The 50,532-nt window shown below is 66.8% G+C and carries 40 protein-coding genes and 1 pseudogene; 35 read left to right on the top strand and 6 right to left on the bottom strand.

Annotated features, from left to right (window positions below):
• Positions 1 to 494: 494 nt before the first annotated feature.
• The 7 genes from AC0I8G_RS22900 to AC0I8G_RS22870 all read left to right on the top strand — a co-directional run bounded on the left by AC0I8G_RS22900 (position 495) and on the right by AC0I8G_RS22870 (position 7,782).
• The gene (locus tag AC0I8G_RS22900) at positions 495 to 737 is read left to right on the top strand and encodes a hypothetical protein (RefSeq protein ID WP_471732005.1); all 243 of its coding nucleotides are present in this window, start codon (positions 495 to 497) and stop codon (positions 735 to 737) included.
• 500 nt (positions 738 to 1,237) lie between these two features.
• Positions 1,238 to 1,909, top strand: a complete 672-nt coding sequence (locus AC0I8G_RS22895) for a type IV toxin-antitoxin system AbiEi family antitoxin domain-containing protein (protein ID WP_471732004.1) — start codon at positions 1,238 to 1,240, stop codon at positions 1,907 to 1,909.
• Entirely contained in the window at positions 1,906 to 2,751 is an 846-nt protein-coding gene (locus tag AC0I8G_RS22890) for a nucleotidyl transferase AbiEii/AbiGii toxin family protein (protein ID WP_471732003.1), read from the top strand. The genes AC0I8G_RS22895 and AC0I8G_RS22890 overlap by 4 nt, the downstream gene beginning before the upstream one ends.
• 136 nt (positions 2,752 to 2,887) lie before the next feature.
• Positions 2,888 to 4,675 (top strand): KAP family P-loop NTPase fold protein, encoded by a 1,788-nt coding sequence (locus tag AC0I8G_RS22885; protein WP_471732002.1) that lies wholly within the window; start codon positions 2,888 to 2,890, stop codon positions 4,673 to 4,675.
• A gap of 149 nt (positions 4,676 to 4,824) precedes the next feature.
• Entirely contained in the window at positions 4,825 to 5,544 is a 720-nt protein-coding gene (locus AC0I8G_RS22880) for a hypothetical protein (protein ID WP_471732001.1), read from the top strand.
• Entirely contained in the window at positions 5,541 to 6,887 is a 1,347-nt protein-coding gene (locus tag AC0I8G_RS22875) for a queuosine biosynthesis protein queC (protein WP_471732000.1), read from the top strand. The genes AC0I8G_RS22880 and AC0I8G_RS22875 overlap by 4 nt, the downstream gene beginning before the upstream one ends.
• Complete coding sequence (locus AC0I8G_RS22870; protein WP_471731999.1) at positions 6,874 to 7,782, top strand: TatD family hydrolase; 909 nt, start codon at positions 6,874 to 6,876, stop codon at positions 7,780 to 7,782. The genes AC0I8G_RS22875 and AC0I8G_RS22870 overlap by 14 nt, the downstream gene beginning before the upstream one ends.
• A gap of 159 nt (positions 7,783 to 7,941) precedes the next feature.
• Here the strand turns inward: AC0I8G_RS22870 and AC0I8G_RS22865 are convergent, their stop codons facing one another.
• Together AC0I8G_RS22865 and AC0I8G_RS22860 are read right to left on the bottom strand one after the other, a co-directional pair.
• Positions 7,942 to 8,220: a hypothetical protein gene (locus tag AC0I8G_RS22865; RefSeq protein WP_471731998.1), complete on the bottom strand. Its 279-nt coding sequence runs from the start codon at positions 8,218 to 8,220 to the stop codon at positions 7,942 to 7,944.
• A 674-nt stretch (positions 8,221 to 8,894) separates the two neighbouring features.
• Entirely contained in the window at positions 8,895 to 15,164 is a 6,270-nt protein-coding gene (locus AC0I8G_RS22860) for an RHS repeat-associated core domain-containing protein (protein ID WP_471731997.1), read from the bottom strand.
• 451 nt (positions 15,165 to 15,615) lie between these two features.
• Between AC0I8G_RS22860 and AC0I8G_RS22855 the strand changes: the two genes are divergently transcribed.
• The 7 genes from AC0I8G_RS22855 (at position 15,616) to AC0I8G_RS22825 (ending at position 29,711) form a co-directional block, all read left to right on the top strand.
• Positions 15,616 to 15,768, top strand: coding sequence for a hypothetical protein (locus AC0I8G_RS22855; RefSeq protein ID WP_471731996.1), 153 nt, complete (start codon positions 15,616 to 15,618; stop codon positions 15,766 to 15,768).
• Positions 15,769 to 16,371: 603 nt separating this feature from the next.
• The gene (locus tag AC0I8G_RS22850; RefSeq protein ID WP_471731995.1) at positions 16,372 to 16,827 is read left to right on the top strand and encodes a DUF6308 family protein; all 456 of its coding nucleotides are present in this window, start codon (positions 16,372 to 16,374) and stop codon (positions 16,825 to 16,827) included.
• Positions 16,821 to 17,171 carry a DUF6308 family protein gene (locus tag AC0I8G_RS22845; RefSeq protein WP_471731994.1) on the top strand — a complete coding sequence of 117 codons (351 nt, stop codon included), beginning with the start codon at positions 16,821 to 16,823 and terminating at the stop codon, positions 17,169 to 17,171. Before AC0I8G_RS22850 ends, AC0I8G_RS22845 begins: the two co-directional genes overlap by 7 nt.
• A gap of 835 nt (positions 17,172 to 18,006) precedes the next feature.
• Complete coding sequence (locus tag AC0I8G_RS22840; RefSeq protein WP_471731993.1) at positions 18,007 to 26,172, top strand: DNRLRE domain-containing protein; 8,166 nt, start codon at positions 18,007 to 18,009, stop codon at positions 26,170 to 26,172.
• Between the two features lie 65 nt (positions 26,173 to 26,237).
• A complete protein-coding gene (locus tag AC0I8G_RS22835) occupies positions 26,238 to 26,768 on the top strand; it encodes a hypothetical protein (RefSeq protein ID WP_471731992.1) in 531 nt (176 codons plus the stop codon).
• Between the two features lie 1,360 nt (positions 26,769 to 28,128).
• Positions 28,129 to 29,082, top strand: coding sequence for a hypothetical protein (locus tag AC0I8G_RS22830; protein WP_471731991.1), 954 nt, complete (start codon positions 28,129 to 28,131; stop codon positions 29,080 to 29,082).
• An 8-nt stretch (positions 29,083 to 29,090) separates the two neighbouring features.
• Positions 29,091 to 29,711 (top strand): hypothetical protein, encoded by a 621-nt coding sequence (locus AC0I8G_RS22825; protein WP_471731990.1) that lies wholly within the window; start codon positions 29,091 to 29,093, stop codon positions 29,709 to 29,711.
• 554 nt (positions 29,712 to 30,265) lie between these two features.
• Here AC0I8G_RS22825 and AC0I8G_RS22820 read toward each other — a convergent pair.
• On the bottom strand, positions 30,266 to 31,096 hold the full coding sequence (locus tag AC0I8G_RS22820; RefSeq protein WP_471731989.1) for a bis-aminopropyl spermidine synthase family protein: 831 nt from the start codon (positions 31,094 to 31,096) through the stop codon (positions 30,266 to 30,268).
• Between the two features lie 623 nt (positions 31,097 to 31,719).
• Here AC0I8G_RS22820 and AC0I8G_RS22815 point away from each other — a divergent pair.
• Both AC0I8G_RS22815 and AC0I8G_RS22810 read left to right on the top strand, forming a co-directional pair.
• The gene (locus AC0I8G_RS22815) at positions 31,720 to 32,421 is read left to right on the top strand and encodes a matrixin family metalloprotease (RefSeq protein ID WP_471731988.1); all 702 of its coding nucleotides are present in this window, start codon (positions 31,720 to 31,722) and stop codon (positions 32,419 to 32,421) included.
• A gap of 233 nt (positions 32,422 to 32,654) precedes the next feature.
• A complete protein-coding gene (locus AC0I8G_RS22810) occupies positions 32,655 to 33,644 on the top strand; it encodes a site-specific integrase (RefSeq protein WP_471731987.1) in 990 nt (329 codons plus the stop codon).
• A gap of 37 nt (positions 33,645 to 33,681) precedes the next feature.
• On the opposite strand, the gene AC0I8G_RS22805 is transcribed toward AC0I8G_RS22810, so the two are convergent.
• Entirely contained in the window at positions 33,682 to 34,032 is a 351-nt protein-coding gene (locus tag AC0I8G_RS22805) for a histone-like nucleoid-structuring protein Lsr2 (protein ID WP_471732006.1), read from the bottom strand.
• A gap of 1,113 nt (positions 34,033 to 35,145) precedes the next feature.
• Between AC0I8G_RS22805 and AC0I8G_RS22800 the strand changes: the two genes are divergently transcribed.
• From AC0I8G_RS22800 to AC0I8G_RS22760, 9 genes and pseudogenes are all read left to right on the top strand, one after another.
• Positions 35,146 to 36,177: a S8 family serine peptidase gene (locus tag AC0I8G_RS22800; protein ID WP_471731986.1), complete on the top strand. Its 1,032-nt coding sequence runs from the start codon at positions 35,146 to 35,148 to the stop codon at positions 36,175 to 36,177.
• A 154-nt stretch (positions 36,178 to 36,331) separates the two neighbouring features.
• A complete protein-coding gene (locus tag AC0I8G_RS22795) occupies positions 36,332 to 37,114 on the top strand; it encodes an SAR2788 family putative toxin (protein ID WP_471731985.1) in 783 nt (260 codons plus the stop codon).
• Positions 37,114 to 37,581: a hypothetical protein gene (locus AC0I8G_RS22790; protein ID WP_471731984.1), complete on the top strand. Its 468-nt coding sequence runs from the start codon at positions 37,114 to 37,116 to the stop codon at positions 37,579 to 37,581. The genes AC0I8G_RS22795 and AC0I8G_RS22790 overlap by 1 nt, the downstream gene beginning before the upstream one ends.
• Positions 37,582 to 37,784: 203 nt before the next feature.
• Positions 37,785 to 38,070: pseudogene (locus AC0I8G_RS22785) on the top strand (transposase); the annotation flags it as partial.
• 445 nt (positions 38,071 to 38,515) lie between these two features.
• Entirely contained in the window at positions 38,516 to 39,256 is a 741-nt protein-coding gene (locus AC0I8G_RS22780) for a hypothetical protein (protein ID WP_471731983.1), read from the top strand.
• A gap of 262 nt (positions 39,257 to 39,518) precedes the next feature.
• Complete coding sequence (locus AC0I8G_RS22775; protein WP_471731982.1) at positions 39,519 to 39,824, top strand: hypothetical protein; 306 nt, start codon at positions 39,519 to 39,521, stop codon at positions 39,822 to 39,824.
• A gap of 120 nt (positions 39,825 to 39,944) precedes the next feature.
• Complete coding sequence (locus AC0I8G_RS22770; protein WP_471731981.1) at positions 39,945 to 40,598, top strand: hypothetical protein; 654 nt, start codon at positions 39,945 to 39,947, stop codon at positions 40,596 to 40,598.
• Between the two features lie 425 nt (positions 40,599 to 41,023).
• Positions 41,024 to 41,236: a hypothetical protein gene (locus AC0I8G_RS22765; protein WP_471731980.1), complete on the top strand. Its 213-nt coding sequence runs from the start codon at positions 41,024 to 41,026 to the stop codon at positions 41,234 to 41,236.
• Positions 41,237 to 41,435: 199 nt separating this feature from the next.
• Complete coding sequence (locus AC0I8G_RS22760) at positions 41,436 to 41,690, top strand: hypothetical protein (RefSeq protein WP_471731979.1); 255 nt, start codon at positions 41,436 to 41,438, stop codon at positions 41,688 to 41,690.
• A gap of 288 nt (positions 41,691 to 41,978) precedes the next feature.
• Here the strand turns inward: AC0I8G_RS22760 and AC0I8G_RS22755 are convergent, their stop codons facing one another.
• Complete coding sequence (locus AC0I8G_RS22755) at positions 41,979 to 42,371, bottom strand: hypothetical protein (RefSeq protein ID WP_471731978.1); 393 nt, start codon at positions 42,369 to 42,371, stop codon at positions 41,979 to 41,981.
• Positions 42,372 to 42,608: 237 nt separating this feature from the next.
• Here AC0I8G_RS22755 and AC0I8G_RS22750 point away from each other — a divergent pair, with 237 nt between their 5' ends.
• From AC0I8G_RS22750 to AC0I8G_RS22705, 10 genes are all read left to right on the top strand, one after another.
• Complete coding sequence (locus AC0I8G_RS22750; RefSeq protein ID WP_471731977.1) at positions 42,609 to 43,058, top strand: hypothetical protein; 450 nt, start codon at positions 42,609 to 42,611, stop codon at positions 43,056 to 43,058.
• 159 nt (positions 43,059 to 43,217) lie between these two features.
• Positions 43,218 to 43,499, top strand: coding sequence for a cold-shock protein (locus AC0I8G_RS22745; RefSeq protein ID WP_471731976.1), 282 nt, complete (start codon positions 43,218 to 43,220; stop codon positions 43,497 to 43,499).
• A gap of 82 nt (positions 43,500 to 43,581) precedes the next feature.
• A complete protein-coding gene (locus AC0I8G_RS22740; RefSeq protein WP_471731975.1) occupies positions 43,582 to 43,920 on the top strand; it encodes a hypothetical protein in 339 nt (112 codons plus the stop codon).
• A 207-nt stretch (positions 43,921 to 44,127) separates the two neighbouring features.
• On the top strand, positions 44,128 to 44,574 hold the full coding sequence (locus AC0I8G_RS22735; RefSeq protein WP_471731974.1) for a SigE family RNA polymerase sigma factor: 447 nt from the start codon (positions 44,128 to 44,130) through the stop codon (positions 44,572 to 44,574).
• 131 nt (positions 44,575 to 44,705) lie between these two features.
• Entirely contained in the window at positions 44,706 to 45,539 is an 834-nt protein-coding gene (locus AC0I8G_RS22730) for a hypothetical protein (RefSeq protein ID WP_471731973.1), read from the top strand.
• Between the two features lie 147 nt (positions 45,540 to 45,686).
• Complete coding sequence (locus AC0I8G_RS22725) at positions 45,687 to 46,799, top strand: hypothetical protein (protein WP_471731972.1); 1,113 nt, start codon at positions 45,687 to 45,689, stop codon at positions 46,797 to 46,799.
• Positions 46,800 to 47,934: 1,135 nt separating this feature from the next.
• Positions 47,935 to 48,297, top strand: coding sequence for a hypothetical protein (locus AC0I8G_RS22720; RefSeq protein WP_471731971.1), 363 nt, complete (start codon positions 47,935 to 47,937; stop codon positions 48,295 to 48,297).
• Positions 48,298 to 48,401: 104 nt separating this feature from the next.
• Positions 48,402 to 48,812, top strand: coding sequence for a hypothetical protein (locus AC0I8G_RS22715; protein ID WP_471731970.1), 411 nt, complete (start codon positions 48,402 to 48,404; stop codon positions 48,810 to 48,812).
• 220 nt (positions 48,813 to 49,032) lie between these two features.
• The gene (locus AC0I8G_RS22710; RefSeq protein WP_471731969.1) at positions 49,033 to 49,251 is read left to right on the top strand and encodes a hypothetical protein; all 219 of its coding nucleotides are present in this window, start codon (positions 49,033 to 49,035) and stop codon (positions 49,249 to 49,251) included.
• 281 nt (positions 49,252 to 49,532) lie between these two features.
• The gene (locus tag AC0I8G_RS22705) at positions 49,533 to 50,003 is read left to right on the top strand and encodes a hypothetical protein (RefSeq protein WP_471731968.1); all 471 of its coding nucleotides are present in this window, start codon (positions 49,533 to 49,535) and stop codon (positions 50,001 to 50,003) included.
• A 339-nt stretch (positions 50,004 to 50,342) separates the two neighbouring features.
• Here the strand turns inward: AC0I8G_RS22705 and AC0I8G_RS22700 are convergent, their stop codons facing one another.
• On the bottom strand, positions 50,343 to 50,441 hold the full coding sequence (locus AC0I8G_RS22700; protein WP_471731967.1) for an LPXTG cell wall anchor domain-containing protein: 99 nt from the start codon (positions 50,439 to 50,441) through the stop codon (positions 50,343 to 50,345).
• Positions 50,442 to 50,532: the final 91 nt, after the last annotated feature.

Below are 50,532 nucleotides of genomic sequence, written 5' to 3'. Positions count from 1 at the left end.
GGGCCCGCGCTGGCGCGCCGCCTCGTGCCCTCGCGCTGGCGCGCGAGCTGTGCACCGTGTGGCCGCTGGCGCGGCCTGGAGTTCCAAAGTAGTTGCGGTACAACGTGTCTCGCCCCGCTGGCGCGGTGCGAAACCCGTCGGGTTTCGTAGTTTCTAGTTTTTGTAGGCAACTATCGTCGGGCTGCGCCCTCTCCCCCGGCGACCCCTGAGGTCGGGCCTGGCGGCCCGAGAGTGCTCGTGCCTCAAACCAGCCCAGAAGACAGGGGCCCGGCGTGCGCGCTGACCTCCCGTGAGCACCGCGGTCGCCGCGCGGTGACCTCCTCCGTACCCACTCCCTGCACCGCCGAGCTGGGTCGAGTGCCGTGCGCGAAGTACCCATCCACCCTCCCCGGTGACCTCACGGCGCCGGAAGTCGTTTCCGAACGCCGCGGGGTCGACGCACCACCCGACCGCACCACCCGCGCACCGCCCGAACCGGAAGCGAGACCCAAACCATGACCACCACACACCTGCTGACCGCCGCCGCCGTGACCCTCCTCCTCATGGCGGGCGGCGTCATCACCGCCGCCTACCTGCTCCGCGACCCCACCCCCGCCAACACCCCGCCGCCGGGCCTGCCGCTGCTGCTGGCGCTCCTGCGCGTCGTGGTCGTCCTCGCGGCGCCCGTCGTGGCCGCCGCACTGTTCCTGCTCGTCCTGGACGTCCTGACGGCGACGTCACCCCCACCGGCGCCGTAAGCGCCCTGGACGACCTCGTGCGGGCCGTGGGTGACCTCCTGCGGACCCCTGTCGAGCACACCGGCCCGACCCCGGGCCCGTGACCACCACCGCGCGAGAAGAGCACTCAGACGCGCGTCCCACGGCCCCGGGCGGCACGTCGCCGCCGGTGGGGTTGACACCCGTGAACAGGGGTTGGCTCACCCCCCCTCCACCGCCTGCTCCTCGACGCCGTCTGCACCTCGCTGGTAGGCCTGGACCTCCTGCCACGGAGTCGTGCGCGGACCGAACATGCCGACCCTCGCGGACGACCGTCACCGTCTTCACGTTCGCCCGCACCACCGGGGTACCAGACGTCCCGCACCCGATCCCCGGCCGCGCTGCCGCGGCGTAGCGGTCGGACGCGACCTGCTCGTGGCCCGCTGGGCGAGCCAGCTAGATCGACAACTAAAACGTACCGGTAGTGGTACGGTTGAGCCACTTGAGTTGCAGGTCAAAGTCATGGGTGGAGGTGCGACGACTTGAGCTACCGGGAGACCCTGCGCTGGCGCGCCTTCGACACCCACGGCGTCATCACCATCCCCGACGCCGAGCGCCTCGGCGTCCCCGCCGTGGAACTGCGCAAGCTCGCCCACCGCGGAGCCCTCGAGCGCCTCGGCTACGGCGTCTACCGCATGAGCGAAGTCCCCCCCACCCCCCTGAGCGAATACGCCGAAGCCGTCGCGCTGGCCGGCCCGCACGCCGCCATCGCCGACGACTCCGTCCTCGCCCTGCACGACCTGGCCCTGGTCAACCCCCGCCACATCAGCGTCGCCACCCCCGACCGGATCCGCGCAACCCTTCCCCCCACCGTGCGCGTCATCCGCCGCCACCTGCCCCCCGGTGACGTCACCGACGTCGACGGCGTCCCCACGATGGCCATCCCCGCCGCGATCCGCGCCTGCCGCGACCACGTCATGACCGAGCGCCTGCTCCAGGCCGTTCACGACGCCCGCGAGCGCCGCCTCATCGACGAGGCGACCGCCCAGCGACTACTCGTCGAGCTGAGCCGTGGAGTGAGCGCAGACTTCAGCGTCGAAGTGGACCCGCCGACACCCCACCCTGCTCGCCCGAGCACCAGTACCCGTCCCAGCAGATCCACCCGTTCCCGTCTGCGTTCCACCACCCGCACCAGCACCAAGGTTTCCACATGAGCATTCCTCGTCAGCCTCCCGCCGACCCCGGCAGCCTCTCCGTCCTCCAGCGACGCATCACCACCGCCGCACGCACGCGCGGCCAAACCACCAGCCGGCTGCAGGTCACCATCGCCCAGCTCGTCGTCGCTCAACTCCTGCCCGGTGGGGCCATCAAGGGTGGCGCAGGGCTGAAGCTGCGCCTGGGTGATGTTTTCACCCGCGACAGCCGCGACCTGGACACCGCAGTGCGTGAAGACATTGACGCCTTCGTCGCCGACCTCGCCACCGCCCTGGACAGCGGCTGGGGACATTTCACCGGCCAAGTCAATGCCGGAGTGCCGCCCACCCCCGCGGGTGTCCCCGCTGGCTACGTCATGCGCCCCTTCACCATCAAGCTGCGCTACCACGGCAAAGCGTTCCTCAGCCTTCCCCTGGAGATCGGCTACGACGAACTCAACGCCCTTGGCGGCCCTCTGGAGCACCACCTCGCTGAGGATGTCGTCACCCTCTTCGCCGAGCTGGGTCTGCCCACCCCGCAGCCGGTGCGACTCCTGCCCGCTCCGTTGCAGATCGCGCAGAAGATCCACGCCTGCACCGCACCCGGCAGTGAACGCGCCCACGACCTCGTCGACCTGCAACTCCTCGCCCCTGACACCGACGACATCGACGTCGCCGAAGCCACCCGACGGTTGTTCGCCTTCCGCCGCGCCCACTCCTTCCCCGCTACCGTCACCCCCGGACCCGGCTGGAAAACCCGTTACGCCGAGGCCGCCACCGGCCTCGACGTCCACCCCACCCTCGATGACGCCGTCAACTGGGCCAACAGCTACCTACAGCGGTTGGCCACCCACATGACCTGAATGGCCTGCGGAGGTGCTGGTGCGCCCGGTGATGCTCACCCGGTGCTCACGCACCTGATGACCACGAACACAACGACCAACGTCTTGCTCGTGCCCGCCCTGCGCGGGTGTTCCATCTACGTGGAAGGTTGCCGCCATGGTCGACGACGCCGTGCTCGCCCCGCTGTTCGACGACAACCCCGCAGTGCAGGACCTGCTCGGGTTCGCCGGCGTAGCCCACGCGGTCGCTCGCGCCCTTCGCTCCGGCGGGCTCGATCCGATTACCGTGGGCATCCAAGGCGCCTGGGGCGGCGGCAAGTCCACCGTCCTCAACCTCGTAGCCGAACAGTTGCAAGACGCCCCCGAGATCCTCGTGGTTCGCGTCGACCCCTGGGAGTTCGACGACAGCCAGGACGTGCGCGGCACGCTGATCGCGCTCGTTCTCAACGCACTGCAAGCCGAGCTGCGCGATCGGTTGGGCAGCGACGATCCCACCCGGTGGCACATCGTCAAGGCCAAACTGAACGACCTGCGCAAGCGCATCGCCTGGGGCCGGGTCGCCACGGTCCTGGTGACCAGCGCCGCCACAATGACACCGGACATCGCCGGCCTCGTCGACGCGTTGACGCCGGCCGATCCCGATGACGAGGACACTGCTGCACGTCAACCGCAGACCATGGCCGGCTTCCGCGAGGACCTGGCGCAACTGCTGACGACGGAAGGCCTGGGACTGAGCAAGGTCGTCGTCCTGGTCGACGACCTTGATCGGTGCCTGCCAGCGGCAGCTGTCGCCACTCTGGAGGCAATCAAACTTTTCCTGTCGGTGCCAAAGATGGCCTTCGTCATCGCGGCGGATGAGGAACTGGTGCGTGCCAGCGTGGACAAACACCTGGGCGGGTTGAAGAACGGCCAGTTCGCGGCGATGTACACCGAGAAGATTGTCCAGCTGCCGATCTCGCTGCCGGTGCTGACCTTGGAGGACACCGAGGCGTACATCGCATTGCTCTTGGCCGGCCGCAGCGCCCAGATGACCGGTGAGCAACACGCAGCCATGGTGCAGCGCGCCCGCGAGCGCCGTCAGGAGGGCAGTGCTCCCTACGTTGTGGTTGGTGATGGCGGTGGGATTGAACTTGACGCTGAGGCGATGAACATGGCGGCGAGCATCTCCACCGGGTTGTCCGCAGACGCCTGGCGTACCCCGCGAGCCGTCAAGCGGTTCCTGAACAATCTCTCCGTTCGTCAGCACATCGCCCAGATCGCTGGCGTCGGCCTACCACTGGGGATGCTGACACGGATGTACGTGCTGGAGCTGCGCCATCCTCAGGAGTTCAAGGTGCTGATCGAGTTGCCCGCCGGGCAGCGGGCCGACCTTCTCCAACGCTGGGAGGACTGGGCCACGGCTAGCGACGCAGACACGGACGCCACGTCGAGTGCGAAGCCGGATGAGGTTGGTGAGCTCACCCGGGCGTGGGCGGCGACGAAGCCATCTCTAGCCGGGAGAGGCGGCGAGATTGACCGATACCTCAGCTTTGCGGCAAGTTTGCGTTCCGATGTGCGCTTTGGCGGTGCGCTCGACGCCGGCCAGCGCGCCCTGCTGGAGCAATTGCTGGAGGAGTCAGAGACCGTACGCGCCGAGGCGGTGCAGCTCGTGATCGCCGAGCAGCTGGAGACGCAGCAGCTCTTGATCACTGCGCTGGCTCAGCACCTTTCCCGCGCCGAGGATCCCGAAGCAGCCCTGGATGCTCTGCAGCAGATAGCCACCGCCAACCCCTCGCTCGAGGCTGGCATCGCCGCCGCCGTGCGCACGCCAGCGGTGCTGGTGCGGCTGCAGGCGCACCACGTTCCGCTCATCGTCGACCTCCCGGACGTCCGGGACGCGATCACGCGTACCCCTGGGGTGGACGAGGAAGCTGCTCGCGCAGCCCGCGAGCATCAGCCGGGCTGATGGGTACCTCCGGAGCCTACGGCGGCAGCGGGTCGGCGTCTTGGGCGGACGCGCAGGAGGCCTACGAGCAAGCTGTCGCCGACGGCGCGGCCCCGAGCAACACCAGCGTCGACACTGATCCTGAGGAGACCTCGCCCCAGGACGCGGATATGTCCATCACTGACCTGATGGCCTCGCTGGCGGCAGCGTTGCGGGGTACTACGACGGCTCCCACCGCGGCGCCGACGGCGACCGCGCCGGGCACCACCTACCCCGCTGCCTCGCTGCGACCTGCGCGCGCCGCATCGTCGGGCGGGTACACCTTCAACCGTGGCGGCGGAGGATCCGGTGTCTCGACAGGCTCAGGAGCGGGCCGGGCCTTCGGCCGCCAGGCCGCTCGTGGAGCCAGCGCGCTCGCCGGTGCTCAAGCGCTGCGCGCCCAGGACACGGCCGCCCTGGCGGACCTGGGGCTTGACCTGAACGCCCTCGAGACCCTGCCCAGTGACTGGGCACGCTGCAGCGCGATCGCTGATGCTCTGCTCGGAGCGCCAGCCCACCCCGAGGACGCGGCGCTGAAGGCGGCGACGACGAAGACGATGCGCGAGGCGCTGCGCAGCAGGCGTGAGCTGTCCTCGGAGCAACTGGTACAAACCTTCATCGGTAACCTCACCTACGAACACGTGCTCGTGCAGCTGACCTCCCAGCGCCGCCGTCACCCGGTGCCGGCCCGGGAAGCCGCCGCGACGGAGAAGAAGATCAAGAAGTACATCCGCAATGTCCTGCGGGTCAGTGGGCGCCGAGATCGGAGCAGGATGAGCACCCAGCAGCTCATCGACCGGGCCAGCCAGTTGGCTGAGCAGGTGCTGGCAATCTACGGGAGTACCTCATGAGCAAGCTGGACGTAGAGCTGAGCCCGGAGTTGAGCCCGAAGGTGAGCCTGCAGCACTCTCACTCTGCGACTCACGCTACGAGCACTACGGCTCCCAATTCTGGCCTCGATGCCAGGGCCAACACCGGAATCACCGTGTACCAGTGGCCACAAGACCCCGGGCACAGCACCACCCTGCGCAGCGACCTCAGCTGGTCTCTCACCGAACTGGGAACGCCCTCAGTGCGGGCGCGAGACCTACTGCGAGTCGTCACCGCCGCCTACCTGGCGGATAAGAGTGCGTCGCAACCACCAGTGACACTCACCCGCCATCTGCGCCTCACCGTCCACCTCGAGGAACCTGATGTTTGGACCGAGCAGGTCAAGGAACGGCTCGTCGATCTGCTGCACTGGCTGACCGGCGACGAGTGGGCTCTGCGCTGTGTACTGGCCCACCGCGAGGCCATCACCACGACCCGGCCGCTGGACGTTCCCATCGCCGACGACATCGTCCTGCTCTCCGGGGGTCTGGACTCCTTCTGCGGTGCCCTGCTGCGCACCCGTCAGCCGGGCCGCGTGCGCTTCCTGGGACACGCCGAGACAGCCACCGCCGTTCGGCGCGCCCAGCAGCGCCTGCAGGCATACTTCGCAGCCGACACCCCTCCCCGGATGTACGAGCAGTACGCCCTACGCCCCAAGGGGCAGGCGCATCACGCCACGCCCAAAACCCGCTCGCTGCTGTTCGTCGCCATGGCCGTCGCTGCAGCCACTGGTACCGGAGCCCAGCGGGTCTTGGTTCCCGAGAACGGCTTCACCAGCATCAACCCACCACTGGAACCCTCCCGCGGCGGGGTCCTGACCACCCGCTCCACCCACCCATGGACCTTCCACAGCATCATCGGGCTCCTGCAAGAACTGGAACTAAACGTCAGCGTGGAGAATCCGCACGCCCACCTCACCAAGGGTGAACTGGTGAAACAGGCACTGGGAACCGCGCCGACTGAGCTGGTGACCTTGGCCGCTCAGACCGTCTCCTGCGCCAAGATCAACGCCGGCCGTCCCAAAGGCGGTGACGCGAACACCCAGTGCGGACTGTGCATCGCCTGCCTCGTGCGCCGGGCCGCGTTCCTGGCCGCGGGCGTCATCGATTACACCCCCTACACCGGAACCGGTTCCTCCCATCTAGCCCGGCAGGTCCAGCAAATTAGGCGCCACGACATCAACGCCTGGCGAACCGCCACCACCGCCGGCATCCCCGAGCACCGAATCCTCGGCGCGGGCATGTGGCCCCCCAACACCGACTTCGACGCCGTCTTCGCCCTGTGCCACCGCGGCCTCAAGGAGCTCTCCCGTGTTCCCCACTGATCGACCCCAAAGTAAAACGTCGACCTCGCCGCCTCTCCGGGAGGCGCCCGCCATCCTGTCTTCTCCCACCCACCGGTCCGCCGCCGATCACCTTTCCGCTCAGCACACCTCACAAGAACACCAATTCCAGCAGCTGCCACCCTTGGACTGCCACGCCCACATCGCCCCCGACCTCACCTCCCGTCAAGTCGCTGGCCTCGACGGCGCGCTGGTCTTCGCAATGACCCGCAGCCCAGCCGAAGCCCGCGCCGCCGCACGCCGACGCGACGACACCCTGTTGTGGGGTTTAGGCGTGCATCCCGCCGCCCCTGCCGCCCTCGAGGCCTTGGAGCGGACCTCTTCACACGCACTGGCCACCCTGCTGGACAACTTCGTCCTCATCGGCGAAGTTGGCCTCGACCGCCGCGGGCCTCTTGCACCACAAACACATGCGCTGGAGACGATCCTCCAGGCCTGCACAGGTCGCCCGGTTCTGCTGTCCCTGCACAGCACCGGTCGTACCCGAGAGCTCCTTGCCCTCCTCCGTCAGCAGCCCCACCCCGGTGCGATCCTGCACTGGTTCAACGGAACCACCGAGCAGATCGCCGAAGCAGCAGCCCTGGGCTGCTACTTCTCCATCAACCATGCCATGACCGACGAGTGCCTAGCCGCGATCCCCAGCGACCGGATACTGCCCGAGACGGACTTCCCCGCCTCACGGCGCACCATCCTCGCCAACCGACCCGGCGACGTGCGGACACTTGAACGCCGACTCGCGGAACGACACGGCCTCAACGAGCCCGTCATCCGGAAACGCTGGTACGTCAACCTGCGGCGCCTCACCGACACCGCTGGTGTCACAGGCCGGCTACCCACAGCATGGCGAGACACGCTCGCTCACGTATCGACTTTGTGAGCTTGCGCTCGACGCCACCCCGCCCGACACCTACCTGCACCTGGCCCACGAGCGGGGGCCCCTACACCGCCGTCACCACTTTGCGCGGCATCGAGATCAGCGTCGGCGCAGCGGCCGCCCCGGCTTCCGTCCCCCCAGTGTCGGGCCCTTTCTACGTGCTCAATGGCACAGAAGTCGTTGCCACCAGGCGCGATACGAATGCGGCCGGACGGATGTGATGCGGTGGCTCAGCTTGGTCGCCATGTTCGTCACCTGCCTGCCGTAGCCGACGGCCGACGACGGCGACATGCCCTGCGCCGTGGCCACCACGTTGAACGCATCGAGAGCTGCCTGGACCTTCTGTTTGTAGTCCGCACCCGACAAGGGAGGCGTCCCGACCGACAGCTCTGCGGTGACTTCTGCGACTTTCGCCGTCATCTCGTAGGCAGCAATGGCCACGTGGTGGGCAGACGTCAGGGGCGGCAAAGGCGGGATGTTATTTCCCACAGCCATCACACTGTCACGCGTTGACACGATTACACAGCGAGTCCGCAACTCCGACGCCCCGACATCGGCGCCTGACCCGGTTCGCACGCGGTCCATACGTACAAGGGCGGTCCCAAACTCGCAGGGGACCACCCTTGCCCGTTTCACCAGTGCAACCGGACCTAGGCGGAGTACCGGGCACAGGTCGAGACCTACTGCGGAGTGTGGCGCTGCCAACCTTCAGCATCGGGCAGACAACGATGCATCTCACAGGACCTTGCGTGAAATCGTGACAAGAAAACTTTCAAGCGCGAAGAAGATGATGGTATATCTGCACGGACCCGGAAATTTTCACCTCCACTAATCCCTTAAATCCCTCTCCGGCAATAGTCGCCACTAGTTCCACACCCGACCGCCAAACCACATTCACAGACTCAACAAATTCACTCGAGAATGAAATTGAATCTATCCCGTCAGTTTCTGCAAGTGAGAACCCAAACGAAAAGGCTACGGTATCCCAGCTGGCAACCCAAATCCTCCCATCTTCCAGCCTGCCATTCACCCTAGTGACCCAGGGTTCATTGCCGTCAGACTCAACCTCCAACGGGAGGCCGATCAAATCGGATTCATCTGGAAAGTGACTCATATTAAATTCCACCAAACGGAATCATCGTGGTTAGTCTCCAACCATCTTGCACCTTCTGCCAGGACGTCTCCAGTTTGAGAAAGCCGCCTGGGGCAACCAGGAGAGAGTCGCGTGTCACAAAGTCACCAAACTCAGTCGTCCAAGACTTCGAGATATTTGAGTCGTCTTTCACGACGTCATCCAGATGACGCTGGAGCAGCGAACGACCCTGTTCGTTGTTATGCACCCCTACTCGACCAAGTTGATCTCTGATCGAAAGCGAACGCGCCTGATTGTGCGAGTTGGAGGTGACACGACCGAAGAAGTAGTCCCATTTCCCTGACTCTACTGTGGCTTTTGGTGCGGCTCTACCTGCAACAGCAGGCCCGCCCCCTCCGCGGACCAGGGCAGTGAGAGCACCAAGTCCTGCGCCGGTGATGTACTGCCAGCTGCCGCTATCGACATAACACGAGGAGCCCGGAGAAGCCAAGTCCCGGATCTGCTTGGTCAGACCCAGGGTGACCCCGTCACCGAACCCGATGAAGTAGTTCGAAACGCTTGCCCCGACGTCACTGGTCAAACCGTTGTACAGGACGTCGGCTGGACCGGAGAGCAGCAAGCTGTTCCAGGCCTGGCTGATGGAGAACAGACCAGTGGGGTCGGCCCGCTGCAACGGGTTACCCGCGGCATAGGCGTACGGCTGGGTCGTCAGATCGACCAGCGGGTCCCGGGTCAGGAACTGCGCGGTGGCCGGATCGTAGTCTCGGGCGCGCAGATACGTCAGGCCCGTATCGGCATCGGTGTACTCCCCCGCGAACCCGAACCGCGACAACGTCCCGGTAGAGGCTTCCAGGGTTCCGTACGGGCTGTACGCGGCCCGTCCAGTAACGGCTCCGGTGGAACTGGTCAAGGTCGTGACCGAGCCGGTCAGGTCGTGGTGCAGCCAGGTGATCGCACCGGTGGACCGGTTGATCTGCGCGATGGGTGCCGTGGTCGAGGTGGCGGTCGGCCCGTAGACGTAGTCGTTAGCGCCGTCGGCCAGCATCAGTGGGACATCACCGACGGTCCAGACGTAGGACTCGCTGGTTGCTGCCGCGGCGGTAGGGGTCTTGGTGCGTTTGACCCGCAGCCCGTCACCGTCTACGCCGTAGCTGATGCTCGCCCCGGGCTGGGTGACGGTGGTGAGCTGGTCGGCAGCGTTGTAGCCGTAGGTGGTGGTACTGGCCGCGGCCGGAGCGGCCGGGGTAGTGGTGGCGCTGGTGCGGTTGCCGTTGGCGTCGTAGGCGTACGTCGTGGCCGGCCCAGCCCGCGGGGTGCGGGTGGTCAGCAAGCCCGCGTTGGGACCGGAGGTGGCGTAGGTCAGCGCGATGCCGTCGGCCACGGTCGTGGGGTTGCCGATGGCGTCGGTGGTAAACACACCGGCCTGGCTGGTGCTGGAAGTGGCGCCGCTGGCATCGGCGGTATTGGTGACCCGGGCCAATCGTCCGCGGGTGTCCCAGCCGTAGCTGCGGGAGGCGTCCAGCCCGCTACCGGTGACGGCCTGCCCGGCCAGTTGACCGGCCGCGTCGTAGGTGTAGGCGTAGCGCACCAACGGGTCCCCGGTGGTGACCCCGGCTGCGGTGGTGGCCGTGGCCCGCAAGGCGCTGACTTGCCCTGCGGCGTCGTAGGCGGCAGTGGTTGCGGCGACGTTGGTGGTCGTGGACCCACTGACCGTTCCGGTGATGCGGGCACTGAGCTGGCCGTCGGCGAAGTAGGTGAACGTGGCCGCGGCGGTGGCGCCGGTGGGGACGGTCGAACCGTTGGCCGCGCCGGTGGGGACGGTGACCTTGGTCATCTGCCCGGCGGCGTCGTAGGTGTAGGTGGCTTTGCGCTTGTCGGGGTAGGCGATGGAGGTCTGCTGGCCGAGCGCGTCATAGGTGTAGCTGGTGGTCCCGGCCGGTGCGGCGGTGGTCAAGACGTTGCCGGTCTTGTCGTAGGTGTAGCTGGTCGTGCCGCTGCCATCGACCATGCTGGTGCGCTGACCGGCCTTGTCGTAGGCGTAGGTGACGTCCGGTGTGGTACCCGTGTAGTCGATCTTGGTGACGCGCCCCAGAGTGTCGTAGCTGTTGATGGCGCCGGCCCCGGCGGCGGTGGTGACGGTGGCCAGTTCGTCCTCGAGGGTCCAGGCGTAGGTGGTCTTACCGGCTCCAGGAACGGTCGCGCTGATGCGGCGGTTGCCGTTGTCGTAGGTGTAGGCGCTGGTGCGGCCGGCGGCGTCGGTGAAACTGAGCTGATTGCCGACCTTGTCGTAGGTCCAGGACTGCCGAGTGCCGTCGGCGGCCACAGTCGCCACCGTCCGTCCCAGCGCGTCGTAGTTCACGCTGGAGGTCCGCTTCAGCGCGTCGGTGGTCGCCGCGGGCCGGCCCACCGCGTCGTAGGCGTAGGTGGTGACCCGCTTGAGCGGGTCGGTCACGCTGGCCACGGTTCCATCAGGGTGGTAGCTGGTCGTCGTGAGCGCCATGGACGCCAACGTGACGGTGGTGCGCTGCCCGGCCTGGTCGTAGCCGAAAGTGGTGGTGCGGTTCAGCGGGTCCTTGGTGCTGATGACCTGCCCGACGGCGTCGTAGGTCAGGGTGGTCGTCTGGGCGTTGGCGTCCTTGATCGTGGTGTTGCGCCCGGCGGCGTCGTAGCCGTAGGTGGTGACCTTGCCCAGGGCGTCGGTCGCGGTGAGCACTTCCCCGGTCAGGGCGTAGGTGATGGTGTCGACCCGGCCCAGGGCGTCGGTGCGGGAGGTGAGGTACCCGTCACCGTTGTAGGTGTAGCTGGTGATGCCGCCATCGGCGGCAGTGACCTTCACCGGCCGCCCGGCCGCGTCCAGGGTGATGGTGCTGACGCGACCGGTGGGGCTGGTCACACCGGTCATCCGACCGGCGCCGTCGTAGGCGTAGGCGGTGATGGCGCCGGTGGGTGCGCTGACCTGGGCCAGGTCCCCGGCGCCGGTGTAGGCGTAGGTGGTTTTCGCGCCCAGAGCGTCGGTACTGGTGGCCAGGGTCCCGTCGGGGTTGTACGTGTTGGTGGTGACTGCCCCGGTGGGGTCGGTGCTGGTCAGCGGGTTGCTGGTGGCGTCGTAGGTCAAGGTGGTGGTCTTGCCGGCGGCGTCGGTGCTGGAGGTCAGGTTGCCGAGGGTGTCGTAGGTGTAGCTGGTGCTCTTCCCCGACGGGTCGCTGCGGCGGATGACGTTGCCGTTGGTGTCGTCAGCGGTGGAGGTGATGCGTCCCAGCGGGTCGGTGAGCGTGGCGATGTTCAAGGCCGCGGTGTAGGTGTAGCGCCAGGTGGCTTCCACCGCGGTGCCTGCCGCCACGGTCTTGGCGCTGAACATGCCGTCGGTGTAGGTCTCCACCGTCTTGATGCCGTTGGCGTCAGTGATGGTGGTGCTCCCGTCGCTGACACCCCCGCCCGTTCCGCCAGCAGTACCCGTTCCGCCAGTACCCGTTCCGCCAGCGGTGCTGTAGGCGAACGTCGTGGCCCGGGTCTGGGTGGCCGAAACCGTCTGGGCCTGCTGGGTGACCCGCCCGGAACTGTCGTAGGTGTTGGTCGTCACCAACCCGGCCGGGCTGGTCATGGACGTCAACCGGTGGGCGCTGTCGTAGGCGTAGCTGGTGATCGCGCCATCGACGGCGGTGACCGAGGTCAGGTCCCCGGCGCTGCTGTAGGCGTAGGAGACACTGCGACCGGCGGAATCGCTGATCTTGGTGATCCGGGTGCCGGTGTAGGTGAAGGTGAGGCTGCGCCCCGAGGCCGCGGTGACCTTCTGCAGGACCCCGGCGGTGCTGTAGCTGGGGGTGATGGTGTTGGCGTGCGGGTCGGTGACCGAGATCAACCGGCCCTCAGCGCTGAACTTCATCGTCGTCTGCTGACGGCGGACGAAGGTGTAGGTGCCGTCACCGTTGCGGGTCAGGCTGGCCAGGGTGCGTCGAGGAGCGATGAACCCGCCGCGGCCGTCGCGGGCGAAGGTGACCACCGCGCCGGTCTCCTGGATGACGTCGACCCGTGAGGCGGTGGCCAGGGTGGCAGCGGTTCCCGCTCCAGGGTTGGCCGTGTTGGTGGCGTTGGTGTTGATCCGCAGGCCGATGTTGAGGTTGTCGTTCCAGCCATAGCCGAAACGCCCGTCCTGGGCGGCACGGTTGGTGGAATACGTCCGGGCCGCGCTCAAGGCCAGGCCGCGCCCGGTCACGCTCAGGTCGGTGGCGCCGAGGAAGAACTCACCGGTGGCGGTGTTGATCGGGTCCGCCGCGCAGGACTGGGTGCAGTTCTGGGCGGGGTTGCCGCCGGTGGTCTCCCCCGGCTCGGTGGGGCCGGCGACGACGCTTGCGGGTCGCTCCTCCACCCACTTGTCCGGCATCCAGAAGAAGCTCGGGTCGCTCATGACCATCGCGGCCCACCCGGTACCACCGACCGCCGGCCAGGCGTGGAACTCATAGGGCAGAGACGCCGCGCCGCGGGTCACCTGCAGGTATCCACCACGAGGATCCGCGTCCTGCAGGCGCTGCATGGACTGCAAGTCAGCCGTGATGTCCTGCCCCAGTCGCAGCCGCAGCAGCAGCTGACCCCAGGTCCCTTCGGCCCAGACGGTGGCGGGCGCACCGGGGTAGTTCCCGGTGGTCTCCAGATAGGGCCGGTAGCCGTCGATGGGCCCGGCGCTGGAGTAGGTCTGGTTGTAGCACTCCGCCTGCGAGCACTTCTCGATCGTGGCGTCCTCCACGCGGAACTGCTCACTGAAGGCGAGGGAATCACGCGCCATGTCCTCGCGACCGATGGCGCTCAGGAACAGCCCACCCCAGCTGCCGGCGTCCAGCGCCTTGGCCGGGTCGTCGATGCCCTGGTTGAAGCGCTTCTCGGTGGGGTTCCAGAACTTGGTGAGCAACGCCTGCTTGACCCGTTCGGCAGCATCGAGGTAGCGCTGCTCGCCCGTGGTGTAGCCGATGTCGCGCAGCACGAAGTAGGAGTCGATGTTGTGCTCGGTGCCGGCGAAGCCGACGTAGCCCTCGATGAAGTCGTAGTTCTCGTCGTAGCGACCCCAGCCGCCGCGGATGGCTCCGTACTTCGGGTCGCCCGGGTCGCTGACCTGCAGGGTGAGGAGGTAGTCCGCGGTGCGCTGGGCGAGGTAGCGAAACGACGGGTCCCCGGTGCGCTGCTCATACGCCAAGGCGGCGGTGGCGACCCAGGCGAGGGCGCCGGTGCGGACGTACACCTCATAGATTTGGCCGCGATAGACATCAGCGGAGAAGGGAAGAGACCCATCGGGCTGCTGCACCTGCGACAGGTTCGCCAGGACCGCCCGTGCCCGCTCCGGCTGGTCGTTGGACAGGTACGCCAGCGTCGCGACCGCGTCGTCATACATCCAGCTGCGCTGCTCTAGGCGGTAGCCGGTGCGCTGGGTGGAGTCGCCTTCGTAGCCGTAGGCGGGGTCGTCGAAGGGGATGGTGAAGGAGCGGACCAGACCCTGGTAGCTGGTGTCCGCGGCCCACTCCGTGGAGCTGATGGTCCGTTTCGTCGACTTCTTGACCAGTCGGGCGATGACGGAGGCGCCGTTGGTGGGGCGGGGGAAGCGGGTGATCCAGGTGCCGTCGGGGCTGAGCGCGACGGTGTCCTGCAGGTAGTCGATGTCGGTGCGGTAGAACACCTGGACCTCGACGGCGTCCAACGACTCAGCGGGAAGGTTGGAGTCGCTGGCCGCCTCGTTCTGAACTCGCTGCGGCCACGCGGGTTCAACCGCACCCCGAAGGACCACCCGGGCAATCTTGGCTCCCAGGTTGACCGAGACGGCCCCGCTGGACCACGTCCCGTCCGCGTTCAGCGCGAAGCCCTGAGTGCCCTGGCGGTACTCGATGTCGCCCTCGGGGTGGGCGTAGACCCGGACTTCGTAGCGCTCCGGGGAGGTGATGTTGGCCCAGCGACCGTTGACGGGGCCGGTGTAACTCGCGGGGTAATTCTGGGTGAAACTGATCCACGGGTTCTTCGTCAACGTTCGGGGGAGCTGGTCGATGTCGGCGATGTGCCCGCTGATCGGCCCCACGTAGTTGGAGCCCTGGTAGTTGGCGTCGAAGGTCATGCGGAAGCCCTGGGACTGCTCCTGCTGGCCGCTCAGCCAGGTCGCGGCCTTGCTGCGGTGCGCGGCCATTCCGTCGAGGGTGCTGACCGAGGCCACGTTCGAGGGGGCGCTGCTGAGACCTGCGGCATCGACGGCGACGATGCGGTAGAACAGCGTTTTGCCCGCTGTGGCCGCGTCGTCGACGAAGCGGGGCTGGCTCACGCGCCTCAGCACCGTTGCCGAGCTGGGGGTGAAGGCCGCCGTGCTCCCTCGGTGTACCAGGTAGGACCTGGCCGCGGGATCCGCGGTCCAGGTGAGGTTCACGGCGAGGCCCATGGAGTGGGAGGTGGCGACGACGTTGGTGGGGGTAGCAACAGCAGCTTGCGCCTGGCTGACCACCTGACCTTGCGCCGTGGCGCCAGCAGCAGCAGCAGCAGCAGCAGAAACCGGAACAGGGGCAGCGGCGGCGCTCGAGGAGGTCCAGGTCATCGTTCCCGCCATCAACGCCGCCAGCAGCACTCCGACGAGGAGCTGGACCCAGCTCCCGCGCCACCTCGAGTGCTCACGCAGCCCCGGGGTCGGCCCTGACCCAGCACCTCGCCCGGCACGCGCTGTGGCGGCGCCGGTGACGTTGAGGCCGGACGTGCTCACAGCTCGCCCCTGCGGGTGAGGCGTGAGCCCAGTAGGCACCCCCTGGACCACGCCGGCCAGGGCGGTGGTGGCGGTGGTCGCGGCGGTGGCGGTGGCGGTAGTCGCGGCGGCGGCGGTGACCGCGCCCCCGACGAGCCTGCGGGCCCGCCAGCTGCGGATCGAACTGAACGCGTGACGAGCGTGCACAGCGACCTGCTTCCCGTTCAAGGGCCCGCCCAGGCTGTGGACATGTCAGCCTGATCAACCGAGCACGCACAGAGCGTAAGCACACCATTGCGTTGGGTAGTAGTCTTCTGTGAAATTTCTAGTAAATCGATGAGCAATCTGCGGGGTCAGACGGCCGGAGCGTCGAGCTGAGGGGTGCTCGTGCAGTCGCCGATGTCGTACTGACCCACCGCAGGGTGGGTATGACCGACTACTCAGCCTCGTTGGCGCCGCAACGCGTACAGGCCAACGTCCCGCCCGTAACGTCGGATCGTGCTTCCGTCGCTGCACCTCATCGCCACGCTGTCTGGGGACGACCTCCTCCTCACCACCATCGCTGACGGCCGCAAGCACAGCCCGGTGCCACCACGGATACGTGCACGGGTACGTGCGCGGACCACCCCGTGGTGCTACGGGCCCATCACGGACATCACCCAGGCTTGACCGCCCCTGCTGGCGCGGACACGGCCGCGTGTCGTCGGTGCCAGGAGCATCACGGGCGGCCCTCGCGGACCCGCGCCGCACCAGACCCCGCCCTGCGGTGGCCACTGCCCAGCGGCGGGTGCTCCCACGCGTGAACGAGCACCCCGACGCCGGCGAGCGCCAGGGTCGTCTCATGTCCCCCCATACCGTCCACGTTGCCGCCGGTGAGCTTCGTGTGCCGCTGTCTCGAGTGCAGCTGCTGGCCCTGGTCGACGACGCGGATGCTGTCGCTCACCTCGAGGCGTACTTCACCCAGCGCACCAGCACCGGAGCACCGGCTTGGACCGGGGCCCGCTTCGAGGCCCTCGCCGGCGGTGGGGATCGCCCGGCGACCGCCGATCGCCTGCACGGCGACGACATCGTTGCCGTCACCTTGCTCAGTGTCAGCGTTCCCCGTGATGTCGTCCTGCCGCTGCTGGAGGGCGACCTCGGTAAGCAGGTCGCGCTGCTGCTGGCGAGGGTGCCGCGCCAGGCCGCGATCATCGATCCGACGCGGCCGCGTACCTGGGGGAAGGTCAGGCGCTGTGGCAGGCGTGGGATTTGTTGAACGCTCAGCGCGGAGTCAAGGGGGTCACGGCCAGCAAGCTGCTGGCGTGTAAGCGCCCCGCAGTGGTGCCGGTCTACGACCGCGTGGTGCGCTGCGCCTTCGGCCACCCTGCGCACCCGTGGGAGTGGCTGGTCGCCCACTTCGCCGACCACGACGCCGATCTGGCGGGGCGGCTGGCGGCGGTGCGCGAGCAAGCCGGCGTGGACGGTGGAGTCAGCGTGGACGGTGGAGTCAGCGTGCTGCGTGTCCTGGACGTCCTCGCGTGGATGCGCCATCACCCTGAGCACCGTGCCACCGGGTGCCCCGGCGTGCCGACCTCGGTGCGCGGCCTTGAGCGTTCCTGATCGTGGGTGCCGGCAGGAGGTCACGGTCGTCAGGGGCGTACCAGTGCTTCACCCGCTGCTTCGCGCTGCTATTCCATCTCGTACAGGGCCAGATTGCCGTCGCTGGCCAGTGGGGTCCACTTCTCGCGCAGGCGGTTCTGCAGTGCGCTGCGCACGGTGTTCCGATGGAAGGCCAGTCAGCGGTACAGGACGGGGTAGGGGTACGGGGCGGGTGCAATCGGTCGATGCAACGTAGGTCTCCCACGGCCAACATGGACGGGGAGGAGCGCTGTTTGCTGAGCTCCTTGACGATGTGGGCGGTCGTGAGTGCCTCGACTACTCCTGCCCCGCGGGCGAGGTGACCCGCCCGGTTCAGAGAGCACCCCCCTTCGAGAGGGGGAGCACTGATCACTTCGAGTCATCTGCAACAGATCTTGCTGTGATTTTGCCGCGTACTGCCTGTCACTGTGCGTACTCTCTGCGTGATCTCGCGTTCGAGGTCGAGAACTGCCGCCGCGCGTCTCTAGAGCAACCACTCCGCCGCCTGCGGTCGCGGTGCCGCGCTCTTGAACCACGCGGAGGGCCACATCAGCGTCAGGGGTCGTTCATCGTGCGTAGTTTCGTGCGTCGCGTCGTGCAGGGCGTGGCCAAAGGTGGTGCGGCCATGCCTGGTGTCCTGCCGAGTGCAGAGCAGGACGGCGAAGCGACGAGCAGCGTCACGAAGCACCCCATCACGCTGCACCCCGCCGCGGCGACTGCGGCGCTGCCAGCGTCGGCGGCCGTCCCCACGCCTGAGGCCGCCCGACTACCGCTGCGACGCCGGACGCGCGTAACACGTGTTGCAGCCGCGTCCACGATGCTGGCGTTCGCGATCGGCGGGGTCGTCGACCTCGACCCGTTCGCACTGAACCTCTGGGCAGCGCAAGCCGCGGCCCGTGACGCAGCACAGCCCATCGGCACGAGCGAGGACCTGCGTCAGGACGCTCTCGACGTCACCTCCGAGCAGAACGCCGCCCAGCAGGCCCTCGCCGCCCAGCAGTCAGCTCAGGACGCCGTTCGTCTCGGCGGCGCCGGTACGACCGCTCCCGAGGTCGGTGTCCCCGACGGGGACAAGAACCCCCCGCCCTCCCCGCGCGACGCGGCGATCGGGAACGCCCAGCGTCAGGCCCAGAGCAGTGATCAACCCGTCGTCGTCGACGGTTTGACGACCGAGACGGCCCTGACGACCGCGATGCCCGACGGCACCCTCAGCACCCAGACTTCCCTGGGCCCGATCCGCTACCGCACCGACGGTGGCACCGGCGCCGACCTCACCGGGAAGACGACCTGGGCCGACATCGACCTCAGCCTCACCGGGCAAGACAGCACCGGACGCACCACCGCTGAGGCCGCGGGACCGTGGGCGGCACGCCTGGCCGATTCCTCCGGTAGCGGGATGGTCGCCGTCGGCCCGGCCGGACAGACGATCACCTGGTCCCCCCAAGCCGCCGCCGCACCGGTCAGCGTCGGTGGACCCGGCGGAAAACTCCCCACCGTCACCACGACCGCACCCACGACAGGTGTCACCCCGGTGACCACCGGGGTGGACCTGCAGGTCCCGCCCGCCGACCCCGGCAACGCCAGCACCCCCGGTGTCGGCGCGGACGCACCCACGCCTGTCATCACACCGACTCCGGGCGCGCAGCTGAAGAGTTCCACCAGCAGCGCGAGTGACGACCCCGCGACGAGCACGCCCGCGTCCGAAGGCACCACTACCACCTCCGCCACCTCCGCCACCGCCACTGCGGACCAGGACCAGGACGACCCCCAGGCTGTCGGCAGCGACGCGGTCTTCCCCGGCGTCTTGAAGGGCGGGCGCGACTACACCGTCTCGGTCACCGCGACCGGTGCGGAGGAATCGGTGGTGCTCGCCTCGCGCGAGCAGGTGACCGCCGCCGGCGGCGCGAGCGCAGCTGCGGTCTACCGCAACACCTTCACCCTCCCCGCGGGCGTCACCGCCCGCCAGGCGACCGGTGCCGGGACTGCGGGAGTGGATCCCACGACCCTCGGGGTCGAGTTCGTCGACGCCTCCGGCACCGTCGTCGCCACCTTCGGCGGCGGGAAGGCCTTCGACTCCTCGAGCAACGAGGTGGGCGAGCCGGCCACCTCGCCGGTCGCGACGCGACTCCTCGCCGCCAAGGCCGGTACCGGGAACATCTCCGGATCGGCGACGGTCGAGGTCAGCGTCAACCCCACCTGGGTCGCCGACGGTGCCCGGGTGTTCCCGGTGACGATCGACCCGCACATGGCCACCGGTACCGGATTCTCCGGCTCCACCGGAGCCAACGGGTCCAACAACTTCGACGCCTACGTTGACGAGGCCTACCCCACCACCAACGAGGGCGTGCAGGACTCCGGACGCCTCCTGGCCGGCTACCGCCCCATCAACGGCGCCAACAAGGCCTCCACCACCCTGGCGTATTTCAACCTCGGTGACCTCATCGGCTCCGAGAACAACATCACCTCCGCGCAGTTCTCGCTGTGGAACAACTACTCTTACTCCTGCTCCCCCACCGGCCTGTGGGTCGACGCCGCCACCGCGCAGTGGAATCCTGCGACCGTCACCTGGAACACCCGCCCGGGCTGGGCGAACGCCGGGCCGATGAAGACGTTCGCGCACGGCTACTCCTCCTCCTGCCCCGCGGCGGCAGAGTTCTACGACGTCACCTCCATCGTGCAGAAGTGGTCCAACGGCACCACCGGCTACTCCCCGGGGCTGCCCAACTTCGGCTTCATCATCACCGCCAACGGCAGTGACGTCTCCGGCTACAAGCGCTTCAATTCCGCCGAGACCGGGTCCGGTATGCCGGGGTTGACGGTGTCGTGGGAGAACTGCACCACCTACCCCGCCGCCTCCGGCTACTCCGGGACCCGCAAGGTCTGCGGGTCCATCCGCGACGACTACGCCCTCAACGGCGGTCCGTCCGGGTTCGGCCTGCCCACCACCACCGACGCAGCCACCCCCAACGGCAAGGGCTACTTCAACCACTTCAAGAAGGGCTCCGCGGAGGACGGGTCCATCTACTGGGCTCAGCCCACCGGCGCCCACAGCGTCGCGGGAGCCATCCGCGAGCGGTGGAAGGCCGACGGTTGGGAGACCTCCGCGGAAGGCTGGCCGTCCTCGGACTACAAGGCCTCCCCTTCCGGTGTGGGCTACTACAACCACTTCTTCAACCTCGACACCGGCCAGACCCGCTCGATCTATTCCACCTCGACGACCGGCACACGGATGGTCCAAGGACTCATCCGCGAACGCTGGGCTGCTGTCGGCTATGAATCGGTGACGGGATGGCCCGAGACCGAAGAGACGAACACCCCCGGTACCAACACCGGCAAGGTCACCTACTTCCGTCAGGTGGGAAGCGACGGCCAGACGTGGTCGATGGGGAACACCACCTCCCGCTCGACCGGCATCTACTTCAAGACCGGCTCCGACGCCGCCTGGTCCGTGCACGGCCGGATGTTCCTGCTCTACCAGTCGATGGGGGAGACGACGTCGTGGCTGGGGTTCCCCAAGAGCGATGAGTTCCACCCCCAGTACATGCCCGGCGGCGGCAGCGCCCCGGTGGATGCGAAGCAGACGAACTTCGAGAACGGCGTCATCTACGGCGACCCCCGCAACGGCTACGTTGCGGTCGTCAAGCCAGGCGCGGCGGGTATGCCCGCACCCTCGATCAACCAGCACACCGCGCGCCGCCTGCCGCTCGAGGTCGTCGTCAACGCCCCCGCGGTCAAAGACCCCGACACTGGTGTCGCCGGCACCGCCTGGCCCTCGCGACTGACGGCCCCGATCGTGCAGTACCGCCGTGGCGCGAAGGCCGCCACCCCCAACACCTCCGCGCAGCCGGGCTCGGTGTGGAACAGCGTCGACCCCGCTGATCTGAGCTGGCCCAACGGGCAGTCCGTCGCCTACACCGTCGACACGTTGCAGAAGCCGATCATGGTGTCGAAGGCGGTGAAGGACAGTGCGGGCAACGACAGCACCAGCTTGGTGCTGAACCCCGCCTTCGGTGGCGCCCGGTTGTACTGGGACGCGGGCAAGACCCTCGCCGGTGTCCCCGGAATCCTCGACGTCCGATTCGTCTTCACCGACCTCACCACCGGCAAGCCCGTCCCCGTCGCCGCCGTGGGTGGGGTGGAGTACGACCCTGACGCCGGGCAGGCCGGCACCACCGCAGTCGGTCCCGGTTCCCTGAACCTGCTCACCGGAGCCGTTGACCTCTCGGCCACGGACGCATCCGCGTTCGGTATCTCCGTCTCGCGTACTGCCTCCTCCCGCCGCACCAGCGCCGGGTCGGAGAACATCGCCGGGTCCCCGTTCGGCCCGCAGTGGGCCTTGGGGGGCGTGGACGACGACCTCGACCTGGGCTGGACCTCGATCCGGCAGACGTCGGACTACTCCCTCGACATCCTCGACGCCTCCGGGCAGGCGACGTCGTTCGTCGTCGACGACGCCGGAACCACCTGGTACGCCGAGAGTGGCGCGGAGGACCTGAAACTCCTCAGCACCGGCGGTAGTGCTGTCAACCCGTTCACGGCGTCGACCTGGACGCTGACCGACGGCGACGGAACCGTCACCACCTTCGCCAACCGGGTCTCGGCCACCGCACCCGCGGCGATCGCAGCGAACATCACCGTCGGTGGGGGACAGCAGGCGACCTGGCGGGTCACCTCCGTCGCCCCGGCCGGGGCCACCGGTACAGAAGTCGCGGCTCGTAATGCGACCCGGTACGCCTACACCCCCGTCACCGTGAGCGACGCCGCAGGCCAGCAGGTGACGGCCATGCGGCTGTGGCGGATCGGTGCCGCCAACCCCGCGATGTCCTCGAGCGACCAGGGGACCTGTCTGAGCGCGGCGACTCCTGCCGTGGGATGTCGGGTGCTGCAGCTGAACTGGAACGCCGACCCCGCCGCCCTCGCTCGCGTAAGTTCGATCTCGCTGTACGCCAGCGACCCGTCCAACACCAGCACCACCGCGCCGCTCACCCTCGCCACCTACGGCTACGACAGCAGCAACCGTCTGGCCTCGGTCACCGACCGCGCGAACCTGATCACGAAGTACACCTACCAGGACAACTACCCCTCCCTGGTGGGGACGAAGAGCATCGACGTGCCGGGACCGGTCTCCACGGTCGAGCCCGCGGGTCAGAAGAAGTGGACGTTCACCTACGGTGAGGTCGCCTCCACCTACGACACCGGCCAGTCCGGGTCGAAGGGGCGCCTGCTCAGCGTGTCGCGACCGAACCTGGTCGCCGGGGAGGTGGCGGCGGAGTCGGGGTCCTCGACGTGGAACGTCGTCTACGGTGTCCCGCTGGACATCACCCGCTTCGGTCCCTACCCGATGTCGGCGCAGGCCGTGCTGACGTGGGGCCAGGACGCACCGCCGTTGGATGCCACCGCCCTCTACGGACCCAGCGCCGGCGGCGACGCCAAGACCGGTGACCACGACGCCTTCGACGACGCCAACGGCTCCGGGACGGCCAGGAACTGGACGACGGCCGCGGTGACGTACATGGACGTCAACGGGCACACCGTCAACGTCGCCCAGCCCTCGGCAGCAGCCGGACGCTGGGTCGCCTCCGGCACCTGGAATGAGACCGCCACGACGGCCACCAACGTCGCCAACGTGTCCTCACCGAGTCTCAGCACCCGCAACGACGCCGGCCAGGCCGGTCCCAACGGCGCTTCCGGCGGCTCCTCACCCAGCCCTGGAACCGTGGCGATCCCGGTCAAGGGTGCCCGCATCAGCGCCGCCGTCGTCGACGACGCCGGCAACACCACCTTCAGCCTGAGCGCCGCCAATAGGGCTCTGGCGTTGGGCCAGGACGACCCCGACGCCCTCAGCGTCGGCGCACCCAGCGCCGACCAGCAGCTGGTCAAGCTCTCGGCGATTCCGTCCGGCGCCTCCACCCCCTCCGGTGCCGCGACGCCCGATGTGAAGGGATCCCCGACGTGGCTGCGGGCGCAGCTGCTCTCCACCCAGACCCGCTACGAGCTGTCCCGTTCGACGTTCACCGCCGGCCCGCAGCTGCGCGAGCCGAGCGAGGTCGCCGTCGCCTCGCTGCAGCCGCTGCGCCTGACTCAGACGAAGCCGTCGTCCAACGGCAACGGAGCTGGTTCCTCGGTGCCGGTCCCCGCGCGAGCGGTGACCTACACCGTCTATGACCAGGACCGAGAACTCGCCACCAGCCCCCAGGCCAGTGAACTACCGACGAAGGTCACCACCGGATTCGTCGCCGGCACCGACGAGCTGTTGAGCGCCACCGTCTCGCTCCGCTACAAGGACGCCGCCGACGGGCTGTGGAAACTGAAGCAGGAGGACGCCACCTACTTCGGGATCCCCGTGGCCACCACCGCGATGCTGCGCCCGATCGACGCCAGCGATGCGAAGGTCCACGACATCCGCTACACCGAGACCGCCTACGCCTGGACCGAGGCGGCCGCCGGGAAGCCGGTCTCGGTGAAGACGTACGGCGAGGCCGGGGGTTCCACCGAGACCCGCACCAGCTACGACGTCTTCGGTCGGGTCATCGCCTCCAGCATGCCCCGCAACGCCGGCGACACCAGCGAGACCGGGACCGCCTCCACCACGCGGACCCGCTACTACGGCGACGCCACCAACGGCACCAGCAACTGCACCAGCGCCAACAGCACCGCCAACGCGGTGCTCTTCGGCGGCATGGTCTGCTCCACCGGCCCGGCCAACGTCCAGGTTTCCGGTTCGAGCGGGTTGCCGATGACCACCACCACGTACAACCGCACCGGGCAGCCGAGTGTGGTCACCGAGACGCTGACGCCTTCCGGTACCTCGACCGCGCAGGTCCTGCGTACGACTTCCACGGGCTACGACGGAGCCGACCGGCCCCTCACCGTCACCACGACCACCGCCGCCGCACTGAACGTGGCCGCCGGCAGCGAGGTGAAGACCTTCACCTACGACACCATGGGCAACCCGGCCAGCACCACCGACAGCGGCTCCAGCAACGTCGCCAACGGGCGGACCCTGAGCACCGTCTACGACCAGCTCGGCCGCGTCATTACCTCCACCGACGCCACCGGTCTGCAGACCAAGACCACCTACGACACCTCCGGTCGCGTCGCCACCACCACGGTCAGCGACACGAACACCAATCCCGCCAACGCTGGCACGGCCGCCATCACCGGCTACAGCGCCGTCACCGCCGGCAAGGCGTGGAAGCAGACGAACACCTACGACCCGATCACCGGGGACCTGGAGACCACCACCGACGAAGCCCCTTCCGGGCAAGCATCCGCTGGGACCATGTCGATGGTCGTCGACGTCGAGGGACGCACCATCTCCACGACCAACGGCGCCAGCGGCGGTTACACGAAGAAAACGTTCTACGACACCACCGGCGCCGCGGTGCGCCGCACCGTCATCGCCGGCGGGCAGACCGTCCTCGACGAGACCAACGGCACCCCCACCGTCTCGGGCACCACCACCACTCTCGAGAGTTTCGGCGGTGGCGAGAACGTCTACGGCCAGCAGATCGAGTCCTACCAACAGCTCAAGGCCATCCCACGCACCAGCACCGGCGACCCCGTCGGGACCACCTCGACCTCGGTGGCCGATCAGGCCCGGCACCGCCGCTACTCCTACGACGGCCTCGGCCGGCTCATCACAGCGGCGGACTCCCGCTTCGCCCCCGCCGCCTCCGGCCCGCAGGCCGCTTCTTGCACGGTGCGAGCCTGGGCTTACGACCTGGACTCCAACCAGACCGGGCGCGCCAGCACATCGGCGTCGGCCGGATCCTGCGCCGCGACCGGGTACACGTTGCCGTCCACGCCGGTGGCGCACACCTTCAACGCCCTCGACCAGATCGTGGACAGCGGGTACAGCTACGACGCTCTCGGCCGGACCCTCTTCGTGCCCGCGACCGGGGAGAACCTCCCGGCCAAGACCGCCGCGGGACTCACCGGCAACGGCGGGCTCAGTGTCGCGTACGCACCCGGTGACATGGTCGCGAGCCAGACCCTGACCACCAGTGCAGGCAACGAAGTCCAGAGCTTCGCGCTGGACCCCACCGGAGACCGGCTGCTGTCCTCCAGCACCACCCTGCCCGGGCAGAACACCACCACAATCACCAACCGCTACAACGACACCGACGACAACCCCGCCCTCATCAACGAGGCCGACGGAACCGTCAGCCGCTACGTCACCGGCCCCGACGCCGACCTCACCGCCGCGGCGACGTTGAAGGCCGACGGCACCAGCGGGCTGACCTGGCAGGTCATCAACCTGCATGGCGACGTCGTCGCCACCGTCCCCGCCGGCATGACCGCCGCGGCCACGGCCTCGGCCATGACCGATGAGTTCGGGGTCGCGCTCGACGCTACGCCCGGGCGCAACGACACCACCGACTCGCGCTACGACTGGCTCGGCGGGAAGCAGCGCTCCAGCAACGCCCGCGCCGGCCTCACCCTCATGGGAGCCCGGCTGTACAACCCCGCAGCTGCACGTTTCCTGTCCGTAGACCCGGTACCTGGCGGAAACGCAAACGCCTATGTCTATCCGCAGGACCCGCTAAATACATTTGACCTTGATGGTCGCGTCAAGGATGTAGGTGGCGGCGGTGGCGGGGGTGGTGGTGGCGTTCGAGGATATAGCGTCCCACTCACGGGGGGACCCGGCGGAAGACTTCTTTCGTCTGGCCGCGTCGGGCAGATCGGCGAGGATTTTGCGCGCAGTAACCTTCAGAAGACGTACGGGAAGAACAGCGTTTACTGGAACTCGCGAGGTGGCGCATGGCGAAACGTCCCGGGCGTCGGTGTGCGCCGCTATGATGCGGTTGCCTTCGACCGAAACGGCCGCGCGACCTACTACGAAGTGAAAGCTAACACCAGTCGCCTAACCGCCCGTCAGAAGAAAGCGGATGCTTGGATGAGGGCGCACGGATACCGAGTCAAGGTTATTCGAGTTAACGTTGATAGAATGTCCGGGCATGCGAGCTACAAGAATTGAGAGGGACCATGAATGTCGCTAACTTCCGCCGGAAACTTGCGCACTCCCTGGGGGACGAGTTCAGGGTGGGCAAGAAGAGTCTATGTCTGTCACTGAACCCGACGGCCGTAGCAACAGTTCTGCCAGAGACGCAGACACTGCTTGGAATTAAGAGTGTCGGGGTTACGATTGCAATCTATCGAGAATCAGACAGGTCCGCCTGGTTGACAAGGAACGAACTTCCTCTAGATCAGGAATATGCAGGCACCAATGAGGTGGGCGACTTTGGCTTCTTGTTTGGCGCGGAACATTTTTTGGACAGACCACACGGCCATCGCTGGTCCATTCAAGATACCGAACAGCTGGAACTAAGCTGCAACCATGTTTCACAGCTCATTCTGAGTAATCGACAAAAGATGGAAGATCTAGCAGAGATGCTCCCAAACAGGAAGGGATTCCCTGCAGGCCGAAAAGCTCTAAAGATTCCTGAGCGAGCCTGGTTGGCAATCGACGAAACCTGCCCTTGGAAGCCCTGCCTGGAACAAGGCCGCAGAGTCACGGCGGGTGGCATCTGGCCTGAAGACGGGACACCGAACTACGCAGTGTCAGCTCGTTGAGTCAGCAAGGGCAACAAGTGAGTCCCGCGTGAAATAAAGGCGTCTGCAGGCAGAGTCGATACAGGAGAGATGCCAATTGGGTCGCGCCGCGGGACGCCAGACGGCTGGCGTTGGCCACGAGGGTCTTACTGGGGCCACCTGACGCATTGGCGGCCCGCATAGGCGATGGGGGCAGGTGCCGCGGGGCGTACCCGCAGCGGTCTCGCAATCACGTTGGCTGCGCAACATCGGCATCATGTCCGCCGCCTGTCGGTCAAGCGCCTGGTGGCTCGCCTCCGCTCCTCCTTTGATGCGGGATAATGTATGGAATCCCATGCGGTAGGTAATGTTGCTAACTTGACCACGTAATGGTGACTACGGCCCGCCCTAGCCACTACTGTGCGACTGCAGGAACGGGGCGGCGCCCGGCACAGAGATTAGCGGCGTAACTCATCTAGTAGACCCGCCGCCAGTTCACACCGAGACGTATCGACATTAAATGCCCAGGCTCAATTGCCTCCCGGCGCCGGATACACCTAAGGTCATCAGCGATCGAAGCTGCGCTTGAACTTCTACCGTCAGGGCCGCGCTTTGCCTTGGAAGAAGACTTTCCGGCAGTACCAGCGGATCCTCTAGGCGCACCAGGTACGGAGCCACTAGGTCCGCCCTGGCCGCAACTGAGTACGCTCGGCCACCCGCCGTCGAGGCCCAAGGTAGGCGACGGACCACCGAAGTGACCTGAGATGCTCCCAATACCGCGCCTGACCGGTAATTGCGTACCGTCGCGGATGACAACGATCCACTACTAACCCCCAGGTTCAGAGCCTTTTCACGGTAACAAACCAGCGCGAAGTGGCTTCGCTTACTTGAAGCATCCTCGGGAGCTTTACTCGTCACAATACTGGCCGCGGGAAGCTCAAACTCGTCGCCATTAAAGGTCCTGGCGGAAGTCCAAAGATATGTCTTCGCTGGTGCGACATCCTGCCTAGCTGCTCTGCTAAGCATTGGTGAGAAAATTACCTCGGGCCGGGATTCGGCGACCACCATCTCAGCTAGGGATGGCCAAGGACTGCTGCCTATCCCCCACAAGAAAACCCCGCCATTTAGGCGACGTTCCACCTCCTTGCGGGCAAAAATTGCACTAGGCGACTCGCCCGACTCCACGCCAAACTTGGTCCAACAAAACGCCTCGGGAAGATCGTTGCCATCGGTCGTGCCCATGACGCGTAAGATACCCGCACAGAGGCTGCCCTGGAACCTGGACACTCCGCACGTGGTGCTGATAACTTCTTAACAACCGAACCTGAGCGTTGAACGAGGAGTGCTTTTCCGCATGGATTCCCCGTCAGCCAGTGTACGCCGGGACCTACGCCAAGCCGGCATGGCCAACGCAGCCATCGACGCAGTTTGGCCTGAGTGGTGGAGCGAGGAGGCGGGACAGTCACTGTCCGCAGTCACTGAGCTTCGCTACACAGTAGCCCGACGCCTGGGCCTCGTCCCGTCGTCGCTTCTAGATGGCAACCCTCGCTTCGTATGGCACGACGAGGCCAAGTTTAAGGGTTTCGTTGGGCCGGACGGCAACACTCGTCCAGCCCTCACCTCTTTTGGGTTCGCTGTAGCCCGCCCCCTACTAAATGCCACAACATCTGGTCCAGCCATTGACGGCGATGCTCAGCAACTCCGAGGTTTACTATTAAAGTCAGCGGAGTATATAGACCTTGGGCTACTTCTTACCCTTTGCTGGGGTACTGGGATTCCCGTGATTGCGCTCGATGTTTTCCCCTTAGAAAGCAAACGCATGGCCGCTATGACCGTACGCGTCGAGGACCGTTTCGCAATCTTATTAGGGATGAATTCCCACTATAGCGCGAGAGTTAGTTATAACATAGCTCACGAGCTCGGTCATATACATCTGGGCCACTTCAATGAAAGCCCGGCTATTATTGACCTCGATGACCTTGACTCGATGAATTACCCACCCGAGGAAGACGCAGAAGAACGCGCCGCAGAGGACTACGCTCTCACGCTTCTGACCGGCCGTGTGAGACCCACTTTTGAAGGCATTGCCGATCACTTTACCGGGGCTCAACTGGCCCTGGCGGCGAAACAAGCAGCCGCTTCTAGCCGTATAGATCCGGGAGTCATTGCTCTTTGCGTTGGATTTTCTACTCGCCGCTGGAAGCAGGCGTATACGGCTCTGCGGGAGATACCCCCTGGGCGGCGGGACATTAAATCTTACGTAAATGAAGTTGCCCGTAGGCAACTAAACTTCGACGCCTTGCCGAGCGGAAGCTCGTACTTCCTGGAGAGAATCCTCGGGGGCCCTCACACATGAAGGGTCTCGTGGACAACGATGTGCTTATTAAGTTGGCGGCTTATGATCTTCTGGGATTCCTCGTCGAGGAGGGCTGGACTGGAATCCTGGGCGCGGCTCGTTATGTAGTACTCGGTGTGCTGCAGAAGGGGAGACGGATCGCGTCAGCTGATACGGCGGCCACCCAGTTCAACGATTTCCTTGAACATGCCACTCAGCTCGAACCGACGACCCAGGAAATCGCTCTCTCCAGTCTAATCGAGGATGCTGCGACGAAGATCGGAGCTGAGTTAGACACTGGAGAGTCACAGTTAATAGCCATTTTGTTGTACCGCAGTATTCCCGTTCTACTTACAGGAGATAAGCGTGCGATCGCTGCGGCTGAGCGGATATTGCCGACCGTTCTGGAGCTACAGGGGCTAGCGTCGCGAGTGGCTTGCTTAGAGCAGGTCATCCTGAACGCACTGTCTAAGATTGATCCCGACGAGGTCCGTAAAAAAGTCTGCGCTGAACCGAAGGCTGACGTGGCAATAACGGTCTGCTTCAGCTGTGGCAGCGATCGAACAGTCTTTTCAACGGCCGGCCTTGAAAGTTACGTCAACTCGTTACGCAATGCTGCACCAACGGTTCTAAGCCCAACGTTAATCTAACGCAGGAACAAGGCAAAAGGAGCCTCCATTTCCGCTACTAGGCGGACGTGCTTGACACTAGGCGGCTCACCGCCTTCTCCCTCGACTAGCTTGAGGCATGCCTTGTCGACGCGACCCCGTACGTAGTCCGAGCCCAATTTCCCTTGGCTTTTGCCGACAGCGACCTGGGTCCGGCTCAGGTCAAGGTCAAGCTCTCTCTCTTCGAGGGATTTGATACGAAGGGCGTACCTCGACCCAAGAACATTGATCCCCGACGGGATCGTCTGCCAAGTGAGCCCGTCAGCCGAAAAGGAAGAAGCCCTCACAGGGTCTGCGAAGTGCAGCGAGTTCATCGGTTGCATAACTAAGAGCACAGGCCCAGTGCTGGCTTCCGCGAAAGGCTGGACCATCGTCAGGGGATGACAAGTATTGCCACCATACCCCCACAGAGAGTATCCGACCTCGTCAATCTCCTTCTTTTTACGCTCAAGTATATCGTCTAGGGTCTCCCGTGCATGGGTCCCTACTTTCATGTAAAGTACTGAGTTCCCCGTTTGCAGTTGACTCGTCATTGCTTACCCCTCTAATAGCTCAATCTCGTATTCGGAGTCGTTGGCCATCCCGTAGTCCACTCGCATTTTTTCCCTAATGTAGTGTACCCGAGGAGAGAGGCCTTCGCCATAGAAGTTCGTGAGTCTCTCGGCCGTGAGGACTTCAGAGTCACTGCCTTGTTTGGGGCCGTTGCCCGGCAGCGACTTCAACTGAAGGTTGCAAGAGCGTAGGTCGGGTGCATCATCTAGGTGATAGGCATGCAGCTTTCGCGCCATTCTGCTGACATAGAATCCCCTATCGCTGGCAAACCGCTGCACGTTGTGCAAAACCACTTGGGGCCAAGCAAGCGTGTCATCGTCGGCGATCACGACGAGGCCCTCGCCGTTGTAGCGGACGAGCTCCATTCCTCTTTGCACGAAAAGATTTACGCTCTCGCCACTGTTACTGGCTCCCCAGGGGGGATTTGTGTAGAAAAGGTCGTAGTTGAGCTTTGGGGGTACCGGGTCGAGGCAGTTATAAAGGACGGCCTCGAGGTTTTCCAGCCTCTCTTGGTCTGCAAAGCGGTTGACCGCCTTCACGATGCGCTCATCAAAATCCAGCACCGTTATTTTACTAGGGCCATAGTCTATGATTCCGCGAGCCGCCAAATACGCGACGGCCACGCTAACCGCGTCGCCGTCCCCCATGAATGCTAGCCGGCGCCCGTCGGCCCAGCTGGCAACGTATTCGCTTTGCATCACCATGTCCCCGGCCTTCATATAAATTTGGTCAAACTCACGCAAGGGGCGCGGTCGATTCTGTATAACATCCGAGATAGCATTTAGGGCTTGGCGCAGGTCTATCTCTTTGGGCACGCAGGTCTCCTGATCAAGTGGGAGTCATGGTCCGTTGCGTTACTTACGGTAGCGAGTACAGAGCGTCTTGTCCGTCGCGAGCGTTCGCATGAGCTCGTCCCTGAGCCAGCCAGGGCTAGTCCTCTATACGTCGATCGCACGGGATAAGGGCGGCGAATCCCGCCTGTCGCTGGTGGCCGCGGACCTGCGGCGGGTACTGCCACGACAGGGTGGCGGCACGCAGGGACCCGATCAGGTGACGGTGGCTTCAGTACCTGCTCGCAGGATCCGAGAGGGCAGAGAAAGTTCGGCCTCTGCCCCGCCTCGAGGTCGCTACGTGATGGAAGGAATGAGCAGACGTGCCTGCGCAGCCACCCCGATCTCGGGCAGGGTCGTTCGAGGGTGCATCCGAAGGCGACCGCCAGAGCCGGGGTAGCTCGAGTCTTCCGGTAGCCCGCTCGGCCAGCGGGCGGATCCCGCAGTGGGCGATGGACGAAGCCGTTGGTCGGCCCAGCACCACGTCCGGGCGGAGGAGCGCATCACCCGCCGCCCGTGGCGCCCACCCGGCTCTGGGCGCGAACGGGGGCCGCCGCGGCCGGCGTGGTGATCTGAGGGCTCGAGGTCGGCGTCGGGCACGTAACGTCTTGATCGGTGTCCTCGTCGCGACGGTTGTCGTCGGCGCCGGGTGGGTCCAGACCACCGGATTCGGGAGCCCCGCTGGCATTGACAGCATCCCCGGCATCCCCGGCACCGCGGGCACGACAGGTGTCCCCTCCCCCGGCCACGAAGCCAGCCCCGAGGGTGCACCCGCCGGCGCGCAGGTGCTGCTGCAGCAGGCACTGGTCCGGGCCAGCACCGCCACCGGCCTGCAGTTCATCGACGACGGCGCCACCACCGAAGAGACCTCCCCCACCCGCGAGGCGTTCCAACCCCAGCGCTACGGGGACCGCTGGGCGCCGGTGCTCATCACCTACAACACCACCACCGAAGTCCCCGATCTGGCGGCCAGCGTCATCGCCCAAGCCGGGCCCGCCACCGTCACCACTACCGTCCCCAGCCCGTGGTCGGCTGTGACCGGGCGAGCAGGCGCCTCGGTGGACGTCTACGTCAGCGGAGTCATCCAGATCGACGCCGCCGAGGTCGCCACCGTCCTGTCCCATCCTGGTGGCCAGGAGATGGTCCGGGCCGTCTTCGAACACGAGGTGGGTCACCTCCTCGGGCTGGCCCACGTCCATGACCCGACCCAGCTGATGTACCCCCAGGCCGGCACCCTCACCGACTACGCAGCCGGTGACCTCACGGGCCTGGACGCCCTCGGCACCGGTGCGTGCACACCCACCCTCTGACCCGCCGCCGGGCGCCGCAGTGGCTCTCGGCGCATCACTGGTTCTCGGCGCGCCACCCGGCGACACCACAGGCCCGTCGACGCCTGCTGGCAGGCTGGGCGGCGTGACCGTTCAACCGCGCCCGGATCGCTTCACTCCCCCGGCCGGCCCCGACGCGATGACCGCCGACGCCCCGGACACAACCTCTGACACTGCTACCAACCCGGCCAGGGCCGACACCGATGCCGATACCGATGCCGTTGCTCGAAGACGTCCCCCTCACCGAGGACGAAGCGGGCTACGTCGAAGCCGCCCGCGCAGCGAACACGATGGGCGGCTACCGCTCGGACTGGCGCAAGCTCACCACCTGGTGCACCGGCAAGGGCCTGGAAACGCTGCTCGCAGCCCCGGCGACCATCACGGGATACCTCACCGATCTCGCCCGAGCCGGCGCCAAGGTCGGCACCATGAGCCGCCGCCTCTCCGCCCTGAAGTTCGCCCACCAGCTGCGCAACCTGCCCGATCCCACCCGCAACGCCCGCGTCGTCGCCGTCTGGGAAGGCATCCGCCGCACCCACGGCGCACCACCCGAGCAGTCGGCCCCGCTGATGCCGCCGGAGCTCTTCGACGTCGTCGACGCCTGCCCGAGCACGAAGGTGTGGAAGTCCAAGGGCCGCATCCCCGAACCGGACCTCGCGGCACCCGCGACCGCGCCCTGCTCCTCGTCGGCTTCGTCGCCGCCCTACGCCGCAGTGAACTCGCCGCCCTACGGGTGGAGGACATCGAAGACCACGCCAACGGCTTGGTCCTCACTCTCCCCCGCTCCAAGACCAACCAGACCGGGGAGACCACCGAGCTTGTCGTCCTGCCCCGTGCCGCCAACCGCGACTGCTGCCCTGTTATCGCCTTGCACCAGTGGATGTCCCTGGCTGGCGTTGTCGAGGGCCCGGTCTTTCGCGGGGTGGGGAAGAACAACCGCGCCACCGACCGGGCCCTGCACCCGGAGTCCATCAACACCCTCATCCAGGCTGCTGTCACCCGCGCCGGCCTGGACGCCAGCACCTACTCCGCGCACAGCCTGCGGGCGGGGTTCGTCACTTACGCCCACCTACGCCCACCTGCGCGGTGCCTCCGACCGGGCCATCGCCCACCAGACCCGCCACCGCTCCCTCGCCACCCTCGGCACCTACGTCCAGATACAGCAGGCCTGGACCGACAACGCGGCCACCCTGCTAGGCCTATGAGGTCTGCGGCGAAGCGGCGGCGGGCCCGGGCCCGCAATCAATGCGCCTTGTCGTACTCCTCGAGCAGGGTCTGAGAGATTCGCCCGCGATCAGCAACCTGATGACCCTGCGACCGCAGCCACACACGGACCTCGTTGAGGTCCCGACCGCTCGCCGATCCCGTTCCGCCGCCACCGCCGGAGCCAGCACGCCGGGCCTTGGGCCCGCGCGACCCCGCCACCTTGCGGGCAGAGCCAATCCAGTCGCTGAACGACTCCTCCAGCGCTGAGGCGTGGTCGTCATTCAGGTCGATCTCGTAGGAGACGCCCTGATAGGCAAACGTTACCGTCTGAGTTGCCTCAGACCCGTCGATATCATCAACAAGCGTTACTTGTGTCTTCTGAGCCATAACCTCATCATGCCACACCTTCACTGTCCCTTTAGCATTCAACGGAGCATTCGACGCGTGATTCCCCCTCATCTCACGGTGCAACAGATGCACCGCGCGCACATCATCGCTCAGAACCCAACGGTCGCTGATGACGTGATACGCCTGATGCGACGTCGCCGCCGGTGGGCGGTCCTGCAGCCAATACGACTCATCGGGTGGTCGCTCGGGGTCCCCGCACTCGTCATCGGTCTCGCCCGAACAGGCGTCGGCGAGCAGACCTCCCCAGTGGCCTGGATCGGCTTGACCCTCGTCTACATGGCCATCATCTCGGGGGCCGTTCAGAACCTGACGGTGTACCCGGCCGCCTTGCAAGTGCTGCACGGTATAGACGTGATCCGCAGAGCAGGAACCCCGGGGCGACTGGATCGGCAGAGAGTTGCTACGGCTCTGATCAGGGTGACAAACATCGTTGCCACTAGCATCCCCCTCGGACGATGGACACCGATATTTGGGTTTCACGACCGGGTTATTTACGCCGAACGCCGTCAGATCCGCCTTGCCCTGATGTCTCGAGTCGAGGCCAGTATCGTGACCCGCAGATGGACTGGGCTAGACTAGAGGACGACGTGTGGCGTCTACTTTTTCGCATTCATGCTGAGGACTGGTTCAGGATCAAAGACCTTGGGGCGACAGGAATACCTCAGGTCAAAGTTCGCTGGCGGGAAAACATTGACTGGCAGAAAATTCTAAGCTGGATGGTCGGCCTAGCCACAATCACGGGCGTCGTATTAACTATTCTGCGGTGAGCGCTCAACCGTGCAAAATGTATCTTTTGCACCGTGGTTGAGATGTTTGCTTGGCTGCGATCATCCTGGGCTGCCAGATGCGCATATCACTCCCAGGACGGCGTCCTGCACCAACGGCCGGTCAGCACCTCACAGCCAGCACCACCCCCGCCATATGAAGGGTGTTACGTCCTTAAGTACAGGCCCTTCGTAGCATGTGCTCATCCTGTGCCTGGGGTTTGCTCTCCTCATGCGCCGAGAGGGACCAACCGCGGGAACGTCTCCCACTCCCCGACGCCGCGATCAGGCGAGCTCACGTAAGCACCGCACCGCCGCGATAAACCGCATGACACTGACGGCAGTCCTGCTCTCGGCAGCCTGCTCCACAACTGCAGACCTCTCGCCCCCACCACCCGCAGACGACCTACCGGTCACCTCACTGAAGGGTCACGGCCGCGACGGCTACGACATCTTGGACCGCGATGGGACGCGGCAGGATCCCTCAGGCACGGATCAGTCGCCCGGGGAATCTGATACTGCCGAGCCGCCGATCACCGGCTCGGCGCAGCGGCGCATCGAGGTCGTGGCGGTCGTGGACGCAGGCATCGACACCACCCACCCCTCCCTTCAGAAGGCGGTGGTTGGTGCCTGGACCGCGCCGAGCCTCGACCCGCTCCCTTCCGGTTCGACCCACGCGACCCAGGTGGCTGGCCTCATCGCCGGCGCACCGCACGCCGACTTCCCCGGGGGTTTGGCCCCCGGCATCGATCTGCTCGACGTCCGTGCTCTGGACCCTGCAGGGTCCGGGGACCCCGCAGACGTCGCCACGGGGGTGCGCTGGGCAAGCTCGCACGGCGCCGACCTCATCGTCACCAGCTTCGCCTCTGGCTACGACGACCCCGTCATGCGCGCAGCTGTGCATGAGGTGACCCGAGCAGGCGTGCTGGTCGTTGCTGCTACCGGCAACGGCTTCGGCTCCTCTGCCACTTACCCGGCCTCTTACCCCGGGGTCCTCGGGGTCACCGCCCACGACCGGAGGCAGCAGCGGGTCCGGATGGCTAACCTCGCCGGCGCTGACGTCGCCGCCCCCGGGCAGTCCGTCATCGCGCCCACGCCCGGCACCGCGACCGGCACCGCGACCGTGACTGGCACCTCGATCGCCGCAGCCACCGCTGCAGGTCTGCTCAGCACCTGCTGGGACCTGGATGAGGCCCACCGACTCACACGTCATGAGGGAGCGGGCAGCGTCCGCGCCCTGGACGGCGAGCACGATGGCACCCAGGTGAGCGGCTGGCCCGGTCCTGCACTGGGCGACGCCGGAACCGTAGTTGTGCCCATCCTTACCTGCCCCAAGAGCTCCAGCGGACCAGCCCGGTGACCTGCTCCCCCGGTGGCCGCTACCAGTCTCAGCGCTGGGCGTCCGCTGCTCCCAATAGGTCACCCGCCCGAGGCCCCCCGACGGCCGCACCGCACCCCGACGCACGAACGGCCCTGGTGCCGCGACAACCCCTCAACACGCCTCGGAGAAGCCCATGAAATTCCCCGTCCGCACCGCCATCGGCTCGACACTGGCCGCGGCCTTGCTCCTCGGCGCGGGCGCCCCGGCCGGCGCGTCGCCCGCACTAGCACCTGGTGACCCGTCCGGCTCCACCTCCAACGCCGCCGCATTGGAAACAGGATCGCAGGACACCTCCCCCGCCGCGGTCGCCGGTGCCGACGGTGCCGCGGTGACCACCGTGGAGGACATCGATATCGAGGGCACCGCAACCGTCCGCCTCGACAAGAAGACCGGCGCCTTTGAACCCGTCGCGGTGGACGCCGTCATCGACGGCCACGCCCAGCACGAGACGTATACGGTCCAAGAGTTCGTCCTGCTAGGCCAGGGGGAAAACTTCACCGCCACCTTGCGTGCTGAAAGCACCGGCGAAATTTCTCACGTCGACACCACCCGCGTCGAGCAGCAGGCCCTTCCCGCGATCATCCTGGCGCTCCTGGCCAAGCAGGGTTTGCAGGCTGCGATCAAGTTCTACGGCAAGACTCAAGTCAAGAAGGCCGCGAAGTCCTACCTCCTGAACAACATCAAGGCAGACCGGTGGGCTCACATCATGGATCCCAAGCACTTGTGGTCCAACGTCGGCGCCAAGAGCAAGGAGCAGATCGCTGACATCATGGCCTCTGCGATGGCGGAAGGAACACACCGCGACCACGGTACCCACGCCAGTGAGGTTAACTGGCAATACAAGGGTGAGACTATCGTCGTCCGGTACGCCAAGAGCGGGGGCCAGATCAGCGACGGGTGGGTGAGGAGGCGATGATGGGACTGCAGGCGAAAGTGGCTGCCGCCCATGACCTGCCTGGGGTCCTCGATGCGGTCGACCTCGCTGCTCAAATGTCGCTAACCGCCGTGGAGAAGGAACTGGACTACGACTTCCTCGACCAGAACAGCGCGCAGGCACGCGCGTTCTTCGACAGGTGGCTGCCAACGCTGCGCCCCTTAGAGCGGCTCCAGGCAGCTTCGTGGGTGGTTGGGCAGCTCACGTTGTCTTTGGTCGCCACCCCGCACTCCTACGGAGTCGCTGCCCAGGTCCACCTCGATGCCCTCATCGGAGCCGCTGCGGATCTCGCCAGCAACCTGCGCGACTTCGAGGGGTTGACCGACGGCCCGGACGCAGAGGTCTCTCCGGCAGTCGGTGCGCGGGTAGCGCACCTGGGCAGCACGGCCCAGGAACTCCACGATGTACTGCAAGGGCTGCGAGACGGTCTGCCGAACATCGACCTGTAGCCGAGCGGCTGGAAGCTGGGAGGGCGTGGCGCCACGGGGCGCCGCGTCTTCCTGCTACCCGACCCGTTGCGATCCTGTTTCATGCACGGTAGGACGGGCGGTCACTCACGGGCCCGACTGTGCTCGTGAGATCGCTTAGCTCACGCCTCGCGGGTACAGGGCAGGATAACGCCAAGGTGATCATGCAGCAGACCCAACTGGAGGCCCACCCTCTTGCTCAGGTCCTGACCTCGATGCCCAGCGTCGGGTTCAGGACCGCCATCAAGATCCTCACCATCGTTGGCGACGGGTCAGCCTCGCCGAGCGCTGCGCACCTGGCTTCCGATACCGGGCTGGCACCGGTCACCCGAAGCTCGGGCACGTCGATAAAGGGCGAGAGCCACTCCCAACGCGGGCACCACACGCTCAAGAGCGCGCTGTTCCTCTCCGCCTTCGCGGCCCTGTCCGATCCGGACAGTCGCCTACTACGACCGCAAACGCGCCGGAGGCCGCGTCACAACGCCGCCCTCATCTGCCTGGCCCGTCGACGCGTCGACGTCCTGTTCGCCATGCTCCGCAACAAGACCGGCTACGGGCCAGGTCCGGCCGACGCAGCAACCACCTACCGCTACAACCGACGACATTCAGAAGTTGCGGGACCCATCCCCACACCCTGCCCGCGAGCGCCGACGAGACCCCACGTGCCAAGCCACTCATTAATCCATTGCCTTGAGCAGTTTTGCGGTCATGGCGAATTTCGATGGTCACGCCGCCGGCTCTGGATTGGTTTTGAGCAAGCGAACAAGTGGTCAGAGAGCACTCAGCCGGCCGGCCGCTGCGCTCACCACTACTGAACGCTGTAGCGCCGTCACCCTTCGCGCACTCCCTCACCTGGACGGGGTACCTCACCGCTCACTACCCCCAGAACATTCGCGCCAGGCGAGAGACTGGGCCGGTGAAGCGGCAGAAACGGCGACGGATGCCGCAACGAGCGTTACTGGCCGGGACCCTGACCACGGCCGTCTTCGCGGTGTGGCGGTGGGGGTTCTCCCCTGTCGTCGGTGAAGGCACCCTTGTGCCCTGGACGATCCTCGGTGTCATCGTGGTCTTCGCGACGGTCAGCACGGAGCGCTTCACCCGCCCCTTCGTCGGAATCGCCACCACGGCCGCCGCAGCCGCCGTGGCCGACCTGATCACCGGCGCAGGACAGGGACAGCGTCCTTCAGGGGTGATCGAGGTCCTAGACGAGTTCTTGTACATCGCCTTCGCCGCCGGTGTGCTGGCTGCCGCGGTCAGTGGAGCGCACCTGCTCTTCGCCCGGCTCCCGCGGGCTCACCAGCCGCAGGCTGGAGCCGTCGTGACCCTGGGCGCCGCGGCGTGGGTGGCGTGGATGGGGTGGTGGCCCCTGAACGACAGCGGCCCCGCCCACCCTGAGGCACTGGTCGCCGCAGCCGCCGCCACCCTGCTCATCGCCACCGTCCTGGGTGAGATCACCCTCGGCCGGTGGCGGGGAGCGTTGTTCGCCCTGACTCCGGCCGCACTGCTCGCGATGGCGCCCCTGGTGGCCTCGGACTCACTGGGGATCATCGCCTGGGTCGTCTTGACCGCGGGCGCTGCGGTGCCCTGCCTGCTGGGGGTAGGCCTGGTCGCCTCAGTCCGCGGAACTCGTCGACGCCTGCACCCAGCCTCCCACTGACCTACTCCAGAACTCCGCCCACCAGCACAAGCCCAGCAGCGGACAGCAAGCTGGCCCACCCGGCGAGGACGAAGCCTGCACCGGTGCTCTCCTGATGAGCTACACGACCTCACGGTCATCCCGCGTTGCGCGCGGCCGGCGACGTCGCGATCACGATTCTGAAGCGGGTGAGCGTTCAGCCCTGCCTGGGCCGGCTGGCCTGGCAAGCTGCCCCCAGGAGGTGAGTGCCGTGCTGCTCGGTGCTGGTTCGTGGATAGTCGCGGTGCTGCTCGGACTTGCCGCTGCTCGACGACGCAGCCGAGAAAACGCGGGTCGGTACCTGCCCTTCACCGTCCGCCGCTTCGACCGCTACACCGGAACGGTGGTCACCACCGGGACGTGGTGGGTGTTGTCCCTGGCCGCGGTGGTGTTCGCCGTCGCGGGTACGTGGTGGGGCATGGCTCGCATCGCCGGCGGCTTCGGCGGTCTGCTGTCGCTGCTCGTGATCTGGGCGCCCGATATGGTCGGCACGGTGGTGCACAACCGCCGCCTCACCTCCTCCGTCGATGCGGACCTGCAGCGGCTGTAGCCGCCGCGCGACTTCACGGTCATCCCGCGTTGTGCGCGGTGGCCCCGGTGTCGGCGACGACCGGATCTGACGAACAGCGGATGGTGCCGATCGACGGTTCCGCCCTCACCCCTTCGATCCTTGAGTACCGTCACCACGGTGATCCAACGACGCCGGCCCCTGCGATCGCCCCTGGCCGCGGCAACCCTGCTCGCTGCGATCAGCGCCTGCTCAGCAGCCGCCGATGGCCCAGCCGACGCGGTCGACGAGGAGGAAGCCCGCACCGCGGTCGCCGCCGTCATCACCGCCGCCGCCCAGCGCACCCCAGAAACGATGCAGCAGATGTGCGCCGACAACGACGGCTGCCCCGGGACCTCCAGCGCAGCCCTGTCCTCACCCGGCGACGCCCCCGACCCGGAGACGCCCCCACGAGAGCTGTGCGTCGTAGCCCTGCCCGCTACTCCCTCTCAGGCCGGCTCACAGTTAGTGGTCCTCGAAGGCCTCGACGGGCGCGGACGGACCTACGTCAGTCAGGTGCTGGTCGACCGCGCCGGAACGGGCGAGGAGGGCCGGGAGGACGAGGACGGTCTGCAGGTGCAGGAGCCGGCCTTCTGGCTGGGTATCGGCTACAGCTCACTGCAGCGCGGGCGTGCTTGGAGCACCGCCACGGACGACGCAACCGAGCGGCAGGTTCACAACGAGCAGGCACGGCGAGCCTGCACCGACACCAAGGGGTGGATCACTCAGGTGGCTACCCGCAACCCCGTCCAGGAGAGCGCCTCCCCCTCGACGTGAGGCGCGGCCGGACTCAGCTTGTGAGACAACCGACCTTCCGGTCATTCCGCGATCTGGGCGGTTAACGACTCCGCTCACGTTAACCAGCATGGGGTGGCGCCAGCGACTCACCGCGACAAGCTCAGCCCCAAACCCGACCCCGGTCTGGTCGGACACCAGCAGCTCCACGGTGCTGCGCGGGGAGCCCGCGTTCCACAACGTCACACCCACTCCCGCCCAGCCAACTCAGCGACCCAGCTCAGGCTCCACCCGACTTTCGTAGGGTGCATGCTGCCCATCCGGTGAGCTTGACTGGAAGAGACACGACTCATCTCTAACCAATCAACAAGACGTCCCCCACGTCGACGCCAGATGCCAGATGCCAGATGCCAGATGCCAGATGCCACGCCACCGGTACTTCCCTAGAGACCACCCAGGAGACAGCCGTGCTGACGATCGCCGTCCTTGAAGCCATCGTCCTACTGTTCTGGGCAGTGGGGCTGGCGGCCGTCCTTTACGGGGTGACGAAGGGTGTCTTTGATCGCCTCACAGCTCTCCTGGCTCTCGCCGCGGTGGTCTTCATCCCCATCCTGGGAAGCGCGCTCGTAGCAGTGCTGGTGGTCAAGAACCGGCGCCGCATACGAGCCGATGGGCGCTGAACCCTTCCGTCCTACCGGCAACCAAAGCCGCACCGACAACAAATTGACCCCACGCGGTCACTGTCCGAGCTGCGCCCGATCAGTAAGAGGATCCGCACCGGGAGGTCACGTGCCCGACGCAGCGACCGCCCACCAGCTGGGGCGGCCCACACCCTTGGCTTCGATGCTAGGAGCTGGCATCGGGGGGTTCCTCCTGCTCGTGGTGACGTTGCCCTTCCTGCTGCTCAGCGCCCTGCCACCCGTCCTGGACCCGGAAGTACCGTCGCACGATCCGCCGGCCGCACTGACGACCGTCGTGGCCACCCTTCTCGCCCTGGGCGCTCCGACCCTCACGGCGATGGTCATCGCCCTGCGTCAGCGTGCCAACGTCCGCGTCACGGTGCTACTGATTGCCGTACCGCAGGTAGTCCTGTGCATACCGCTGGTGCTGCTGCACCACCTGGCACGAGCTTGACCCTCCTTCAGCAGGCCATGTTGGGCACTGCCGCACGTTCGTGGCGCAATTCGGGCGCAAATCGGGCGCAATCGTGACGCCTGATGCTCCTGCGGTCACAGCGGAAGGCGGACGCTCTGGAACACCACTTCGCCGTCACCGTGCGGGTACCCGGCTAGCGGCCGCGGAATCCCTCGTCGATCTACCGGCCGTGACGCGGTACGGGACTCACGGTGCGCGCGGGCGCACGGTCATGCCGCCTTGGGTGCTCGCGGAAGGTTTGAGCCGGAAGTGCACCCACCACGCTGATCAGGCCCCCGACGAGCCCAGCTCCCCAAGGCGGTAGAACAGCTCCCCAGTGCCCAGACAGGACCAGAAGACCTCGTCCCCACGGGTCATGGGAGTCAACGGGTGGGTGGCGGGGTGGCGCGGACACGACGGCCAGATCGTCGCCGTCCCCGTCTCGTAGAAGCCGGCCACGATGATCCCGTCCTGCAACGCATGAGCCGCTTCGGCAACCATTTCCGCCGTCACCGGGTCACCGGGAGCACCGACGAGGATGCCGTTGCCGCCCCCCACCGCCGTCGTGACCATCACCTCCCGGGCAGCTGAGTGCGGGTCGTAGGGAGAAGGTCCCCAGTCCTCGTCGATGGAAACGGCGTACCCGCTGGCTTCCAGGTCCGCCACGATGGGGCCGATCACCGCAGCCGTCTCTGTCCTCACCTGAACAGGATGCCGAAGCGGCCCGCGCGCTGCTAGCAGGCCGGCCTTGGCGGGCTTGCCGGCTGATCAGACGCACGGTCATCCCGCTCTCCGGGCGGTTGCCGGCGGGCCGGCGACGTCTCGCTCCTGCCGATGACCGAGGTACGCCCCGTTCCCCATTGCTCCAGAAGAGTGAGTGTCCCCAGCCGACGCGGATCAAACGGCAGACTCCCACCAGTGAGCTCCCGGCCCTCTCCTACCCACCTCGACCTCGCAGGCATCGAAGGCGACTACGTCGTGCACGGATGGACCCGGCCCCGCATCGCGGCCCTGATCGCGACGCTGCTGATCTCAGCCGTAGTGCTGCTCGAGGGGCTACTGCTACACGAGCAGGTGGTCCTCGGCCTGGCCATCGTGGGACTGGTCCTCACCCTGGTGAGCAGTTGGCGCATGCAGCGCCAGGCGGTGACCACGACTATCTCGACGGAGGGCATCACCATCGACCGTGGCGCAGGACCTCGTGGCCGCACACACGTTGCCTGGGTCGATGCCCGGGAGGTGTACGTGGCCGGGGACTGGCAGGCCCACAGCAGCGTGCGCACTAGCGCTAACCACGAGGTGCCCCTACCGGGACTGGACCGTGCACGAGCTCGCAGGCTGGCCGAGGCACTTCGGGCCCGCCGCTAGCAACTGGGGATGCTGCAGCAGGGCCCGGCTGACTTCACGGTCATCCCGCGTTGTGCGCGGTCGCCGGTGGCCGGCGACGTCGCGCTCTTGCCGATGGCCGCGCGGTCCCGTCTGCGTGGTTGATTCCCGTCTGGCAGTCGTTGAGGGCATGGTGCCAATGTGGCGCGAGGCGTGGTCAAGTGGTTCCGAGCAGGGAAGGGCACCGGCGCCATCAGCACTTCTGAGTTGCCCCCAGGGCGCGACGCGTGGGTGCACCTCAGCATGATCGAAGGACCGGGCCCCCTCACTTTAGAGATCGGCGAGGCGGTGGACTTTGAGTACGAAGCCGCCCAGCAGGACAGCTTCGACTTCCGAGCCACCCGGGTACGACGCGTCACCGCCGATGACGTGCCGGTGACGGGTCGCCCGGCCCGCTCGAAAGGACGATCTCGGCGACCCTGACGTCCTACCGCGAGGGCGGTACGCCCGGAGTCAGAATGGGCTGACGTCGACGCCACGGACTGTGCGGCGCGAAGATCGTTTCATGGATGAATCCTACCGCCCTCGTGCTCTGCGGGTGATGGCTGAGTACGGGGAGCAGGACCCCGCCTGGGACAGCGACATCGAGCACATGGGGCCGGTCACGCTGGCCGAGCTCGGCGTCAGCGAGGACCTCGTCCGGCGGCTGCGCAGGTGGAGCGCGCGGTTCAACGCCATCGCCTTGACCGACTTCCGCTTCGGCAGCGCAACCATGGAGGACGCGTGGGCCGATGAGGGACTGCGTCTGGCCTACGAGCTGCAGAACGAGCTGCCGGACATCGTGATCAGCTACGTCCACGACGACAACCCACGGCCCCTGCGAGACCGCCGCGGGCCAGGATGAGCATCACCCGCACACGCCGCGGTGCGCGGGCGCACGGTCATCCCGCGATCCGCTCGCACGCCGACGACCCGCAACCTTGCAGTCTTGCCAACGAGCGGAAAGTGAAACTAGAGCAAGTACCTGAGCCAACGTCAGTACCTACCCAGAATTACTGCCGCAACGTGCAACCAGATCTTGAAGCCCCTGCGTCAGGGCAGTGTGGACGACATGAACCGGGAAGAGCACTTCACCTCCTGGGCACACGAGGCGACCCCGCAGCTGCGGCGCATCGCCCGACTACTGGCCGGCGACTTCCACATCGGTGAAGACCTCCTGCAGGACGTCTACGCCAAGATGTACGCCCGCTGGCCCCGCATCCAAGACCCCAGCGCCTACGCCCGCCGCGCCCTGGCCAACGCCGCCACCTCACGCTGGCGCAGCCGCACCCACCGCCACGAAGCCGTCCGCGACGTCGACGACCACCTCGCCGGAGCCGAACCCTCCCAGCCACTGATCGACCTCGAACAACGCGCCGACCTCCTCGCTATCCTGCGCCCCCTGCCACCACGCCAACGTGCCGTGATCGTCCTGCGCTACCTCGACGACCGCAGCGACGAGCAGGTCGCCGACCTGCTCGACATCAGCGTCGGCACCGTCAAGAGCCAGGCCTCATGAGCTCTGGCCCGGTTGCGCCAGACCCGGCCCGACCACGCGGTCGAGGAACGGCCCCAGCCAGATCGGCCGGGCCCAGAGACCCCCTCCTCCACTGCCTCCTCCGCTGTCTCCTTCGTGGATTGGACCCGCTCGTGAACACCGAGACCCACGACCCCCTCCCCGCCGCCCTGCGCGCTGACCTGCACGCCGCCGCCGGCACCGTGGGGGACTCCACTGCCTTCATCGCCGAGGCCACCGGCCGCGGACGCAGCAGGCTGCGCCGGCAACGCCGAAACCGTTGGGGCGTCGCCTCCCTGGCCGCTGTCCTGTTGACCGCTGGAGCCGTCGGTGGGGCGCACCTGCTGGGACCCACTCCGCTGGGCCTGTCCGTGGCCGGCCCTGTTCTGGGCCAGTCTGAGCCGGCTCTGACACCGCTGAAGACCCTGCAAGGCGGCTCCGTGGAAATCGAGCCCAGCGTGACTGCCGCGGCCGCCGACACCCTGGGCACCGTCGTCGAAGCCCACCTGCCGGGCTGGTCCGCCAGCAGCAACGTCCAGGGCTGGGGATCGCCTGGCTTCATGAACGTGATCTGGGATGCGACCAGCACCGTCACCTCACCGGCGGTCACCCTTGAGATTGAGGTGAGACGAGCCGCCCCGTTGGAGCCCGGGCGCATGGATCAGGCCTGCGACGACACCGCTTCCTGCTCCCAGCAGACGCTGGCCGACGGCAGCATCCTGACGGTCGGTACGAAGCAGACCCTGGTGCAGTTGGGGGCGATGCCTGAGCCCGCGCGACCGGTTGAGCCGTTCACCTGGCTCACCCTGACCGATGGTCGCTCGATTGCTGTGGGTGCTTCCATCGCCGCCCCCGACATCCCCGTCGACAGCGTCTACCCGGCGGACTCACCGGCTACGGCAGATGCTCTCCGGGCGATCGTGACTGACCCGCGACTGCAGGCACTGACGATCCCCGCACCCCAGTGACCCGTCCCGCTTCAGGGGTGCGCTGATCCCGTGAAGCGGGCTCGACGCTGCGCGCGACGTCACGATCATCCCGCTGGTCGCGTGCGAGGGGGGCGAGGTCGAGGGCGACCGAGGAACCATCACTTCGGGCACCGCGTCTCACCCAGCGTGCGCCGCCGCGACCTGCTGATCTCCCTCACCGCCACGGGGATGCTGACCGCCTGCGGTGCCCAACGCGGCCAGACGCCCGGTATCCCTGCGTCCAGGTGGCCCGGCGAGCTCGCCACCACCGCCGCCACCTGGCAAGAACTTCCCTCCCCACCGATCGACCCTCGTCAACGGCCAACGCTGACCTGGACTGGGACCGAGCTCTTGGTCACCGGCGGCACCGGCCCGGTGATCGGCCCCACCGTCGATTGCCCACCCAACGCCAGCTGCGCCGCACCACCCACCGAGCCGGCCGAGGACAGCGCGGCCTACGACCCCCTCAGCCGCACGTGGCGTCGCTTCGCAGACGCCGGCTGGTTCCACCACGGAACGACCTGGACCGGCCACCTCTTCACCGACGGCTACTCCTGGTTCGACGCCTCCGCAGGCCAGTCCGGTGCCGCGCCCCAGACCGACCTGCTCGTTTACGCCCCTACCTGGTGGTCGGGGACAGAAGTCTTGTGTGTGGACACCGACGGCAGCGGCCAACCCGTTCCGCACACCCTCTGGGCCTGGAACCCCACGACCGGCTCCACCCGCACCAGCCGAGTCCCAGGCCCGGACTCCGGTGAAAGCTGCTCCACAATCTGGGCAGGGACGGAGTTGCTCGTGGGGCTGACCCAGCTCCCTGCAGAGTCGACCGCCAGCAGCGTGCAGGCCTACGACCCGGCCCAGGACCGGTGGCGCCAGGTGCCGCTGCAGGGCAGCGCCGCCTTCGCGTCCGTGCCGTTCGCAGGCTGGGACGGCACCCGACTGGTCGGCATCGGCTGGGGTGAAGGTGAGACACCGCGACTGGATCGAGTCGACCCCGCAGACGGTGCGTCCAGTCCGCTCGAACTCCCCGAGGCGCTGCAGGATGACGAATGGGCGCAGAACCTAGTCGTGGGGCCAGATCGTGTTGCCGTGGGAATCGGCGGCCGCTACGCCGTCCTGCACGGCGAGGACTGGATCGCACTGCCGGAGCTGAGCGGTGTTGTGGACGGTGACTCAATCACCGCGACCTGGGCGGATGACCGGCCCATCGCCTGGGACGACTCCATGAAGCACACCGGCTCGGTGATCCAGCCCGGCTGATCCCCGCCGCCGCGCCTCAGGAAGAACAGTTGATGTAGGCCGGACCGTCCGGATCACCTCGGCGACTGTGCGCGGTCATCCCGCGTTGTGCGTGGTCGGCCCGGGTCGACGCCGACCGGATCTGCCGAATTGAGGACGATCGCTGAGCCCAGCGCAGCGCGCCCAGTCGTACAAGTCCGAGGTGCTCGAGGGCCCAGCCCACCAACCCGCTAAGCGTCGCCCGTTCGGCGAGTGGCTGCAGACGTCATGCTGGGACGGTGCGCGAACCCACCAACGAAGACGAGACTGCTCGAATTTCCAGAAGTCTCAGCCCGCGACGGCGACAAGTGCAGATCATCGTGTCCGTGGTCTTGTTGGTGGCAGGCCTGGTGATCCTCTTCGCCTTCGACGGGACTACGTCCACCGTGGTCGGTCCTCTCCTGGAAGGTGCCGGGATCGGGGGCTTACTGGGGTCCCTCAGGTGGACACGGGGTGCCTCGTAGCCAAGGGGTTACTCAGCCAGTTCACGCAGTCTCGGCGCCGGCCAGAAGGTCGCGGTCATACCGCAGTGCACGGTCATCCCGCCGTCCGCGCGGTGTCCCCGTCTCGGAAAGCCCAGGTAGCCAACCCGTCGCACCGCCAGCGCCAGCCCACACCGATGCTGAGCATTCAGCCCTGATGCGAGCCCGCTGAGGTCCGCTTCCTCCGGCGCCTGCCCGCCAGTGACGCAACCCCCAGAGGTACCCCGGTCGCCACCAAGATCAGCCCCGCACACACCCAAACCGACAAGGGACTCTCTCTCGACGCGCTTCCGGCCATGAACGCGAAGAAGGTCATGGCGAAGCCCAGGACCCGAGACCAACCGTGCCTGCCCAAGTCCATCTCCCACGAGGCCCGCTGGGGCTTCGGTCAGGCATCGACCCACCCCCACAGCCCAGCCTCGACGGCCGCCAGAACGAGCCAAAGCATCCAGAGCACCTGGGCATGCTCCCTGACGCAGGGGACACTGTCTTGCAAAGCAAGAGGCTGTGAGCCGAACGCCGTAGCGATCTACCGGTCATCCGGTCATCCCGCGGTGCCCGCGGTGCCCGCGGTTCCCGAGCTGGCAGCGACGTCATGGTCATACCGACGTCCGGGATGCTCCTACCCTGAGTCAGTGCTCGAAGCAGGATCACGACGCAAGAACCAACCCGCACCCCCACGCATCATCTGCGAAGCCCTGCAACACCCCGACCACGACCCACGACGGCCCTGGCTGGAACTGCTGCACGACGAGGTACGTCCCGAGATCCTGCTCGTCGACGCACCGCATCTGATCCTCTGGTCCTCGCTGTGGACCCGCCGTCCCGACGCCCAGGTCCGCTTCGACCTTCCCCACGACGCAGGCCGCGCAGGCACCGACCTGCGGTGGACCCTGCTGGTTGCCGACACCCTGCCCGAGCCGCCGTTGCTGGGACACATGTGCAAGCGCCTCAACCAGCTCATCAACGCCAACCTGCGCTACACCTTCGGCCAGTAGCAGCAGCAAACGTGCGCCGAAGCGGCAGGCAAATACCCACAGGACGCGACGTCGCAGCCAGCACCGTGCGGAACACTCGGCCATGGCGCTGAGCAAGCGATCCAGTGGAGCCGCTGCGAGGCGTGTTCGTGATCCCACCGCTCCGCCCCAGACGAAACACCGACTGCCATGCTCATCCGGTGGAAGAGCACTACCGCCCCACCGCCCTGCGGGTCATGGCCGAGTGGGGCGAGCAGGATCCGGTGTGGGACAGCGACCCTGATCACGTCGGCCCGGTCGAGCTGACCGGTCTCGACGTCGGGGCTGAACTGGTCGAGCAGTTGCGGGCGTGGAACGAGCGGTTCAACGCTCTCGGGTGCAGCGACTACCGCTGGCCCGACGACGAGCAGGAACGGGCCTGGCGAGACGAGGGGCTGCGCTTGGCCTACGAGCTGCAGAACGAGCTGATCGACGTCGAGATCAACTATCACCACGATGGTGATGACCGACCCCTGCGGCAGCGGCGCGGTCCGTGAGCGACTGCTTGACCTATCGGCTATCCCGCGGTGCGCGCACCAACGACGAACTGCAGGTCCTGATCCTCGACTCTCTTCGAGGTCGCCCACTGGGCAATCCCCGGTTCGATGTTGCCGTCGCAACAGGCTGATCCCAGCAGACAGAAGCCCCTCCGCCCGGCATCCTGACCCGGTGACTGATCGCCCCACGCCACCAGCTTTCGTCCGACTGCTGCGGTGAATGCTGCGTCGACGACGCGGAACAGATCCCAAGAACCCCCTCCTGGTCGCCCTGGACTGCCTCATGGCCGTCATCGCCCTCTACCTGGCCTTCATCGGCTACCTGGGCTTGCCGCCCTGGTTCGCCGTGACCCTCACCCTCTTGGCCGGCCTCGCGATCTTCTACGCAGTGCGAGAACTGTTCCTCTGGCAGCAGCACCTGCGCCTCACCTACCGATGAGGCATCCCTGACGCCACGTCGCCGCGGACGTTTCCGGCGTCTGACACCCCACCGCGGTAGGCCACGCACGCCACTGTGCCCCAACTCGTCGCCGATCACGTCGTGGTGGCAGTACGACGACCCTGCCGTACCTCACTGACTCCACGGCCGAGAACGCACGGTCATCCCGCCTTGTGAGTGCTGTCGCCGGCGGGCCGCGACCTCGCGATCTTGCGACCTCGCGGTCTTGGCGAACTGCGGACGATCGCGCAAGCCCCCTGCGGACCGGTACACCTGACGTTGTGGACCCCATCGACGAGCAACAACGCCGCATCGAGCAGTCACCGCAGCAGTGGGCCAGCGACGTCGCCAACGCCGTCCCCGCCGTGCTCCCCGCCTGGGACAGCACCCTGACCGTCGGCATCCTGGCCGCTGGCACCCACCAGGGAGTCCAGCTGCTGAGCGTGCACGACACCCTCGAAGCCGGGCGCCCGGTCCTGCACGTCGTCTACCGCCACCCTTGGTGGACCTTCATCACCGGCCTGCGCCGCTGGCTCGACACCAGCGATCACCCACGACTGGGCGAGGACCCGGACCCCGCACGACAGCTAGCCATCGCCCTGGTCCACACCGACATCAGCGAACCGCTGGGCACCTACGCCGACGCCCTCGTCCCGGACGCGGACGGCACCTCGTGGTGGGGTGATGAGCCCCTGCCTGGCGAGCACCACCGGCGAGGTCAGAGACCGAGCGGAGACGGAGCGCCGATGTAGCGGTCATCCCGCTAACGCAGCGCCTTGGGCCTCAGGCGGTGGCCCTGGTGTCGTCACCGTGGTCATCGTCGCCGCCGTCGCCACCCACCCGAACTTCGACGCCCTCACCGCCGTCCTCTGTACCGTGCTCTTGCTGCCGTCCCCGGCCCATCTCACTCACCGCCAACCCCTCATCACCTCACGCCGTTCGCGTCGAGGAACCCATGTTGCCCTCGGGGAAATGACGGTGTCGGACCTCACGGTCACCCCGTTGTATGTGGGTGCTTCGGGCGGCCGTTGGTAACCGACAACGTCGCCGCCGTGGCGAGAGCGCGGAGAGTCACCTCGCCGTTCCTGCGCTCAGCGACGCCGGCGACGCAGGGCGTACCCGACGGCCCCGGCCACCACGACCAAACCCAGAGCGACCAGCTGCCCGCCCCGGTACTGCCGGGAGGTCATCACGGCCAGGCCCCCTAGTGTCCTCCGCCGGAGATCCGCTGCAGAAGTCGCCCGAGTGACGCCAGGATCTGATCAGCGGTCTTGGTCCAGA

It is taken from the genome of Kineococcus sp. AC630 (assembly GCF_979255925.1).
The sequence above is the reverse complement of the archived record's forward strand: the minus strand, read 5'-3'. Positions and strand labels throughout refer to the sequence as shown.

Excerpts from the sequence above, each read along its gene's own strand:
- AC0I8G_RS22805 (WP_471732006.1), bottom strand. The coding sequence starts at position 34,032 with ATGGCTCAGAAGACACAAGTAACGCTTGTTGATGATATCGACGGGTCT.
- AC0I8G_RS22710 (WP_471731969.1), top strand. The coding sequence starts at position 49,033 with ATGCTGCGTCGACGACGCGGAACAGATCCCAAGAACCCCCTCCTGGTC.
- AC0I8G_RS22790 (WP_471731984.1), top strand. The coding sequence starts at position 37,114 with ATGGGACTGCAGGCGAAAGTGGCTGCCGCCCATGACCTGCCTGGGGTC.
- AC0I8G_RS22740 (WP_471731975.1), top strand. The coding sequence starts at position 43,582 with ATGGATGAATCCTACCGCCCTCGTGCTCTGCGGGTGATGGCTGAGTAC.
- AC0I8G_RS22735 (WP_471731974.1), top strand. The coding sequence starts at position 44,128 with ATGAACCGGGAAGAGCACTTCACCTCCTGGGCACACGAGGCGACCCCG.
- AC0I8G_RS22875 (WP_471732000.1), top strand. The coding sequence starts at position 5,541 with ATGAGCAAGCTGGACGTAGAGCTGAGCCCGGAGTTGAGCCCGAAGGTG.
- AC0I8G_RS22840 (WP_471731993.1), top strand. The coding sequence starts at position 18,007 with ATGCTGGCGTTCGCGATCGGCGGGGTCGTCGACCTCGACCCGTTCGCA.
- AC0I8G_RS22810 (WP_471731987.1), top strand. The coding sequence starts at position 32,655 with ATGCCGTTGCTCGAAGACGTCCCCCTCACCGAGGACGAAGCGGGCTAC.
- AC0I8G_RS22700 (WP_471731967.1), bottom strand. The coding sequence starts at position 50,441 with ATGACCTCCCGGCAGTACCGGGGCGGGCAGCTGGTCGCTCTGGGTTTG.
- AC0I8G_RS22890 (WP_471732003.1), top strand. The coding sequence starts at position 1,906 with ATGAGCATTCCTCGTCAGCCTCCCGCCGACCCCGGCAGCCTCTCCGTC.
- AC0I8G_RS22880 (WP_471732001.1), top strand. The coding sequence starts at position 4,825 with ATGTCCATCACTGACCTGATGGCCTCGCTGGCGGCAGCGTTGCGGGGT.
- AC0I8G_RS22830 (WP_471731991.1), top strand. The coding sequence starts at position 28,129 with ATGGCCAACGCAGCCATCGACGCAGTTTGGCCTGAGTGGTGGAGCGAG.
- AC0I8G_RS22900 (WP_471732005.1), top strand. The coding sequence starts at position 495 with ATGACCACCACACACCTGCTGACCGCCGCCGCCGTGACCCTCCTCCTC.
- AC0I8G_RS22795 (WP_471731985.1), top strand. The coding sequence starts at position 36,332 with ATGAAATTCCCCGTCCGCACCGCCATCGGCTCGACACTGGCCGCGGCC.
- AC0I8G_RS22885 (WP_471732002.1), top strand. The coding sequence starts at position 2,888 with ATGGTCGACGACGCCGTGCTCGCCCCGCTGTTCGACGACAACCCCGCA.
- AC0I8G_RS22800 (WP_471731986.1), top strand. The coding sequence starts at position 35,146 with ATGACACTGACGGCAGTCCTGCTCTCGGCAGCCTGCTCCACAACTGCA.